Genomic DNA, 48,910 nt, shown 5'->3' on the forward strand with positions numbered 1-48,910 from the left:
TGCTGGATTCCGTTCAGATCAGAATGGCGCTGACCTCAGTCTTTCCGGCGCCGAACTCGTATTGAGCGGTCCCGGAGTGAATGATCGAGAGCCAGTCGCCGCTTGCAAGCTCAGCGAGACCGAAGGCCGTCTCGCGGGTTGCTGCCGTCGAGGCTACGCCCGCCACGGCGGCAAGCGTATTGGCGCCGTTCGCCTCGAGCCGTGCCCCGTAGGCCGAGGATGTCACCGTGCTTGTTGTCAGGAACAGCAGGTAAAGCCCTGTTGCCGGAATGATCAGCCTGTTGCCGGAGCCGGAGGGAACAGCAGCGCCGAGCGCGAATCCGCCTTGCTGCACATGCAGGGTATCGAAACCCGTCCTGCTGTTGTTTGCCGGTGTTGACGTCGCTGCGGCAAGCGAGGCCCGGACGATAGGGCGCGCCGGCGTTTTCACGATGCCGCCCGCCGCAATTGCCAGGGCGGTCTGCCAGCTTGTGCCGTCGCCACTCACTTTGATTGCGAATTCATCGTTACCGGCGAGTCCCATTTCTGCGCGGCCTGACCAGCCCGACTGGAAGAGCAGGGAGGCGGTATCGCCCGCGGCGGCTTTGTTGACCTTGACCTGATGCCCTTGGCCTTCATGGCTGAAGAGGCTGGCATGTGCCGCGACGGCAAGCCGGTTCGTGGCATCGGCCGTGGCGTTGAGGCCGAGAAGCGGCAAGCTGCCTGGGACGGGCAAAGAGAGGTCGCTCCAGAGGCCGGCCTGCAGGACGCGGAACCGGCCTGTGTCGAGGAAGAAGGCGCGCCAGCCTTCGCGCGGACTGATGTAGAGCCAGGCGCCGTCCTGGCGGAAAGCGAGCCTGCCTTCCTTGCCGGTCCAAAGACCGCCGGCACTGGGCGCAATCAGATAGCAGTCACCTTCCGACGGGGTTTCGGGAGGTACTGCCGCTTCTTCTTTCACTGTCAGCTGCACAATGGCGTCGAGACGCTGCAGCGCCTCGTTATGCGTCACGTGCTTCTGAGATTGTGAGGGGAGAATGTAGGGGAGGGCGAGATTAATTGTTTCGTCTGACAAGGTGTGGCCTCCGGTTGGCGCAACGGCGCGGTTATTGCCGCATCGTAAGGCCATCCCTAGGGTGCGCTGACGAAAACGCCCTTCCTCTGTTGATTTCTAAGGATTTTATTCGGAAGTCATGCGCATCCGCGCGGGGTTCACCTTGCCGCCCCAGGCGATAAAGTCGGGATTGGCGAAGTCGAAATCCGCGTTGGCGCCGGTCTTTCCATAGGTGAGAGGCGATCCGTCCACGGTGACCGTCGTGCCGCCCGCCGCCCGCAGCACGGCATCGCCGGCCGCCGTATCCCACTCCATTGTGCGACCGAAGCGCGGATAAACGTCTGCCTTTCCCTCAGCGAGGAGGCAGAATTTCAGTGAGGAGCCGATATTCGTGCATTCCGAAATCGCTTGTTCGAAAAGAAATTTGTCGGTCGCAGGACTGTTATGACTCCGGCTTGCGAGGGCAAGACGGTTGAGGGGCGGCTCCCGAACCGCAATCGGGACGCGCTCAGTCACCGTAAAATCGACGCCAACGATGAGTTTTTCGGCATGTCCTGCTTCGCCCGCGAAAGCGACGCCGAGTGCCGGTGCATAGACGATACCGGCAACCGGGATGCCATTCTCCACATAGGCGATGTTGACGGTGAATTCGCGCCGCCTGTCGACGAATTCACGTGTGCCGTCGAGCGGGTCCACAAGGAAAAAGGCCTTTCCCTCGACATCCGGCACTTGACCGGCCGCTACCGATTCTTCGGCGATCACGGGAATATCGGGATAGCTGCGGGCAAGATGCGCCAGGATAATGCGCTCTGCCTCCTCATCTGCGCGAGTCACCGGGCTGGAGTCTGCCTTCATAGCGACGGCGCAGCCCTCTTCGAAGATCGTGATGATCACTCCGCCCGCTTCGAGTGCCGCCTTTTCGAATATCTCCAGCATCTTTCCCTCAAGGAACGCAAACATCTGAAAGCTCTTTCGGCAGTATAGAGATAAATAGGGGATGCGAGCCAGTTTTTGCGCGGCAGCGGAAATTCGTCAGAAACGGATGGTATGCATCGAGATATTTTTTCGCGCGTCGCTAGCAGATTCGGTGTAAAAATTGCTCAGAAATCCGGTTTCGTGGAATAAGTAATAGCTCGGCGTTGGGGGCATGTTGCTGGTTCTTTGAGGCTGTTTGGTTAATCCACATTCCGGTTCCGGCTAAAATTTCATCGAAGAATGCCTGTTTTGTGTGGATTTTGATCCGAAACGCGCCATCTGCGTCCAGTTGAACAAGAATCTGACCCAGTAAAGCCTTTTTGTCTTCACATTTTCGCGGAAAGCGGTATGGATTGCCGCTTATAAGGTTCCGGCAAAAGCGGAACTGCACACCAAAAAGAGATGCAGCGCGCGGCTCGCATCCAGGGGAAATGATATATGGAGTACTTCGTCCAGCAGCTCTTTAATGGGCTGACGCTCGGGTCCATCTATGGCCTCGTCGCAATTGGCTACACGATGGTTTATGGCATTATCGGCATGATCAATTTCGCCCATGGCGATATCTTCATGCTCGGCGGTTTCGCTGCCCTCATCGTTTTTCTCGTTCTGACATCCATCTTCGCAGGCCTTCCCGTAGCCGTTCTGCTGCTGGCCATGCTTGTGGTTGCGATGCTGATGACGAGCCTGTGGAATTGGACCATCGAGCGCGTTGCATACCGGCCGCTGCGAGGCTCTTTCCGGCTGGCGCCGCTGATTACCGCGATCGGCATGTCGATCACGCTGTCCAACTTCATTCAGGTGACGCAGGGTCCGCGCAACAAGCCGATTCCGCCGCTCGTAAGCAAGGTTTACGCCATCGGTGGTCTCTCGATTTCGCTGAAGCAGATCATCATCATCGTCATCACGGGGGTGTTGCTTGCTGCCTTCTGGTATATCGTCAACCGCACGGCGCTCGGACGCGCCCAGCGTGCGACGGAGCAGGACCGGAAGATGGCCGCGCTTCTCGGCGTCAACGTCGACCAGACGATCTCCATCACCTTCGTCATGGGCGCCGCACTGGCCGCCGTCGCCGGCACCATGTATCTGATGTACTATGGCGTTGCATCCTTCAGCGATGGCTTCGCGCCGGGTGTCAAAGCCTTTACCGCAGCCGTTCTCGGTGGCATCGGCTCGCTGCCGGGTGCCGTTCTCGGCGGGCTGATGATCGGCCTCATCGAGTCGCTGTGGTCCGCCTATTTCACGATCGCCTACAAGGATGTCGCAACCTTTGCGATCCTCGCTTTCGTCCTGATCTTCAAGCCGACCGGCATTCTCGGACGGCCGGAAGTCGAGAAGGTATAACATCATGGCAAACATCGAAAATTCTGCTGGCAAGCCCGCACCGGGGCTTGTCCGGAAGGGCCTGACGGAAGCCTTCTTCGCGGCCCTCCTGTCTTTCGGCCTGTTCGTTCTCTATGTCGGGCTCAAGACCGATCAGAACATCAACAACGAGCTGGTCATCGTCCAGCGCTGGGGCCTGCTGGCCAGCTTCGTGGCGATCGCCGCAATCGGCCGCTTCGTCGTCGTTGTCTTCGTCAGGCCGAATATCGACCGGCGGAAGCTCGCGAAGGCAAAGCACGGCGAGCTGGAAATCTCGACGGAGAAGGGCTTCCTACGTCAGCATTTCCTGAAAATCGCTCTAGTCGCGCTGCTGTTGTATCCCATGGCCATCTATGCGCTTCTCGGCGCGCAGGGTTCGCTGAAATGGGTCGACAACTTCGGCATCCAGATTCTCATCTATGTCATGCTCGCCTGGGGCTTGAACATCGTCGTTGGCCTCGCCGGCCTGCTTGACCTCGGTTACGTCGCCTTCTACGCGGTCGGCGCGTATTCCTATGCGCTGCTTTCCAGCCATTTCGGCCTGTCTTTCTGGGTCCTGCTGCCCCTGTCGGGTATGCTGGCCGCACTCTGGGGCGTCATCCTCGGTTTCCCGGTGTTGCGCCTGCGCGGCGACTACCTCGCCATCGTTACGCTCGCTTTCGGCGAAATCATCCGTCTTGTGCTCATCAACTGGACGGATCTGACCAGAGGTACCTTCGGTATTTCCGGCATCCCGAAGGTGACCCTGTTCGGCATTCCCTTCGATGCGACGTCCGGCGGTTTTGCCAAGCTTTTCGGCCTTCCGATGTCGTCGGCTTACTACAAGATTTTCCTCTTCTATCTGATCCTCGCTCTCTGCATGGTGACCGCCTATGTCACGATCCGGCTTCGCCGCATGCCGATCGGCCGCGCCTGGGAAGCTCTGCGCGAGGACGAGATCGCCTGCCGCTCGCTCGGGATCAATACGGTCACGACAAAGCTCTCTGCCTTTGCGACGGGCGCGATGTTCGGCGGCTTCGCCGGTTCGTTCTTCGCAGCGCGCCAGGGCTTCGTTTCGCCGGAATCCTTCGTGTTCCTGGAATCAGCGGTGGTTCTCGCCATCGTCGTCCTGGGCGGCATGGGCTCGCTAACCGGCATCGCGATCGCTGCCATCGTCATGGTCGGTGGTACCGAACTGCTGCGCGAAATGGACTTCCTGAAGGTCGTGTTCGGCCCGGATTTCACGCCGGAACTCTACCGCATGCTTCTCTTCGGCCTCGCCATGGTCGCCGTCATGCTGTTCAAGCCTCGCGGCTTCGTCGGCTCGCGTGAACCGACTGCTTTCCTCAAGGAGCGGAGGGCAGTATCCGGAACCTTTATCAAGGAGGGGCACGGCTGATGAGCCCCGTAGAGATGACGACTACCATGTCCACGGATACCTTGCTCAAGGTCGAGCACCTGTCGATGAAGTTCGGCGGCTTGATGGCTATCAACGACCTATCCTTCGAAGCCAAGCGAGGCGACATCACCGCGCTGATCGGTCCGAACGGTGCCGGCAAGACCACCGTCTTCAACTGCATTACCGGCTTCTATAAGCCCACGATGGGCATGATCACGCTGAAGCAGCAGCACGGGAAAGAGTATCTGCTGGAGCGCCTGCCGGATTTCCGCATTACCAAGGAAGCCAAGGTCGCACGTACCTTCCAGAACATCCGGCTGTTTTCGGGCCTGACGGTTCTGGAAAACCTGCTCGTCGCCCAGCACAACAAGCTGATGAAGGCATCGGGTTACACGGTTCTCGGCCTGCTCGGCATCGGCCCCTACAAGAAAGAGGCCGCCGCAGCCATCGAGCGCGCACGATTCTGGCTGGAAAAGGCTGATCTGATCAGTCGTGCCGACGACCCGGCGGGCGATCTCCCTTATGGTGCGCAGCGGCGTCTGGAAATTGCCCGCGCCATGTGCACCGAACCCGAACTGCTCTGCCTGGACGAGCCGGCCGCAGGCCTTAACCCGCGCGAATCTGCCGCCCTTAACGCACTGTTGCGGGGAATCCGCGCAGAAACCGGCACATCGATCCTGCTCATCGAGCACGACATGTCGGTGGTCATGGAAATCTCTGACCATGTCGTCGTGCTGGAATACGGCCAGAAGATCTCCGACGGCACGCCGGAGCACGTGAAGAACGACCCGAGGGTTATCGCGGCCTATCTCGGTGTTGAGGACAAAGAAGTGGAGGAGGTCATCGCAACCGTCGAGAACCTCGAAGGGGGCGTAAATTGATGGCCGGTGAACAGCTTCTCAAGGTTCAGGGCGTCGAAACCTACTACGGCAATATCCGCGCGCTCGCAGGCGTCGATGTCGACGTCCATAAGGGTGAGATCGTCAGCCTGATCGGCGCCAACGGCGCCGGGAAATCGACGCTGATGATGACGATCTGCGGTAGCCCGCAGGCTCGCAAGGGCGCCGTCATCTTCGAAGGTAGCGACATTACCCGCATGCCGACGCACGAAATCGCCCGGCTTCGCATAGCACAGTCGCCGGAAGGCCGCCGCATTTTCCCGCGGATGACCGTCACGGAAAACCTCCAGATGGGCGCGGGCCTCGATAACCTCAAGCATTTCAACGAGGACGTCGAGAAGATCTTCACGCTGTTCCCGCGTCTCAAGGAACGTCACGCGCAGCGCGGCGGCACGCTTTCGGGCGGCGAACAGCAGATGCTGTCGATCGGCCGTGCGCTGATGGCACGCCCGAAGCTCCTGCTTCTCGACGAACCGTCGCTCGGTCTTGCGCCGCTGATCGTCAAGGGCATCTTCGACGCGATCAAGAAGCTCAACGAGCAGGAAGGCTTGACCGTTTTCCTCGTGGAGCAGAACGCATTCGCTGCGCTGAAACTCTCGCATCGCGCTTACGTGATGGTGAACGGCAAGGTGACGATGAGTGGTTCGGGCAAAGAGCTGCTCGCCAATCCTGAAGTCCGTGCCGCCTATCTCGAAGGCGGAAGACATTGAGCCGGTAGAAAAGGAGAGTTTGATATGCAGGGACTTTTCTTTGAGGCAGATTCTGGCGTGCGGATGGCCATCCGCGGACTTGTGATGCTGATTGGCTTCTGGACGGCGTGGCGTGCGGGCAGGGCTGCGGCTGAAAGCTGGAGCAACTATCCGCAGGTCATCGTCTATACTTTCCTCCTCGCCTGGGTGATGCAGTTCCTGCATCACGCCCTCTTTGACGGGCCGATGCTCAGCACCTTCTATTATGTCATCGATTTCGTGCTGCTGCTTGTCTTCTCGACGGCAGGTTTCCGCTATCGCCGCACCAATCAGATGGTTAACAACTATTACTGGCTGTACGAAAAGACATCCGCGTTCTCGTGGAAGAACAAACATTGACAGCCCGTTGAAACTAGGCATGAATTGCCTTCAGAGTGGAACAGCTTTCCTGGCGCAGTGATGGTGGGCAATGCGCCGGGTCTTGGACCAGAACCCGCCCAAATAATTGGGAGTAAAATATGAAGAAGTCTCTTCTGTCGGCAGTGGCTCTGACGGCGTTGGTCGCCTTCAGCGGCAACGCGTGGGCCGACGTTCTCATCGGCGTCGGCGGTCCGCTGACCGGCCCGAATGCTGCTTTCGGCGCTCAGCTTCAGAAGGGTGCCGAGCAGGCAGTTGCCGACATCAACGCGGCAGGCGGCATCAACGGCGAGCAAATCAAGCTCGAACTCGGTGACGACGTTTCGGACCCGAAGCAGGGCATCTCGGTCGCCAACAAGTTCGTCGCTGACGGCGTGAAGTTCGTCGTCGGCCACTTCAACTCGGGCGTTTCGATCCCGGCGTCTGAGGTGTACGCTGAAAACGGCATCCTCGAAATCACCCCGGCTGCAACGAACCCGGTGTTCACCGAGCGCGGCCTTTGGAACACCTTCCGCACCTGCGGACGTGACGACCAGCAGGGCGCGATTGCCGGCAAGTATCTTGCCGATCACTTCAAGGATGCCAAGATTGCTGTCGTTCACGACAAGACCCCTTACGGTCAGGGCCTTGCCGACGAAACCAAGAAGGCTCTGAACGCCGCTGGCGTCACGGAAGCCATGTACGAAGGCATCAACGTCGGCGACAAGGACTTCTCCGCGCTCATCGCCAAGATGAAGGAAGCCGGCGTCTCGATCATCTACTGGGGTGGTCTGCACACCGAAGCGGGTCTCATCATCCGCCAGGCTGCCGACCAGGGCCTGAAGGCGACGCTCGTTTCGGGTGACGGTATCGTCTCGAACGAACTCGCTTCCATCGCTGGCGACGCGGTTGCCGGTACGCTGAACACCTTCGGCCCGGATCCGACCACCAACCCGGCCAACAAGGAACTCGTAGAGAAGTTTAAGGCTGCCGGTTTCAACCCGGAAGCTTATACCCTCTACTCCTACGCTGCAGTGCAGGCGATCGCTGGTGCTGCCAAGGCAGCCGGCTCGGTAGACCCCGAAGCCGTTGCCGCAGCGATGAAGGAAAAGGGCCCGTTCCCGACGGTTCTCGGCGACATGTCCTTCGACGAAAAGGGCGACCCGAAGCTCCCGGGCTACGTCATGTACGAATGGAAGAAGGGTCCGGACGGCAAGTACAGCTACTTCCAGCAGGAAGCTGCCAAGTAAGCTTTGCTTGAACGGTTCACACCGCTTACAGGAAGCCCGGTCTCGACCGGGCTTCTTTGTTTTTGAAGCCGCCTTCGGCGCATAGCCGTTTGCATTCCGGCCACGCTCAGCTAACTGTTGGCCCCACCAGAATTCAGAAACGGAAGTTCCCGATGTCCCGACCGCGCATCCTCGTCACCCGCCGATGGCCCTTTGCTGCCGAGGCGGCGCTTGCGGAGCGCTTCGACGTGACGTTCAACCAAGCCGACATCCCGCTGAATACCGATCAGTTTCGCCAGGCGTTCTCGGAGTATGACGCGATCCTGCCCACCGTCTCGGACAAGCTGCCAGCCGCTGTCTTCGCGGGCGATGTCCGCACGAAAATCCTCGGCAATTTCGGTGTCGGCTACAACCACATCGACATCGCCGCAGCCAAGGCCAAAGGCATCGCGGTCACCAATACGCCAGGGGTGCTGACTGACTGCACCGCGGATATCGCCATGCTGCTGCTGCTAGCAGTCGCCCGCCGCGGCGGCGAGGGCGAGCGCCAGGTGCGTGCCGGCGCCTGGAGCGGTTGGTGCCCGACGCACATGATCGGAACGAAGGTGACCGGCAAGACGGTCGGCATTATCGGTTTCGGCCGCATCGGCAAGGCCTTTGCCCAGCGCTGCCATTTCGGCTTCGGCATGGATGTCGTCTTCTATAACCGGTCGAAGGTCGATGAAGCCGAGGCGGCGCGTTACGGCGCACGTCAGCTTGCGACGGTGGAGGAGGTGCTGGTCGCCTCCGATTTCATATCGCTGCATTGCCCGGGCGGAGCCGAGAACCGGCATCTGATGAACGCGGAACGCTTTGCGGCAATGAAGCCGGGTGCGTTTCTGATCAATACGGCGCGCGGCGACGTGGTCGACGAAGCGGCGTTGATCGGCGCTTTGGATAGCGGCACGATCCGCGGCGCAGGCCTCGATGTTTATGAAGCTGAGCCGCAGGTGCCCGAGAGACTGAAGGCAATGGAAAACGTCGTCCTCCTGCCGCATCTCGGCAGTGCGACGGAGGAAACCCGGACCGCGATGGGCATGAAGGTGGTGGACAACATCACCGCCTTCTTCGAGGGCAGGAAGCCGCCGGACAGGGTGGCTTGAAAGAACAACATCCTCCTCACCAACAAAATCTAGCACTTAGCTAAAGCTAAGATGCTGATTTTGTATCCTCTCCCCGCTGGGTAAGAGGAAGGAGTGCCACGAAGAGACTTGCCCTTCTCCCCTCGGAGAGAAGGTGCCGGCGGGCGGATGAGGGGGCGGGGTACTGTTCACGTCTCATGCAGCATATCGGCTGCCGTTACCTGACCATCCGAGTGGCAGATGCTGCTTTTTAAGGCGTATTCCATACGCTGCCAAACCCGTCTGCCGCGGCTGCGGCCGGTTCGGCGGATGGCACAAAGATTGCTCACTTAAAATATTTGCCGGATTGAATGAGAACAGCCGGGCAAACGGCGAAGGCGCAGGGAGACGGAATGACGACCGTGGCGGCGACCACCAGACCGCAAAGGGCCGAAGGGCGCGGGCATCTGGCCGCAAAGCTGCTGGACGGGCGTGCGCGTATCCGCGAACTCTACCAGGAGGGTGCCGCCAAGATCCGCCTGCCGGAGACCTTCGATGCGTCCATGGAGGCGGTCATCATCAATACGGCCGGTGGGTTGACCGGCGGCGACCGGATGAACTGGAGCGTCGTCGCAGGACCCGGCACGCGTATCGACGTAACCACGCAGGCATGCGAGAAGATCTACAAGGCATCGGCTGGCACGGCGGAAGTAATGACCACGATCACGGCGGGCGCGAATTCGCGCATCGACTGGCTGCCGCAGGAGACCATTCTCTTCGACCGTGCGTCGCTGTCTCGCCGCCTCGATGTCGATCTTGACGAGACCGCGGAATTTCTCGCCGTAGAAGCAATCCTGCTCGGCCGCAAGGCGATGGGCGAGGTCATGGAGACCGGGCTTTTCTGTGATCGCTGGCGTATCCGCCGTGCGAGCAGGCTGATCCATGCCGAGGAGCTGCGGCTTGACGGTGCCGTCAACGCGCTCACGGCTCGCCAGCCCGTCCTGAGCGGGCAGGTTGCCTTTGCGACGCTGCTTTATGCCGGACCGCTTGCCGATAGCTATCTCGTGAAGGTCCGGCCGCTCGTCGAGGGCCACATGGCGGGTGCGAGCGCATGGAATGGAAAGCTCGTGGTGCGCGCTGCAGCAGCCGATGGCTTCGCCCTCAGAAAAATCCTGATCCCGGTCATTTCCGCCTTGCGCAACGGAGCGCCTGTGCCGAAAGTCTGGAACCTCTAATCTGAACGGATGAATGATGAACCTCACTCCAAGAGAAAAAGACAAGCTGTTGATTTCCATGGCAGCGATGGTGGCACGGCGGCGTTTGGAGCGCGGCGTGAAGCTCAATTACCCTGAAGCGATCGCCCTGATCAGCGACTACGTCGTTGAAGGCGCGCGTGACGGCCGCCCGGTCGCCGAATTGATGGAGGCGGGAGCCCACGTCATCAGCCGCGATCAGGTGATGGTGGGCATCGCCGAGATGATCCATGACGTTCAGGTGGAAGCGACGTTCCCCGATGGAACCAAGCTCGTCACTGTTCACGAACCGATCCGCTGAGGAAAAGCGATGCTGGAACTTCGTCCGAACTGCGAATGCTGCGACACGGAGCTGCCGCCTGAAAGCCGAGAGGCGATGATCTGCACGTTCGAGTGCACCTTCTGCGCGGACTGCGTGGATGGTGTGCTGCAGGGGCGGTGCCCGAACTGCGGTGGCGAATTCACCCGCCGTCCCGTGCGTCCGACCGCTATGCTTGCCAAATATCCGGCATCGATAAAGCGCGTGCTCAAAGCAGAAGGTTGCGCGCCGCAAAGGGCGGCGTGAGGAGAACGACATGATCCCAGGCGAAATCATTGCCGCGAGCGGCGACATCGAACTGAATGCCGGTCAGCCGACCGTGACGCTTGAGGTTTCGAACACCGGTGACCGCCCCGTGCAGGTTGGCAGCCATTACCATTTTGCGGAAACCAACGCGGGACTTTCCTTCGATCGTGACAAAGCCCAGGGCATGCGCCTCGATATACCGGCAGGCACCGCCGTTCGGTTCGAGCCGGGCCAGACGCGTTCCGTGACGCTGATACCGCTTTCCGGCAAGCGCGAAGTCTACGGCTTCCGCCAACTCGTGATGGGCAAGCTCTAAGAAAAAAGACGGGAGACAATTGAATGCGATCGACTCTGTACCTGGTCGCCGCGGCAGCAGCGCTGATGGCCAGTACCGCGCAAGCTCAGGAGGCGGATTGCAAGAATCCGCAGACACAGGCCGATATGACCTTTTGTGAGCAGTCTCGCTACGAGACTGCAGATACGGCACTGACCGAGCAGTGGAAAAAGACGCGCGCGGCACTGGCTGCGACGGACAAGGATCTGGATGAGAATGATCGCGGCGCCGAGAAGGCGCTGCTGACGGCCCAGCGCGCCTGGATCTCCTATCGAGACGCTCATTGCCAAGCCTACGGCTTTCAGGCGCGGGGCGGTACGATGGAGCCGATGCTGGTTGCCGGCTGCCTTGCCGATCTCACGGACGAACGGACCAAGCAGCTCAAAGAGCTCTCCGACGCGATGGGGAACTGAAGGTGACCCGGAAGATCGTGATCGTCGGCAATGGTGAAATCGGCAGGGAAGGGGCCGCGGCAATCGCCGCTGCGGACTTCGTCATCCGGTTCAACGAGTGCCGCTCCTATGCTGCAAGCCCGGGCCGGACCGATGTGGTCGCCGTCTGCAATACCGGCAGACCGGGGAAGGCGATGATTGGTTCGGATGCCTGGCGGAACCATCGCGCCGTCATCGAAGCCTCCGAAATTTGGAGCGTCCGCGACCCCGAAAAGTTTGCCGCTTTCAAGGCGCCGCTGGCCGTTTCACATCCTGACCTCGATGATTTCTGCGATGATTATACGAGTCAGTTCAATGTCTTCTGCGAGGATGCTGGCAAACGGCATGTGGTCGTTCAGAAATCGATTCATGAAGCCGTAGAAGCTGAGCTCGCCGCTTTCAATCCCGCACCCTACGTCGTTCCGAGCAGCGGCATGATCGTCATCGCCGAGACGTTCCGGCAGTTTCCCGATGCGGATATCTTGCTCTCCGGCTTCAACCATACCGGCTGGGAATGGCATCCCTTCGCCGCCGAAAGGCAGCTCGTTGACAGCTATGTCGCCGCTGGCCGCATCACGCGGCTTCCAAGGGCGAACGCATCCCTTTCTTCCTCCCAAGGAGCCTGACCGATGCCCCATAAGATTTCCCGCGCCGCTTATGCCAGCATGTTCGGTCCGACCGTCGGCGACAAGGTGCGGCTTGCCGATACGGAACTCTTCATCGAGGTCGAGAAAGATTTCACCACCTATGGCGAAGAGGTGAAGTTCGGCGGCGGCAAGGTGATCCGCGACGGGATGGGGCAGAGCCAGGTGACGCGCGCCAGCGGTGCGGTCGACACCGTCATCACCAATGCCGTCATCGTCGACCATACCGGTATCGTCAAGGCCGACATCGGCCTCAAGGACGGGCGGATCGTGGCGATCGGCAAGGCCGGCAATCCGGACACGCAGCCGGGCGTCAACATCATCGTCGGACCGGGCACGGAAGCGATCGCCGGCGAGGGCAAGATCGTGACGGCGGGCGGCATGGATAGCCACATCCACTTCATCTGCCCGCAACAGATCGAGGAAGCGCTGATGTCAGGGCTGACCTGTATGCTGGGCGGCGGGACAGGCCCTGCCCACGGCACGCTGGCGACGACCTGCACGCCTGGACCCTGGCATATCGCTCGGATGATCGAGGCGGCCGATGCCTTCCCGATGAACCTTGCCTTCGCAGGCAAGGGCAACGCCTCCCTGCCGGGGGCACTGGAGGAAATGGTGCTTGCGGGCGCCACCTCGCTGAAGCTGCACGAAGATTGGGGCACGACGCCGGGCGCCATCGATTGCTGCCTCTCCGTCGCCGACCAGTATGATGTGCAGGTGATGATCCACACGGATACGCTGAACGAAAGCGGCTTCGTCGAGGATACGATCGGCGCCATCAAGGGCCGCACGATCCATGCGTTTCACACCGAAGGCGCCGGCGGCGGCCATGCGCCTGACATTATCAAGATCTGCGGCCAATCGAATGTCATTCCGTCTTCGACCAATCCGACGCGGCCCTATACGGTCAACACGATCGCGGAGCATCTCGACATGCTGATGGTCTGCCACCACCTGTCGCCGTCGATCCCGGAGGATATCGCCTTTGCCGAAAGCCGCATCCGCAAGGAGACGATCGCCGCCGAAGACATCCTGCATGACCTCGGCGCCTTCTCGATCATCTCATCCGACAGCCAGGCCATGGGGCGCGTCGGCGAGGTGGCGATCCGCACCTGGCAGACCGCCGACAAGATGAAGCGCCAGCGCGGCCGGTTGAGGGAGGAGAAGGGTGACAACGATAATTTCCGTGTCCGCCGCTACATCGCCAAGTACACGATCAATCCGGCGATTGCCCACGGCCTGTCGCACGAGATCGGTTCGGTCGAAGTCGGCAAGCGCGCCGATCTCGTCATCTGGAATCCGGCCTTTTTCGGCGTGAAGCCCGACATGGTGCTGCTCGGCGGCTCGATTGCTGCCGCTCCCATGGGCGATCCGAACGCCTCGATCCCGACGCCGCAGCCTGTGCACTACCGTCCGATGTTCGCATCCTACGGCAAGAGCCTGACGAATTCCTCCGTGACTTTCGTCTCGCAGGCGTCGCTCGATGCGGGTCTCAAGGGACGGCTCGGCGTCGCCAAGGACCTGATCGCGGTCAAGAACACCCGCGGCGGCATCTCCAAGGCGTCGATGATCCACAACAGCCTGACGCCTGATATCGAGGTCGATCCGGAAACCTACGAGGTTCGCGCTGATGGTGAATTGTTGACCTGCGAACCGGCGACAGTGCTGCCAATGGCGCAGCGTTATTTCCTCTTCTAATCGGACCGATTGACCTCATCTTTATGCAGTTGCCGCAGGCGCCATGCACCTGCGGAATGGCTGTTATGCGCCGCGGTATTTTTGTTTCTTTCATGCTGCATTGCCGCGAATTCTTCGCTAGTGAGGACTCTCCATTTTCGGGGTCGCGGATTTTCCCAAGGTTTGCCGCAGACCCTCCCACGAAGGAGATTTCGATGATCGGCAAGAAGGTTCCCACCGTTGTTTTCCGCACCCGCGTCCGCGACGAGGCCGTTGGCGGTCCCAATCCGTTCCGCTGGGAGGACAAGACGACCGACGACTACTTCGCAGGCAAGCGCGTCATCCTCTTCTCGTTGCCCGGCGCGTTTACGCCGACCTGCTCGACCTATCAGCTGCCCGACTTCGAAAAGCTTGCCGGCGAGTTCGGTGCCGAAGGCGTCGACGAGATCTACTGCATCTCCGTCAACGATGCCTTCGTGATGAATGCCTGGGGCAAGTCGCAGGACCTCGAAAACGTCAAGCTTATCCCGGACGGTTCCGGCGAGTTCACGCGCAAGATGGGCATGCTTGTCGCGAAGGACAATCTCGGCTTCGGCATGCGCTCCTGGCGCTATGCGGCGATCGTCAATGATGGCGTCGTTGAGCACTGGTTCGAGGAAGAGGGTTATTCCGATAATTCCGATACGGATCCCTACGGCGTCTCTTCGCCCCAGAACATTCTGGAAGCCCTGAAGTCTGTCAAGCAGGCCGCCTGACAGGCCAAAAATCATCGCTAAAAACAGCGGGGCTCGGCATTTGGCCGGGCCCTTGCTTTTAGAGATGACTATGCAGCTTTAGCGTGCATCCGTCGCCGTGAAATTGGTGTTCACAAGCTTGGGATGGCAGGCATTTTAACGATCGCCTTAGGTGGTTGGAAGCAAATCGCCCTTTAATCAAACGCTATCGCGGGAGATCGGAGAGGTCGATCAAAATGAAAAGATGGATTTCGCTCCAGGCCGATCTCCGCAATTTCCAGCATAGGCGCACGGTCTATGTGTTCGCGCGCTTAAGATGAGCTTTCTCGCCGTCATTCTGTCGGCGCTTGTGATTGCCGCGATGCTGCCGACGCTCGACTACATCGGCTTCCTGCCTCTCCCTTTGGTGCATGCCATTCAATTCGGCGTCATTCTCTCGTGGCTCGTCTGTGGCGTGGTCTGCGGCGTGCTTTCGCTGATTGTCGGCCACGCGATGCACCATTTGACAGTATCGCGGGCGGAGTTCGAAAAGCTGAGCCGCACCGATGTGCTCTCCGGCCTATTAAACCGTCGTGCCTTCACCGAAGCGCTGGACGGGATCGATGACGGCGCCTCGCTGGTGATCTTCGATGTCGATCGCTTCAAGGCGATCAACGACCGTTTCGGCCATGCCTGCGGCGATGCCGTCATCGTTGCCCTATCCACAATTCTTGCGTCGGCCTTTGGCGCTCCTTCGGTCGTCGCGCGTCTCGGCGGCGAAGAGTTCGGTGTGATCGTTGCCGGCGGTGACGTTGAAGAGCGGCTGGAGCGGATCGAGTCGGTGAAGGCTCAGATCGCCCGGCGCCCCCTCGCTGCCGATGGCTGCGATATCGCGATCACGATTTCGGCTGGCATCGCCGATCTTCTGCCCGGACGCAGCAAGGACTCTATTTACACGGCGGCCGACAAGGCGCTCTATCTGGCAAAGGCGCTCGGCCGAAACCGCGTCGTTCACGAGAGACACGGGCTGAACTACGCCCTGCATCGCCATCTCATCGAAAGTGGCCTCGGCGTTCAGGGGGCTGATCCGGAATACGACGACGCGCCCCGCGCCTCCAGAGCATTTCAAGGCTCCGGCAGATAACTCGCTTGCAAAGCGCATTGGCGCTTGCGCCGGCAGGCGCTATTTTGCATGGTCGTGACCTCACAGAAACGGACATGTCATGCAGCGCGTTACCTCATATCTTCGAGCCGGAACCCCGTCTTCCAACCCCATCGGCAAAGTCGTTCTGCCGCACGATCTGAGGCATCTGCGCCGCAAACTCCTGCATCTCGAAAACGGCGACATGGTCATGCTCGACCTGAAGGAGCCGGTGCTGTTTGCAAGCGGTGATATGTTGGTTCTCGAGGATGGGGAACTCATCGAAATCCAGGCTGCCGACGAGAAGCTTTTCGAGATCCGAGGCCGCGACCGGATGCATCTCATCGAGCTTGCCTGGCACCTCGGCAACCGGCATCTCGGGGTGCAGATCGAGGAAGAGCGCATGCTCATCCTGCGCGACCACGTGATCCGGCCGATGCTCGAGGGGCTCGGCGCGACCGTCAACGAAGTCACGGAGCCGTTCCAGCCCGCGCGCGGCGCCTACCATTCTCATGGCAACCATTCGCACGGGCACGACCACGGCCATCACGCGCATGATTGAGCCGCAATGACCGAGGGCGGCGACCTCCAGGCTCTGCTCCGTCTCATGACATGGCTCTCGCCGGCCTTTCCGGTCGGCTCGTTCGCCTATTCCGGCGGGCTCGAGCGCGCCGTCCATGACAGGCTCATCACGGATTCGGCATCGCTGGGCGGGTGGATCGAGACGCTGCTTTCTAATGGGAGCACATGGAACGATGCGGTGCTCTTTGCGGCAAGCTGGCGGATGCAGGCGAATGCGCGAGAGCTTGCAGAGCTTGCCGCCCTGGCGGAGGCCCTGGCAGGATCACGGGAGCGCCACCAGGAGACGATGCTGCTCGGCGAGGCGTTTCTGACGGCGGCGCGCGCCTGGCCCCATCCCCTGTTTGATCGCCTGCCGCGGGCCGCCGCCTATCCGGTTGCCGTCGGTGCGGTTGCCGGGGCGCATGGCATAGAGCTGCAAAAGGCGCTCGCTGCCTTTCTGCATGCCTATGTCTCGCAAGCGGTGTCGGCGGGCATCAGGCTCGGTGTTGCCGGCCAGAAGGACGGCGTGGCCATCCTGGCGCGGTTGGAGGAGACGATTGCCGCCATAGCGCATCGTGCAGCCGGCTCGACCCTCGACAATCTGGGTTCGGCAGCCGTTCAGGCCGAGATCGCCTCGCTGCGGCACGAAACGCAGACGACACGGCTCTTCCGCTCCTGATCAGAGCGTCTGCGTCATTTGCCGGTGGCAGCGCCGGGATCACGGCTATCTTCGGCCGAAATGGAGTGTGGAAATGAAATCGAGAAACGGACCGCTTCGCGTCGGCATCGGCGGACCTGTCGGGTCGGGAAAGACGGCACTGACGGAGAAGCTTTGCAAGGCGATGCGCGACGATTATTCCGTCGCGGTGGTCACCAATGACATCTACACGACCGAGGATGCCGAAGCGCTGATGCGCATGCAGGCCTTGCCATCGGAGCGCATCGTCGGCGTCGAGACCGGTGGCTGCCCGCATACGGCAATCCGCGAAGACGCCACGATCAACCTCCAGGCAATCGCCGGTCTCACCGAGCGCATTCCCGATCTCGATGTCGTCTTCATCGAATCCGGCGGCGACAACCTGGCAGCGACGTTCTCGCCTGATCTGGCCGACATCACCATCTACGTGATCTCCGTCTGCCAGGGCGAGGAGATCCCCCGCAAGGGCGGCCCGGGCATCACCAAATCGGACCTGTTGGTTATCAACAAAAAGGACCTAGCACCTTATGTCGGTGCTGACCTCGACGTCATGGACCGCGATGCAACGCGCATGCGCGAGAGGCGTCCTTTCGTCTTCTCCGATATGAAACGCGGCGACGGCGTCGATGCCATCGTCAATTTCCTCAGGGAGCAGGGCGGCCTCTAATCCGGCGCGTCCAAATTGACGCGGGGCGTTGAGGCCGGTTGCATTGCAGGCGCGCCGAAGCTATCTTGCGCGCGATGGGGATGGAGTTCCCCCGAAACCGCCGTGATGGCTGATGACTCCTACCGCGATTCATTCGACGGTGGGAGTGTATCTACTGCCCGCCGCAGGCGGGCTTTCATGTCCGCCCGAACAGAGAGGCGTGCATGTCATTTTACACTTGCTTACTGATCATGGCTGGAGGCGCCTTGGGCACTCTGGCGCGTTATCTTGTGTCCGTTCTCGCGGCGCCCATCAGCGGCGATCTTCCTTGGGGCACGATCATCATCAATATCAGCGGGTCCCTCATCATCGGCCTGTTCGGAACGCTGACGCTCGCCCACGGGCGCTTTCCCGCCTCGGAAAACCTCCGGCTCTTCGTGATGATCGGGCTCTGCGGCGGCTATACGACCTTCTCTTCCTTCAGCCTGCAGACGCTGGATCTGCTGCGCTCCGGAGCCGTGACGCGGGCGGCCGTCAATATCGCGGCTTCGGTGGTGCTCTGCATCGCGGCAGTCTCGGCCGGCCATCTGCTCGCCTCCTATTTCAACGGCCGTGCGCCGCAGGTGGCACAGTTGCCGATTGCGGAAGAAGCGTGATGGTGAAAGGCTCCAATAGAAAAGCCGGGCTTGGCGCCCGGCTTTTCTGTCTCGCTATTTGAGAAATCACTCTGCCGCGAACGGCGGCAGGCGCAGCACGTTCTTCGCGTTGGCGTTGGCGACCTTGCGCTTGCCTTCCGGATTCTCGATCGCCTCCACCCGCTCGTTGAGAGAGCCGACGGCGTCGGTCAGCTCCTCGCGGGACATCGCCAGCTCCTCCTGATCCTTCTTGCCGACCAGGCGGCCGAAGAGCCAGCGGAGCAGGCGCGAGAGATCGTCCATGATCAGGAAGAAGGAGGGGACGACGACCAGCGACAGCACGGTCGAGACGATGATGCCGCCGATCACTGCGATTGCCATCGGCGCGCGGAATGAACCGCCTTCGCCGACGCCGAGTGCCGACGGCAGCATGCCGGCGGACATGGCGATCGAGGTCATGATGATTGGCTGGGCGCGCTTGCGGCCCGCTTCGACCATCGCCTCCACACGCTCCATGCCGCGATGGCGCATCTCGATGGCGAAGTCGACGAGCAGGATCGCGTTCTTCGTCACAATGCCCATCAGCATCAGGATACCGATCATGACGGGCATCGACAGCGGATTGTTGGTGATGAGCAAACCGACTGCCACGCCGCCGATTGCAAGCGGCAGGGAGAACAGAATGGTGAACGGCTGGATCACATCCTTGAAGAGCAGGATCAGCACCGCCAGAACCAGCATGAGGCCCATCAGCATCGCGTTGCCGAAGCTCTGCTGCATTTCCTTCTGGACCTTCGCGTCGCCGCTTTCGACAAGTTGCACCGTCGACGGGATCTTGGTGTCCTTGACGATCTGCAGGAAGCGAGCCGATGCGGTATCGAGCGCCACGCCCTGCGGCAGGTCGGAGCCGATCGAAACGACGCGGTAGCGGTTGTTGCGCTTGATGGAACTCACGCCTTCCGAATAGTCGATATCAGCCACGGTCGCGAGCGGAACGGTCGCGCCGCTCGCCGTCTTGATTTTCAGCGCGCGGATGGCCGCGAGGTCACGCCGCATATCGAGTGCGGCCTGCACGCGGATCGGGATCTGGCGATCGTCGAGATTGATCTTCGCCAGCGCCGCGTCGATGTCACCGATGGTCGCCACGCGGATTGTTTCGGAAATCTGCTGCGGCGTAATGCCGAGGCGGGCCGCCTGATCCTTGCGCGGGCGAACCTGCAGTTCCGGACGGGGCAGGGCGCCGTCCGCGCTGACGTTTGCCAGCAGCGGTTCGGCACGCAGTTTGGATTCCAGAAGTCCGACCGCTTCGTTCAGGTCCTTTTCGCTCTTGGAGAGGAAGTTGAACGAAAGGTCGCGTTCGCCGCGGTCGTTGAGCTTCAGGATTCGGACGTCCGGAATGTCCTTCACCTTCGCGAAGACTTCCTTTTCAATATCCCACTGCGGACGCATGCGGCCGTGAACCTCGACCTTCGGCAGATAAGGCCCGATGATCGGCATCGCGCCGAAGAAGTCGTTCACGAGCTTCTTCGACAGCCGCTGATCGAGCTTGTGCAGCGTCAGCGTTACCGTTGCGCGGCGAAGCTCAAGGTCGCCCTTTGGCGATGCACCACCGAGCACGAAGACGCTTTCGACGCCGTCGATATCCTTCACGTCCTTGTAGATCGTGTTCGTCGTCGCTGCGGTGTCGTCGAGCGTCGCATTCGGCGGCAGCTCGACGGAGAGCACGATACGTGATGCGTCTTCTGGCGGCAGGAAGCTGCCGGGCACCTGGGCCAACAACATGACAGAGCCGACCAGGAAGGCGATCGCCGCAATCAGCGTCGCATAGCGGGTCCACCAGCGGCGGGTCGTGGCGCGCACCAGACGCGTATAGCCGCGGAAGAACAGCCCGTCATTGTCGTGATGGTCGTCCTTGCCGTCTTGGGCGCGCATCAGGTATGCGGCCATCATCGGCGTGATGAGACGTGCCACCATCAGCGAGAAGAAGACCGAGAAGGCAACCGTCAGGCCGAACTGAATGAAGTACTGGCCAGGGATGCCGGGCATGAACGACACCGGCACGAACACGGCAATGATCGTGAAGGTCGTGGCGATAACGGCGAGGCCGATTTCGTCCGCGGCCTCGATGGCCGCGCGATACGGCGTTTTGCCCATCTTGATATGGCGGGCAATGTTTTCGATTTCGACGATCGCGTCGTCGACGAGAATACCGGTCGCGAGTGTGAGGGCGAGAAAGCTGACGAGGTTCAGCGAGAAGCCCATCAGGTCCATGATCCAGAAGGTCGGGATCGCCGAAAGCGGCAGCGCGATCGCCGAGATCAGCGTTGCGCGCCAGTTCCGAAGGAACAGGAAAACGACGACGATTGCCAGCAGCGAGCCCTCGATCAGCGTGTCGAGCGCGGCCTCGTAGTTGCCGTAGGTGAAGTAGACGGAATCGCTGATCAGTTCGATGCCGACATTCGGGTTTTCTGCGCGCACCTTGTCGAGGCTCTTTGCCACCGTTTCGGCAACACTGACTTCGCTGGCGCCCTTGGCGCGGAAGACGCCGAAGGTGACGACGGGCGTATCGTCGAAATTCGAGAAGGACTTCGGCTCCTGATAGGTATCCTTGATGGCGCCTAGTTCGGAGACCTTCACGAAACGGCCGTTCGGCAGGGCGATCGTCGTATTGGCCAGTTCGGCGACATCACGCGCATCGCCGAGAACGCGGATCGCCTGCTCGCTGCCCGCCACCTGGCCCCGGCCGGAACCGAGGTCGACGTTCGTGCTGCGCAGCTGTTCGTTCACGCTGGCGGCAGTGATGCCGTAAGCGTTCAACTTGTCCGGATTGAGTTCGATGCGCACCTCGCGATCGGCGCCGCCATAACGGTCCACACGGCCGATGCCGGCCTGGCCCTGCAAGGAGCGCTTGATCGTGTCGTCAACGAACCAGGAAAGCTCCTCGAGCGTCATGTCCGGCGATGAAACGGCAAAAGTCTGGATTGCCTGCCCTTCGACGTCGATCTTGGCGACAATCGGTTCTTCCACATTGGCCGGGAGATCACTGCGAATGCGATCGATCGCGTCCTTGGTATCCTGGACCGCCTGCTCGGTCGGCACCTCCATGCGGAACATGACGACCGTTTGCGACTGGCCATCCGTCACTGTGGACTGGATTTCGTCGATGCCGTTGATGCTGGCGACCGCGTCTTCGATTTCCTTCGTCACCTGCATCTCGAGTTCGGCAGGCGAAGCGCCGCTCTGCGTGACGATGATCGATACAAGCGGAACGTCGATATTCGGGAAACGCGTGATCGGCAGCCTGTTGAAGGATTGGATACCAACAAAAAGCAGCAGGGCGAAAAGCAGCAGCGGTGCTACGGGATTTCGGATGGACCAGGCTGAAAAGTTCATCGGGCCTTCTCTCAGTTGGAAGCAGCAGCAGGCTGTTCGCGCACGGGTGTAATGCGGTCGCCGTCCCGAACGTAGGCGCCAGCCTTGGCAACGACTTCATCGCCCTCCTTGAGGCCTTTGAGGATCTCAACGTAAGCGCCGTCCTGAATGCCGGTTTCCACTTCGGCGAATTTTACGACCCCTTCTTCGACTTTGCGGGCGGACGAACCTTCGCTGCTGGTCAGGACCGCCGAAAGCGGCAGAGCCACGTTCTGCGTCGACTTCACAACGATATCCGCGCTGCCATACATACCCGCGCGCGCCTTGCTGTCATCATCGATCAGAATGTGGACGAGGCCAAGGCGCGTAGTCGGGTCGACCGTCGGGGAAACGAGGCGGACGGAACCGGAGAGCTTGTCGCGGCTGCCCGCAAGCGAGATGGTCGCTTTCTGGCCCGCCTGGATCTTGATGATATCGCTCTCGCCGACTTCGGCAACCAGTTCGATATCGTTGTCACGGATGATGGTGAAGAGCGGGTCGTCCGAGGCCAGCGCAATCGCGCCAACCCTGGCATTCTTTGCCGAAACCGTCCCCGCGACAGCCGTTTTCACGTCGGTGCGGGCAAGCTTGAGATCGGTATCGGCGATCTGGCTGTCAACGACCTTCAGGTCTGCCACGGCAACCATGATTGCCTGCTCGGCCGAGCTGACGCGGGCGTTTGCGGAAACGGCTGCTGCAACCGCCTGCTCAACCTGGGCGGTGGACACGGTACCCTTCTTGCCCATTTCCTGCGCACGGGCCTGCTGCTGGCGGGCTTGCTCGGCATTCGCCTTTGTTTCGATCAGTTGTGCCCGCAGCTGCGCGAGCGTCGCTTCGCCCTTCGCCTTCGTTGCCAGCATCTGGCTCTTCTGCAAGAGCAGCGCATCGTCGTTCAGCGTCGCAAGTGTGCTGCCGGCTTCAACCTTGTCGCCCACGTCGGCGTTCAGCGCACGGATCGAAAGTCCGTCAACCTGAGGCTGGAGATACACTTCCTCGACAGGCTTCACAGTGCCGGTCGCGACGACGCGATCGACGAGCGTGCGCGTCTTGGCCGTGGTCACGACGATCGCGGGCAGGTTCTGGCGCGGCTTCGTGGTTGCGGTTTCCTGGGCAAAAGCAGGAGCTGCCGCGAAGGCGGCGATAAGAAGGGCGAAGGCGCGTATTTTGGTTCGCATGCGTGCCATTGGGTCGTCGTCCAATCATAAAACATAGTCGGCCGAAATCGCGCGTTGTCCCTCAGCTCGCGAAAAGGCCATTTCAACTCTGTGTTCTCAGAGGTACTCCCGCTTCGGTTGCCGTCGCTCTCGCAGCCTCACGTACGGCAAACCCGGCTCGTACGTGGTATCGATTTGCTTGACGCGCAAGACTGGCAGAAAATAATTCCCCACCAGAGAGCATTAATTACCATTTGCGTCCAAATCAATCGGCGAGTGGTTATGTATTCATTCCGATGATTGATTGCCGCATAGTATTATGACGTCACAGCCTCCGCCGATGCGACATCGCTTGCGAAATTTTTTCAATCGCCGCCAAAAAAAAGCGAAAACGCGCGGACTTCTCCGCGCGTTTCGTGTTTGGTTGGACGGCCACTTATTTTGCGGCAGCGTCCGTAACGTCGTGCGTCCAGGCGCCTGACGGCTCCTTGTTGATGATCTTCTGGTCGAGAAGAGCCTTAGCGGTGCGATCGTAAAGCGTGGTGTCGAGCGTGCCCGTGCCGTCGCCGATCAATTTGGCGACTTCGCCCATCATGCGCTTCTGATGGTTCTCGTCCTGCCCGCCGTTATCCACGACGATCTCGGCTGCCTCATCCGGGTTGTCGACCGCGTATTTCCAGCCCTTCATCGACGCCTTGACGAACTTGACCATCTTTTCCTTGAAGGCGGGATCCTTGAGCTTGCTTTCCATCGCATAGAGGCCGTCCTCGAGAAGATCGTTGCCCATCGCGGTATAGTTGAAGACGAGCAGGTCTTCCGGCTTGAAGCCGGCATCGATCGCCTGCCAGTATTCATTGTAGGTCATGACCGAAATGCAGTCTGCCTGCTTCTGCAGGAGCGGCTGAACGTCGAAACTCTGCTTCAGAACGGTAACGCCATCCGGACCGCCTTCAGTCTTGAGGCCAAGCTTGTTCATCCAGGCGAAAAACGGATACTCGTTGCCGAAGAACCAAACGCCAAGCGTATGACCCTTGAAATCGGCTTCGGTCTTGATCGGGCCGTCCTTGCGGCAGATCATCTCCATGCCCGACTTCTGAAAAGGCTGCGCGATGTTGACCAGCGGAACGCCCTTTTCGCGGGCAACGAGCGCGCCACCCATCCAGTCGACGATCACGTCGGCGCCGCCGCCGGCGATGACCTGCTCAGGCGCGATATCCGGGCCGCCCGGCTTGATGGTGACGTCGAGGCCCGCCTCTTCGTAGTAGCCCTTTTCCTTGGCGACGTAATAGCCGGCGAACTGGCTCTGCGTGACCCATTTTAGCTGCAGCGTTACCTTGTCGGCAGCCATTGCCTGGGCTGCCGCGAGCGACATTGCGCTCGCCATCATCGCAATAATCAGTTTTTTCATTTTCTTTTTCCCTCTGAAGTTATGCCCCAATCCCATTTGCGGGAACAAAGCGACGCCTAGCCACCACGGATAGACGGATGCCAGAACGTCACCGCCCTTTCGGCGAGGGCGACGACCCCATAGAAGAGCGAGCCTGCCAGCGCCGCGACGGCGATCTCGGCCCAGACCATATCGACGTTCATGCGGCCGATTTCGGTGGAGATGCGAAAGCCCATTCCGACGATCGGTGTTCCGAAGAATTCGGCAACGATGGCACCAATCAGCGCCAGCGTCGAGTTGATCTTCAGCGCATTGAAAATGAAAGGCATGGCGGCGGGAAGCCGGAGCTTCAACAGCGTCTGCCAGTAGTTCGACGCGTAGGTGCGCATCAGGTCGCGCTCCATGTTGCCGGACGCCGCCAGTCCGGCAACGGTGTTCACCAGCATGGGGAAGAAGGTCATGATGATGACGACGGCAGCCTTTGACGGCCAGTCGAAGCCGAACCACATGACCATGATCGGAGCGACCCCGATGATCGGCAGCGCCGAAACCATATTGCCGATCGGCAGCAGGCCGCGGCGCAGGAACGCCACCCGATCGGCAAGGATGGCGACAGCAAACCCGGCGGCGCAACCGATGACATAGCCGATCAGCACCGCCTTGAAGATCGTCTGCCGCACGTCGTCGAACAGGATCGGCAGCGAACCGGCGAGCCTGGCGCCGATCGCACTCGGCGGCGGAAGGAGCACGAAAGGAATGCCGAAGCCGCGGGTCGCCGCTTCCCACAGGATCAGGATCCAGGCGCCAAAGATCGCCGGGATCAGCAGCCGCAGGAACGAGCTTCCGAGCTTCGACATGGGTTTCAACGCGGAGAGCACTGCAACGCAGCGCCAGGCGAGCAGCCAGCAGGCGGCGATCAGGAAGAAGAAGGATTTGGTCGCCATGCCCTCGTTGCCGCCAATGCCGGAAAGCAGCATCCAGGCGGCCGCGTGCGTGCCGATCAGCAGCACCGTTGCGGAATAGGCCGGCGGCAGCGGCGCGATGGAAATGAGCGCGGATCCGGCGACCACGGCAATGATCAACGTCACCGTTCCGTCGGTGAAGGGGTAGGGGGCGCCCTCACTGAGAAGCGGCAGCGATATCACGGCCGCAATACATAGAAGGAGCGAAATCGAAGCTTGCCAGGAGATGCCCGGAAATTTCATGCCGGCCTCCCGCCCATGGCGCGATCGACGATCTTCGCTACCAGGCCGACGATCGCAACGAGCATGGCCGCCAGCACCGAGCCTGCGACAAGTGCCGCCCAGATATCGATCGTCTGACTGTAATAGGAACCCGCCAGCAGCTTCGAACCGATACCGGCAACGGCGCCCGTCGGAAGTTCGCCAACGATGGCGCCGACGAGACTTGCGGCAATCGCCACCTTCATCGAGGTGAAGAGAAAGGGAATGGAGGCCGGGACACGCAGCTTCCAGAATGTCTGTGCCGGCGTGGCGTTATAGGTGCGCATCAGGTCGAGGTGCATGATTTCCGGCGAGCGCAGGCCCTTCACCATGCCGACGGCGACGGGGAAGAAGGAGAGATAGGTCGAGATCAGTGCCTTCGGGATCAGGCCGGTAATGTTGATCGCCCCGAGCACGACGATAACCATCGGCGCGATCGCCAGGATCGGCACCGTCTGCGAGGCGATGATCCACGGCATCAGGCTCCGGTCGAGCGCCTTGATATGCACGATGCCGACGGCGATCAGGATGCCAAGCAGCGTGCCGAAGGCGAAGCCGAGGACCGTCGAGGAGAGGGTGACGCCGGCGTGATAAACAAGGCTGCGATTGCTCGAGAGTTTGCGCAGGAAGGTGTTCTCGAAAAAGTTGCTCGCCACCTGGTGCGGCGCCGGCAGGACCGGTTTCGGCTGTGACAGCGTCTTGCCGATGAACTCCATCGTGGTGGGGGTGATGTTGTTGCGGGTATCCATGTCCCGCTGGAAGGACGAATTGAGGAGAACAGCCGCGACATACCAGACGGCGATCAGTGCCACGAGGATGGTGAGGACGGGGATGAGTTTGTCCTTGAGGGTGTCGGGTTTCATGAGTGACCTCCCGCTTCTCCCCCGCGGGGAGAAGATGTCCGAAGGACAGATGAGGGGGTGAGCGACGAAAGGAGCGAGCGTCCGGAGCGATAGCCGACGGACGAGCTTACTGCACCGGCCCCCTCATCCGACCCTTCGGGCCACCTTCTCCCCGCCGGGGAGAAGGGAACAGCAACCAACCTACTCCTCATAGCTATGCCCCGCTCTCAGGCCCTCGCGCACACGGTGGGCGATGGCCAGGAATTCCGGCGTCTCGCGGATGCCGAGCGGGCGCTCGGCCGGGAGCGTCGAGTCGATGATGTCGGTGACGCGGCCGGGGCGTGGCGACATGACGATGATCTTCGTCGAGAGATAGACGGCTTCAGGGATCGAATGGGTGACGAAGCAGATCGTCTTGTTGGTGCGCGCCCAGAGCTTCAGCAGTTCCTCGTTCAGGTGGTCGCGGACGATTTCGTCGAGTGCGCCGAAGGGTTCGTCCATCAAGAGCAGGTCAGCATCGAAGGCCAGCGCGCGGGCGATCGAGGCACGCTGCTGCATGCCGCCGGAAAGCTGCCAGGGAAACTTCTTCTCAAAACCCGAGAGGTTGACGAGTTCCAGCGCCTCGGCGATGCGCCGCTTCTGGTCGTCAGCCGCATATCCCATGATTTCCAGGGGGAGCGCTATGTTCTTGTCGATCGTGCGCCAGGGATAAAGTGCGGGCGCCTGGAAAACGTAGCCGTAGGCGCGCGCCTTGCGCGCTTCTTCCGGCGTCATGCCATTGACGGTGATCTCGCCCGAGGTTTTCCGCTCGAGATCGGCGATGACGCGCAGGAATGTCGTCTTGCCGCAGCCGGAGGGACCAATGAAGGAGACGAAGTCGCCCTTGCGGACATCCAGATCGACATTGCTCAGCGCATGCACCGGCCCGTCATTCGTGTGGTAGGTGAGACAGAGATCCTTGGCGGATACGACGGACGCTGCTTGCATCGATGCTTGACCAATCCTGTTATTCCCGCCTGCAGCGGTTTGCGTGCTATGATTGTCACCGTTTTCTGTTGCCGCGGCAAAATTCATGGAGAATGACGATGGATGCGAAGTCAAAGCCTACCTGCCACATCATTCGCCCGAGCCATGCCTATGACGGCAAGCAGGGGCTGAGCTACTTCGAAGGCATTGCCGCGGAAACGGTCGGTGCGAAGGGCATCTGCATGCATCTTCTGACGATCCCGCCGGGCGTTCGCGCCAAGGCGCATCTGCACGAGGCGCATGAAACGGCAATCTACATGCTCTCCGGCGAGGCGCACACCTGGCACGGCGACCAATTGGAGCACCATGTCGTCGTCCATGCCGGCGAGCTTTTCTACATTCCGGCCGGTGTTCCCCACCTGCCGGCGAACCTCAGCAGCACGCCTTGCACCGCGATTATCGCACGGACGGACCCCAACGAACAGGAAAGCGTCGTCCTGCTGCCGGAGTTGGATGGGCTGGTGCAGGAGCGATGAAGCCAAGGATCACACCCCGCTTGCCGGAATGCCTGACCGTTCGACCTTGCGCGGCGCAGTGATTTCCTTCCAGGTCGAGAGTGCCTTGCTGACGGCGGTAACCGGCTCGCGCCTCACGAATTCGCCGTGGCCTTCCTGCGTCTTGATTGCGTCCTCCTCAATGGCCACGACGCCGCGAGTCAGCGTGTAGCGCGGCAGGCCGGTCACTTGCTTGCCTTCGAAGACGTTGTAGTCGATGGCCGATTGTTGCTTCTTCGCCGAGATCGTCTTTGAGCGGTTCGGATCCCAAACGACGATATCGGCATCGGCGCCGACGAGGATCGCGCCCTTTTTTGGATAGATATTGAGGATCTTGGCGCTATTCGTGGAAGTCACCGCGACGAATTCGTTCATCGTCAGTCGGCCGGTGTTGACGCCGTAGGTCCAGAGCATCGGCATGCGGTCTTCAAGGCCGCCGGTGCCATTCGGGATCTTGGTGAAATCGCCGACGCCGGTGCGTTTCTGGTCGGTCGTGAAGGCGCAATGGTCGGTCGCGACGACCTGCAGCGAGCCGGAAGCAAGGCCGGCCCAGAGGCTGTCCTGATGTTGCTTGTTGCGGAACGGCGGCGACATGACGCGGCGGGCGGCGTGATCCCAATCCTTGTTGAAATATTCCGTCTCATCGAGCGTCAGGTGCTGGATCAACGGTTCGCCATAGGCCCGGATGCCCTTCTGGCGGGCGCGGCGGATGGCTTCGTGCGCCTGTTCGCAGGAGGTGTGGACGATATAGACCGGGCAGCCGGCCATGTCGGCGATCATGATCGCGCGGTTGGTCGCCTCGCCTTCGACTTCGGCCGGGCGCGAATAAGCATGTGCCTCCGGGCCGTTGTTGCCTTCTGCCAGAAGTTTCGACTGCAATTGCGCGACCACATCGCCGTTCTCGGCGTGCACCAGCGGCAGGGCGCCGAGCTCGGCGCAGCGCTGGAAGGAGGCGAACATTTCGTCATCGTTCACCATCAGCGCACCCTTGTAGGCCATGAAGTGCTTGAAGGTGTTGATGCCCTTATCCTGAACGACGGTCTTCATTTCGTTGAAGACCTGCTCGCTCCACCAGGTGATCGCCATGTGGAAGGAGTAGTCGCAGTTGGCGCGGGTCGACTTGTTGTCCCACATGGTCAGTGCTTCGAGCAGCGACTGGCCGGGCGAGGGAAGGGCGAAATCGACCACCATGGTCGTGCCGCCGGAAAGTGCGGCGCGCGTGCCGCTTTCGAAATCGTCGGAGGAGTAGGTGCCCATGAAGGGCATTTCGAGATGGGTGTGCGGGTCGATGCCGCCCGGCATGACGTAGCAGCCGGAGGCATCCAGCACCTCGTCGCCGGAAAGGTTCGGGCCGATCTCGACGATCTTGCCGCCGTCGATCTTCACATCCGCCTTATAGGTCAGATCGGCGGTGACGATGGCGCCACCCTTGATGACTGTGCTCATTGTTGTTCCCCTTGTTCATGCTATTCGTCCTGTGGCGGCGTATATTTGAAGTCGACCGGAGTTCCCTCGTCTCCCGTGACCACGCTGAGCCCTTTTGCCGTGAAGTAAGTAACTGGTATCAAATTGAAAGGGCTTTCGCAGGCCGGGAAACCCTTGCTCAGAAACATGGATACTTTCAAAACCGCGCCGCGTGTATCCGATATATTCTTATCGACGTTGACAACGACAATAACGCCTGCTTCTTTTCTGATGATCTTAACTATTTTCTCTGAAATCGTCTCGCTGCGAATCTTTTGATCTGATTTCAGGTGATACGTACCTTCGAACGTACAAAAGTCGCTGCGGGCGGCCCAAGCGCTAGCGCCTTTTGACAACGAGCCGTATGAGCCGACGATGTTGTCAACCGTTGCAGCCGAAGCCGTTGGCATGAGTGACATTGACCCAGTTAGTCCGATTACCGCGAACTTGGCCAAGCTTTTGCTCACCCGACGATCTCCGCCGTCTCGACCACCGCATGGAACAGCACGTCCGCACCGGCGCTCGCCCATTCCTTCGATATGTCTTCCGCCTCGTTGTGCGACAGGCCGCCGACGCAGGGGCACATGACCATGGTCGTGGGAGCGACCTTCGCGGCCCAGCAGGCGTCGTGGCCGGCGCCGGAGATGAGGTTCATGTGGCTGTAGCCGAGCCTTTCGGCCGCGTTGCGCACCGCGGTGACCAGCTTCGGGTCGAAGGTCACTGGCGCGAAATGGCCGATCGCCTCGATCGAGCATCCAACACCCAGCGCATCGGTGATCTTCGGCGCTTCGGCCTCGATCTTGGCCCGCATGCGGTCGAGCTTTTCCTTGTCCGGCGAGCGGATGTCGACGGTGAAGACGACCTTACCGGGCAGCACGTTGCGCGAGTTCGGCGTGAAGAAGACCTGGCCGACGCCGCCGACGGCGCCTGGCTGGTTCTCCATGGCAACCGCCTGAACCATCTCCATGATCCGCGCCATGGCAAGCCCGGCATTGACGCGCATGTTCATCGGCGTCGATCCCGTATGAGCCTCCCTGCCGGTCAACGTGAATTCCAGCCACCAGAGGCCCTGACAGTGCGTGACGACGCCGATCTGCTTGTCTTCCGCTTCGAGGATCGGGCCCTGCTCGATATGGTATTCGAAATAGGCGTGCATCTTGCGGGCGCCGACTTCTTCGTCGCCGAGCCAGCCGATGCGCTTCAGCTCGTCGCCAAAGCTCTTGCCTTCCGGGTCCTTGCGACCATAGGCGTATTCGAGCGTATGCACTCCGGCAAAGACGCCGGACGCCAGCATGGCCGGGGCGAAGCGGGCGCCTTCTTCGTTGGTCCAGTTGGTGACGACGATCGGATGCTTGGTCCTGATGCCGAGATCGTTCATCGTGCGAACGACCTCAAGCGCACTGAGCACGCCGAGGACGCCGTCAAATTTGCCGCCGGTCGGCTGGGTATCGAGATGCGAGCCGACATGGACGGGCAGCGCATCGGGATCGGTGCCGGGGCGCGTCGCAAACATCGTCCCCATCTTGTCGACGCCGACGGTCAAGCCGGCGTCTTCGCACCATTTGCGGAAGAGGCCGCGGCCCTCGGCATCGGAGTCGGTCAGCGTCTGGCGGTTGTTGCCGCCGGCAATACCGGGGCCGATCTTCGCCATGTCCATGAGACTGTCCCAGAGACGGTCCCCATTGACGCGCATATTCTCACCTGGCGCTGCCACCATGTCTGAAAATCCTCACCTGTTTTCCGCCGTCATGCCAGGAGCATGCGCCGTCTGTTCCCATCGCCAATTCCCGGTGCGCTTGTTTGTTTTGTTACGCCGGAAAATCCGCAGTTGCCTTTGTTTTGCACCTGACAGATAATTTGACCGATTGGTAAACATTACAGCTTCCCGCGCCGGGCTCAAGACGAAAATCAGGAAAAATACAGCCAAAATTGCAGGCAGTTGCTCAAAATGACGGCAGGGTGAGCCGTCTGGGCGAAGCAACTGAATTCCAAGGGGAAATGAGAGCCAGATGGCAATTCCGAGAGCAGCGAAGACCCAGCGGCGCACACGTATTCAGGAAGAAAAGGAAGAGCAAATTCTGGAGGCGGCTCTCGATGTGTTTTCCGCCAGAGGTTTCCGCGGCTCGACCATCGACCAGATCGCCGAAGTGGCCGGGATGTCGAAGCCGAATTTGCTTTATTACTTCCGCACCAAGGAGGCGATGCACCGGGCTCTCATCGACCGGGTGCTTTATACGTGGCTGGAGCCGTTGCGCGCCTTCGATGCCGATGGCGATCCGGAATCGGAAATCTGCAACTATATCCGCCGCAAGCTGGAAATGGCCCGCGACTTTCCCCGCGAAAGCAGGCTGTTTGCCAACGAAGTGCTGCAGGGCGCCCCGCATATCGAAGACGAATTGAAGGGGCCGCTGAAGGAACTCGTCGACGAGAAAGCCGAGGTTATCCGGGCCTGGGCAAAAGCGGGAAAGATCGCCGAGTGCGATCCGTACCATCTTATCTTTTCCATCTGGTCGACGACCCAGCACTATGCCGACTTCGATGTCCAGGTCCGCGCCGTTCTTGGCCAGGAGCATGCGGGGGCAGGGCGCTTCGAGGATGCCGGGCGTTTCCTCGAGCAGCTCTTTACCAGCGGGTTGGTTCGGCCGGCCTGATCGAACCTCCGCCGCGCTGCCGTTTACCCGGCCAGGCGGCGGGCCGCTTGAAGCGTGAGGCGGATGGTTTCCGCAATATGGCGTTCTGCTTCGGAAAATGGCAGTGAGCGTCCGCGCACCATTTCAGACCAGGCCTCGAAGCGCTTGCGGGGCGTCAGGTCCGAGCCACTGGAGGCGTGCTGAATCGTGTTGGGCGGATCGCCCGCCCAGCGCACCGTGCGCAGGATTTCCTGGCGGAAGAATATCACGTAATCGCTTGGCGACCGCGAGATCGGAATGGCAAGAAGCCCGGCTGCGTCGCCGTTCGCCGCGGCGTCGGGGCTGAATTCGGCGAGGTGATCGATCGCAAGGACTTGGCCCGATGCGCGGCGATTCAGCGTCTCGACCAGCGCCGGAAATTGCACTTGTGAGGGTGTGAGCCCCCGCACTGCCACGCGGCCGTTGATCCAGACGGCAATGCCGTCAGCAGGGACGGTGTCGGCGATGGCTTCGTTCAGCCACGCCGCGTCAGCGAGCAAGTCCGCATTGTCCGTAACGGCAGTCAGCAGCCGCTCGACGGTCCGCCGTGCCCCGGTCTCCAATTCAAGAGCCCGCTGCCGTTCCCGGCTTTCCAGCCGCGACGCGAACATCTGGCCGAAGAGTTCTGCCGCCGAGCGGCGCTCGAAGGACGGAAGGCGAGCGGTGTAATGATGGCAGGCGAGGAGGCCCCACAGATTGCCGTTCACCATGATCGGCAGCCAAAGCGAGGCTACGACGCCGATGTTCTTCAGATATTCCGCGTGGACCGGCGAGACCGAGCGCAAGATCGCCAGGGAGAGATCGGTTGTCCGACCGTGCTCGTCGGCCTCCGGCAGGACCGGAACCGGCGCAGTTTCGACATCGGCGATAACACGGAAGATATTGCGGGTATGGAGGGCGCGCGCCTCGGCCGGAAAGTCCGAGGCCGGAAAATGAAAGCCAAGGAATGATCCGATGGCAGGCCTTGCGGCTTCCGCGGCGACTTCGCCCGACCCTGTGTCATCGAAGCGGCAAACCAGGACGCGATCGAAACCGGTGATGCCGCGCGCCTGCCGGGCAGCCTCGCGCAAAAACTCTTCCGGCGTCTGCGCTTGATCCAGGCGGGCCATGATCGCGCGGATCGATATCGTCGAGCCGCCCTGGCGCCCATCTTGAGAGGGTTCGCCCTCGATGATGATTTGGTCATCGCTGAGGTGTAGAGCCACGTCGAAGGCAGGACCACCATCGGCAAAGGCGATGCAGAACAGCCGCTCGACAATGCCTGGACCGCGCATGACGGCCAGCCGGTTGCGGATGGCGTGCAGCGTCTGGGGCATGATGATGGCGGAAAGCGGCTGCCCGAGCGCGTCCTTGTAGCTTACGCCCAGAAATTCTTCGAGATTGATCGAAGCGCGCATGATCTTCCAATCGGAGGAAGCCACAATCAGGAAACCGAAAGGCTGGATAGCGCCGAGTTGGTAAAGCTGCGCTCGGTCGCAATTCGTCGGTTCGAGTTGACGGGACGGTTCGCTCACGAGACAGGCAACTCCAGTTCCATTTCAGCTACCTTGCATAGCGGCCGGTTCGGGATCAGCCATTCAATATTGACCTGCTCCGGCGCGCTCTGAGTGAGATGCCGCATCTTCCCACGACTTTTTTGGCTGCCGCTTCATTCCGGCGTCGCAAGGCAAGGCATATATGGCGGGAATACGCCATATCCAGTGAATACATCAATAAGTTGATATGGCCCCTCGCTTTTCCCGTTAATTCATGAGAGGCGGCGGCTTTGCTGCCAACGGGGCCGCGGCGTCGACTTCCGCCGGAGCAGTCCTTCGTCGCTAAGCCGGTCATCAAGCCGCTAGCGGCTGCCGCAAAAATTGCTTTGTCAAAATAGATAGTTATGCCGTTTTCGCGCTGAAATCTCCTAAAATATATTTTCCAGAAGGCAACATTATACTAATGTAGTACTTGAATATCGGGTGGTGGTAAAAAGTAATATCTTTGGGAGGAATAGTATGTCTCAAGCAGTGGCCTCGAAGAAGCGCGTCTTGACTTCAGGTGATCTGACTATGTTGGACGGTTTGCTCAAGGATTGGTGCGACGATCGCGGTTATGACATTTTGAACATAGAGGCACAGGAGGCTGCGCAGGAGTTGACGATGTGGTTTGAGTTTGGCGTTGATCGACCGGATCAACTTCGGGAGCTGCTTGCAACACGTTGACTTGCAAAGCCTGCAATCAAGCCAGCAGGATCCTAGAATAGGGTAGAAAGCAACGCCGCGGAGCGATGGTTTCCGCGGCGTTGCTCGTTCATCACTCCGCGGCCTGTCTTGCCATGGGATTGTTCGGATGGGTCGTCCAGTTGGCGTAGGTACTTTCCACCACACGACCTGTGCGCTCGTCGAGAGCGCCTGCAGGCAACTGCTCCATGGTGATGCAATTCTCGACCGGGCAGACATTGACGCAGAGGTTGCAGCCGACGCATTCCTCTTCCAGCACCTCAAAATGGCGAACGCCGTTGACGAACTGCGTGATCGCCTGATGCGAGGTGTCCTCGCAGGCGATGTGACAGCGGCCGCATTTGATGCAAGCGTCCTGATCGATCTTCGCCTTGGTGATGTAGTTGAGGTTCAGGTACTGCCAGTCGGAGAGGTTTGGGACGGCGCGGCCGGTGATGTCGTCGAGGTTCCTATGGCCCTTGGCGTCCATCCAGTCGGAGAGGCCGGATATCATCTCCTGCACGATTTTGAAGCCGTAGGTCATCGCCGCCGTGCAGACCTGCACATTGCCGGCGCCGAGGGCGAGGAACTCCGCCGCGTCGCGCCAGGTGGTGATGCCGCCGATGCCGGAGATCGGTAGACCGTAGGTTTCCGGATCGCGGGCGATCTCAGCGACCATATTCAACGCGATCGGCTTGACGGCCGGACCGCAATAGCCACCGTGGCTGCCCCGGCCGTCGATCGAAGGCTCGGGCGAGAAGGTGTCGAGATTGACCGCGGTGATCGAGTTGATCGTGTTGATCAGCGAGACGGCGTCCGTACCGCCCGCCTTGGCGGCGCGCGCCGGCTTGCGGATGTCGGTGATATTCGGCGTCAGCTTGGTAATCACAGGCATGCGCGTGTACTGCTTGCACCAGCGTACGACCATTTCGATATATTCCGGCACCTGCCCGACAGCCGAGCCCATGCCGCGTTCGGACATGCCGTGGGGACAGCCGAAATTGAGCTCGATGCCATCAGCGCCCGTCTCTTCGACGAGCGGCAGGATCGCCTTCCACGCATCCTCGGTGCAGGGCACCATGATAGAGGCGATCAGCGCGCGGTCCGGCCAGTTCATTTTCACCTGCTTCATTTCGCGCAGGTTTGTGTAGAGGTCGCGGTCGGTGATGAGCTCGATGTTGTTCAAGCCGAGCAGACGGCGGTCGGCACCCCAGATCGCGCCGTAGCGCGGACCGTTGACGTTAACGATCGGCGGGCCTTCTTCCCCGAGCGTTTTCCAGACCACGCCGCCCCAGCCCGCCTTGAAGGCGCGCTCGACATTGTAGGCCTTGTCGGTCGGCGGCGCGGAGGCGAGCCAGAACGGGTTGGGGGACTTGATGCCGACGAAATTGTTGCGGAGATCAGCCATTGTTCATTCTCCCCTTTACGCGACAGCAACGGTCGGCTGCGCATCGGCAGTCAGCATGTGGTTGATGGATTCGGCAGCATCGCGGCCGTGCGCGACCGCCGAGACGGTCAGATCATCGCCGCCGAAAACGCAGTCGCCGCCGGCCCAGACGCCGTCGAGCGAGGTGCGGCCTTCGCCGTCGACTGCGATGCGCCCGGATTCCATGCGAAGCGTTCCGAGGCCGGACCCCTCGAAGGTCTGGCCGATCGCCTTGAAGATCTGCTCGGCGGCAATGACGCCGGTCTCGCCGGTCGTGACGAGGCGGCCTTCGACGATCTTCGTATACTCGACTTCGATCGCAGCGACCTTGCCGTCCTTTGCAAGAATGGACTTCGGCGCAAGCCAGTGGCGGATGATGACGCCCTTCGAGGTAGCAAGATCCTGCTCGAATTCCGAGGCGTTCATATGTTCCTTGCCGCGGCGGTAGCAGATCGTCACCTCTTCGGCGCCGAGCAGCTTGGCCTGCACGGCGGCGTCGATCGCCGTCATGCCGCCGCCGAGAACGACGACGCGGCGGCCGATCGCAATCTCCGCCTTGTCCTTGGCCTGGCGGAGCGCGGCGATGAAATCGACGGCATCGTCGGCGCCCGGCAGGTTTTCGCCTTCGATGCGGAGCGCATTGACGCCGGCCAGTCCAATGCCGAGGAAGACGGCGTCATACTGCGACTGCAGATCCGCGAGCGAGAAATCACGGCCGAGCTGTTGCCCGTGGCGGACTTCGATTCCGCCGATCGACAGCACGTAGTCGACTTCCTTCTGCGCGAAGTCGTCGACCGTCTTATAGCTGGCGATGCCGTATTCGTTCAGGCCGCCGGATTTCGGCCTGGCGTCGTAGATGACGACCTCGTGGCCTTTGACTACCAGTCGATGGGCGGCTGCGAGACCCGCCGGACCCGCGCCGACGACGGCGATCTTTTTTCCGGTGGAGGCAGCGCGGGTGTAGAACTGCTTGCCTGCCTCCATGGCTGTATCCGTTGCGTAGCGCTGCAGGCGGCCGATCTCCACGGGCTTTTCCTCTGCCGTGTTGCGCACGCAGGCCTGTTCGCAGAGCTCTTCGGTGGGACAGACGCGGGCGCACATGCCGCCCAGGATGTTCTGGTCGAAGATCGTCTTTGCAGAGCCGATTGGATTGCCGGTGGCGATCTGGCGGATGAACAGCGGAATGTCGATCGAGGTGGGACAGGCCGTCATGCACGGCGCGTCGTAGCAGAAATAGCAGCGGTCGGCGGCGACCAGCGCCTCATGCTTGTCGAGGCGCGGATGCAGATCGGAAAAATTAGTCTCATACTCGGCGGGCAAAAGCCGGCCGGCATGGATCCCAGTTTCCAGTCGTTCCATTGAAGTTCCCTCATTATTGGTAAACGGCTAGTGAGGGAAAGCGTAACTCAGTATCAAAAATTTATCAAACGGTAAAATTTTGATACCGATCACTAGTTAAGTAGTTGATTATTTTGCTAAATGTATCGCGCGATCGGCAGCCGAAACGCCTCTCGCACGGCCCAAAGTTGATGCGTATCGAAAAAAATCTCTTGAAAATGTATTTTTTTTCATAACCGCCGGAACCAAAGGTTAACGGCGTCGTTTAGGCGACATCCAGATGATGATCGCATCGACCCAACATGCGCGCCCCCAACTCATCATCTGGATTACTCACGGTCCCCTCCCGATGAGTGAAAACAGCCAGTGCGCCGCCCTCGCACTGGCTGTTTTGATGTGCGCGCGGCTGAGTTAGGCGCGCTTCAGGATTTCGAATTCCGTCTCGGGGATATGCAGATAATATTCGATGCGGCCCGGGAGCAGTTTCAGTTCCGCCTTGCCGTTCATCGATGATGGGACGACGCGTTCCAGCACACTCCTGCCGAAACTGTTTTCGCTGAACTCGTGAATGTCCGTACGGTTCGGGAGGACTTCCACCCAGGCCACCTCGATCGCCTTCCTGCCGTTCAGTTTGACTTCCTTGCAGTTCAGCGTGACCGATGATGCGCCGCCGGCGATCGCGCCATAGGAGGCCGAATTGACGACGAGTTCATGAAGAGCGAGCCCAAGATGCACGGCGGCATTCGGTGTCAGATGGGCATTGATGCCGAAGATCGGCATGGATCCGGCCGTTTCCGGCCAATAAGGTGCAAACTGCTTTTCCGCCAGGTCAAAGAGATAAGCGCCGCGCCAGCTCGAATCCGTGATCAGGTCCTGTGAATTCGAGAGCGATTGAAGGCGCCCCCGAAACTTCACGAGGAAGCTATCAAGCGACAGCGTATTGCGCGCCGTTTGGGTCGCGATGCCCTGGATGATCGCGAGCAGATTCTTCGAACGATGCGAGAGTTCGCGCAGCAGTGATTTCAGCACCTTTTCACGGTGCCGCATTTCGGTCACTTCGGAAATGACCGAGAGAATGCCAAGGAAGCCGTCGCCGTTGACGCGCTGGACCTTCAGTTCATAGGTTCGGATCTCGCCGTCAACGTCGAGATCGATTTCGGCATTGGTCGCCGATCCGGTTTCGAGCACGTTGGACTTCAAGACCCCCAGGTAGTCTCCATGCACTTGACCGAAAAGATCGCCGTCTCTGCCGCCGGCGAAGTACCGTTCGGCGAGGTGGGGCGGCAAGTTTTCGGCATAGGAAAGTGCCAGCGTAGCGTCCTGGAACAGAATCGAGATTCCGGCGCTGCTCAACGCCCGCTCCATCATCGCGGACTTGCCTTCGAGCGCGAAGGGCCTCCCGGTTAGTGGTTCCGTCGTATTCACCTAGCCGCCGTCCCTTCGATCCTTCTGGTGCAGCTGGAAAGAGGTTGCCGTTCAGGAAACCTGCCGGTCATACTACGCGTAAGCGTTGCAAAAACCGTTAAAGGCGCTACCGAAGCCACCAGCTAACTGGGAACGCCTCGTTCTTCGCTTTGTTCCGTCGCTTTGGCGGCTAAGCCTCATGCGGCAACCTTGTTGGATTCATTGAAAAATAGCGCCTGGCTGATCAATGCTTTGACCATGTCGGGATTGAAGGGCTTGGTGACGAGGAAGGTTGGTTCGGGCCGCTCGCCCGTCAAAAGGCGTTCGGGGAAGGCCGTGATGAAAATCACCGGCACGCTCGATGTCTTCAGAATGTCGTTCACGGCGTCGATGCCTGAGCTGCCGTCGGCGAGCTGTATATCGGCGAGAACCATGCTCGGCTTGGTCTTATTGTAAAGCGCCACGGCTTCCGTGTGCGTGCGGGCAATGCCGGTGACCTTGTGGCCGAGACTTTCCACCATCTGCTCGATATCCATCGCGATCAGCGGCTCGTCTTCGATGATCATGATATCGGTGGCAACCTGCCGCGATATCTCCTGCGAGGCAGTGTCGAGCAGGGTCATGATTTCCTGTTCCTCGATATCGAGAATATCGGCAATTTCGCCGACGCGAAAATTCTCGACTGAAGCGAGGATGAAGGCCTGGCGGGCTAGCGGAGAGACCTTGGCCAGGTTCACCGTAGCACGCTGCTCCCAAGCGTACGGCGAAGCCGGCTCGGGAATCTGGACGGCGGTGGAACCAAAAAGTTGCGTGAACAGTTTGTACAGTGCGACACGGTCGTTCGCGGTATCCGGAAAAATCGATATGTCGGCGATGATCGCTTCGAGAACTGCAGCAACGTAAGCATCGCCTGACGTCTGGGTGCCGGTAAGTGCGCGGGAATAGCGACGCAGATAAGGAAGGTGCGGCGCAATTCGAGTAGAAAGTGTCATTAAAAACTCCCGTCGGTAGGCCATATCTGGCTTTAATGTTGTGAAAACGCCGCGCTGTCAAAAAAGTTCCAGCAACTGCGGAACTTTTGATCCAGCCCTGCATTATGATCGCGACAGATGAGGGCGCATCGCATTTTGAGCATGATAACCGGCAGAGATTTTTCACACCGACCGCTTCGAAGCGGCAGCCGGTGGTGCCGGCGTCTCAAGCCGCCGCGAACAAGTATCGCGCCTTCAAACAGAGACAACCGGCGAGAAGCGACGAATTAATGACAAAACAGCAAAAAAATGAACAGAATAAGCAGCGGCTGGACATGCGCGCAAGCGACATCCTCGACCCAACCAACCAGATTGGCATCAAACTGCGCTCTCTTTACGCGGCGGTTCAGGAGGAGGCGATCCCCGACCGTTTTCTCGATTTGCTTGAAAAACTGGACGAGGCAGAGATGATGGCGACGGCCAAGGTGGCCGAATAGGGGCGCGCGTTGATGGCTAAAGTTGAACCAAGCTTCAAACGCGAACTGCTGGCTGCCTTGCCGAGCCTGCGCGCTTTCGCGATTTCACTGATCGGCCGGCACGATCGTGCCGACGACCTGGTGCAGGACACCATCATGAAGGCCTGGGCAAAGCAGGACCACTTTGAGATGGGCACCAACATGAAGGCCTGGCTTTTCACGATCCTGCGCAACGAGCTTTACAGCCAGATGCGCAAGAGCGGCCGCGAGATCCAGGACAGCGATGGGTTGTTCACCGAGTCGATGGCCATGCACCCGTCGCAATACGGCGCTCTCGATCTGCAGGATTTCAAAAAGGCACTCGATCGATTGCCTCCCGACCAGCGCGAGGCCATCATTCTCGTTGGCGCCTCGGGCTTCTCTTATGAAGAGGCTGCCGAGATTTGCGGATGTGCGGTCGGGACGATCAAGAGCCGCGTCAATCGCGCGCGGCAGCGTCTGCAGGAGCTGCTGCAGATATCAGGCGAGGCAGATTTCGGTCCCGACGCGACCTCTGCGCCGCTGACGTCGAAAGCCTTCGCTTTTTGATTGCTACGAGTTTGATGAGTGAAAAAAGCCGGCGGTAGCGCCGGCTTTTTCATATCTAGTCGCGGCGCTTGGAGCCCATAAGGGTCGACGCAATGAGCGCGGTCAGCACACCGGCGGTCAAGAGCGGCTGCGAGCGGACAAGGCCGATGCCGATTGCAGCCATCGACTCCATTGCCAGACGGCGTTCGCGTTCCCGGCGGGCTTCCCGTGCATTGATGATCGCCATGACGATCAGCACCACGATGCCCAGCAGCAGGGCGCAGGCTGCAAGGAAGAGGACGGCACCCAAGGCTCCGTAGGTGCTTTCCAGCCATATCGCCAGGGCTGTTACCGCGAGCACATAGGCGGTCAGAAAGAAGAGTGCGGCGGCGGCGATAAAAATGCCGCTGCGCTTTGTTCGCGCAATGGTCCTGTGAACGCCGTCCCCCACGAGCAGGCCAAGGATCGGAGCGAGCATCAAACCTCCTTAACGGCGTACGAGGAATGCAAGCACAAGAGCAACGGCGGCAGCCGTTCCAATTGCCGCAACCGGGTGGCTCCGCACGGTGTCGCGAACTTCCGTGGCGCCGCGCGTATAGCCCTCCTGCAGGTCGCGAAGCAGGTCTTCGCCGCGCGCGATGAGTTCGTCATAGCCCGCCGCCGCCTGATAGCGTGACCTGTCGCCGTAGCGCCGCGTATTCTTGCTGACGAGCTTGGTCAAAGCCGCGATTTCGTCGCGCAGACTTTCGATCTGATCCTCGATCGTGGATTCGATGTCGTGAAGCGTTCCGTTGCCAGAACGTCCGCGAGCGGAGTGGAAGAGGGAAGCCATGATGCTCTCCATCTGTGAGGCGCAGAAAAGGCGCCGGTTTCAACGAGGTCTGAACCGGAGGTGGCATTGACCCAACTAATCGAGCGTCAAACGCGTGGGGCAATCAAAAGTTCCGGTCGGGATCGCCAGTCGGCGGACGGTATCGCTCCTCGAAATCACCTGCCTTGGACGGGGCAGGCCGAGCTGGACCGCCATGCGGAGGCGAAAATGACCGATGTTAAAATATGATCTTTGGAGTCAACTTTATACTTTACCGCAGAAATCAAGTTTAATAAGGTGCCGCTCGCACACGCAGGAAGCGTGTGACGGTCAACGAGCGAACGGGTGGTAAATGGCTCGCAAGGCGAAGAAGGGATCAAACCAGGGCAACCGCGTAACTGCGGATGCGCCGGCGCAAGCGTCGCAACAGGGGCCGGGACAATCCAAACCGAGTGTCCGCAGTTTCCTCTATGTCGGCGGCCGCGATTGCCAGGTGGCGCATCTTCGTCAGATCGCGAGCAGCTTCGGCGCCGAATTGATCCACCATGATGGCGGCCTGCGCGAAGCCGTTTCCCGTATCGACACTGTCCTTCCCTCCGTCGATTGCGTGTTCTGCCCGATCGACTGTATCAGCCACGATGCTTGCCTGCGTGTGAAGACCGGCTGCAAGAAGTTCGGCAAGACGTTCATCCCGCTGCGCAACGGCAGCAAATCGAGCCTCGAGCGTGCGCTGCAAACCATGAACGAAAGAGACAGTTCCCGATGACAGATCAGCCCTTCCAAGGCTTCATGATGATCGGCCTGCACAAGCTCGCCGCGCAGAACGGCGACGGTCTCGTGCCCGAGCTCTACGATCTCCTGACGGAAAATGCCGCTCGCCGGGAACTCTATTCGAATGTGATGGAGTTTCCCGTGTGGGAAGCGCGCCAGTCAGGCGAAATCGGGGATCGCCCCCTTGGGGACGAGGCGACGAACGGCGATAATGTCGTTGCCTTTCCGAAAGCGCGCGCGAAAGGCAGGAAGACGTAAGGAGGTCCCGATGTATATTGCCATGAACCGCTTCAAGGTCGCGAGCGGCGCCGAGACGGATTTCGAAAATGTCTGGCGCAACCGCGACTCAAGCCTGGCGCAGGTGCCGGGCTTCGTCGAGTTCCGGCTGCTGCGTGGCTCGACGAACATGGAGGAAGGCTACACGCTCTTCGTCTCGCATACGATCTGGCAAAGCGAGGAAGACTTCTTGAACTGGACGAAGTCCGAGAACTTCCGCGCCGCGCATCGCAATGCCGGCGAGAACAAGGTCATGTACAAGGGGCCGCCGGTGTTCGAAGGATTTAACGTCGTAGACGGAATCTGAAGAGGCAACTACGGCACCGCTGTATTGGCGCCCGACGGTTGACCGCGTCAGCGGCGCATCAAGCCACCCGCGGCGACCGCCAGCCAGCCGAGCATCATCGCCCAGCCGCCGGTTGGCGCTGCGTAGGGGAAAAGCCCGTGGCCCGTGAAGCGCAGCATCACGAGATCGCCCGCAAAAAGCGTCGTTCCGACGATCATCAGCAAGCCGGCGAGCGTGGCGGTTTTGATCTTCTCCATGCCGATAGCCAAACCCAATAGGGCAGGGGCATGCGCCAGGCACATCGCGGACGCGGATGCTGGCAGGGCGGCATCGCCCCCGCCATGCGCCGCGACGGCGGCAAGCGCCACGCCGGCAAAGCCAAACAGTCCGGCAAAGACGAAGAAAAGCGGGACGGTGCGTGCGTTCGAGACCATGCCGGATCCTATTCCTTGTTCTGCATATGATGCGCAAGCCGTTCGATCGGCGGCCAGACGATGTCGCGCAGCTTTTCGTTGGCGATGGTTTCGTCCATCGCGCGGCGGAAGCAGAGCAGCCATTCGTCGCGCTCGACTGGGCCGATCTCCGCGACGAAGTGTCGGCTACGAAGGCGCGGATGGCCGCGCTTGTCGGTATAAAGCGGCGGGCCGCCGAGATACCCGGTCAGATACTCGTAGAACTTTTCCTCGCTGCCTTCGAGGCTGGGCGGATGAACCGCGCGAACATGCTTTGCCTCCGGCAACGTGTCCATCAGTTGATAGAAGCGATGCGACAAGGCGCGCACCGTCTGCTCGCCTCCGATCGCCTGATAGAGGGTGATAACCTCTTCCGTCACAACACTATCCCTTGAAGTCCGATCCTTATTGCACTGCCGCTGCTGAATTCGCAACCCAATCGCCAGGGCCGCGTCATTTCGCGCCAGAGTCCCAATATGGGTGCAGAGAATAAGATCTCGATTGACAAAACCGTCCAGACGGTATTTTTATAAGTGATGTCAAACGCTCATCATCGCAAGAAGCAGCCTGTTCTGGTGCGCCGGCAATTGCTGGACGTGGCAGCGCGCCTTGCGGCGAAACAGGGAATGGCTTCGGTAACGCTCGATGCGGTCTCCGGAGCGTCCGGGGTCAGCAAGGGCGGATTGCTGCACCACTTTCCGACGAAGAACGCGCTGCTGGATGCTCTGTTCGAAAGTCTCCTCGAACGCTTCGACGAGGAGCTGGATGAACGGATGCGCGCAGATCCGCTTCCGCACGGACGCTTTACGCGCGCCTACCTTCTCGCCTGCGCCAGCATCAAGGAGAAGCGGGACGATTCCAGCCAGTGGGCGCAAGTGACGATTGCGATGCTGGCGGAGCCGCGGCTGCGTGAACGCTGGCGGCAGTGGGTTCGGGAGCGGGCGGACGAATATGTCGGCACCGACTCTTCGCTCGACGCGCAGATGGTGCGCTTTGCGGCGGATGGCCTCTGGCTTGCTGACATGACGGAAAGTCATGAGATCGATGCCACCGAGCGCAGCGCGCTGATCGCTCGCCTTACCGAACTCACGACGCGCTAGTTTTAAGGACAGAACCATGAGCCCAGCTGCCGTCTACGCGCTGCTCTTTGCGGCAATCGTGCTGGAAGTCATCGGCACGACGGCCCTGCAACTGTCACAGCAGTTTACGCGGCTGTGGCCGAGCGTGCTTCTCGTCGTCTGCTATACGGTGGCCTTCTATGCTTTGTCGCACACCCTCAAGGTCATTCCCGTTGGCATCGCCTATGCCATCTGGAGTGCATTGGGGATCGTGCTGATTTCTGGCGTCGGGCTTGTGTGCTTCAAGCAGCGGCTCGATCTGCCTGCGGTGATCGGACTTGCGCTGATCGTTGCCGGCGTTTTGATCGTCAATATTTACTCGAAATCCATTTCGCATTGATTTCGCTACTGTTCTTCCTATTCTTATTTTTTCGCTGTCAAAATAACGTCAAATGTCTATGTGTTCCTCTTAACGCGGAGGAGTGAGGGTGCCATCGGCATCCTTCCAAAGCGTATCGACTATCCACCCAGCCTTTTCAGAATTTGCGTCCGGAGGAGCACCGACAATGGCCATTCGCACTGTCGTTTGGGGTGAAAACATCCACGAGAACACCAATGCCGTCGTCAAGGGCATCTATCCCGAGGGCATGCATACGACCATTGCCAATGCGCTGAACAGCGATCCGGCGATCAAGGCGACGACCGCAACCCTGCAGGAACCGGAGCACGGGCTTTCCGAAGCGCGGCTTGCCGAGACCGATGTACTCATCTGGTGGGGCCACAAGGACCACGGCGCGGTCTCCGACGAGGTCGTCGAACGCGTTGCCAAGCGGGTCTGGGAGGGAATGGGGCTGCTGGTGCTGCATTCCGGGCATTTCTCGAAGATATTCAAGCGGCTGATGGGCACGCCCTGCGCGCTGAAGTGGCGAGAGGCGGGCGAGCGTGAGCGGCTGTGGGTCATCAATCCCCGCCATCCGATTGCCACAGGTCTCGATGAGAGCTTCATCCTCGAGAACGAGGAAATGTATGGCGAGCAGTTTTCTGTTCCCGAGCCGCTGGAAACGGTGTTCATCTCCTGGTTCCAGGGCGGCGAGGTGTTCCGCTCCGGCATGACGTGGCGGCGCGGCGCGGGCAACATCTTCTACTTCCGCCCCGGCCACGAAACCTATCCGACTTATCACGACGCCAACGTCCGCAAGGTGCTAATCAACGGCGTCAAATGGGCCTATAACCCGCAGCCCGCGTTGACGAGCATTACGGATGCTCCAAATGTGCCGGTGGAAAAAGCGCTGGAGCCGATTGAGGAGCGCGGTCCCAAATTGCACCAGGCCGGCGAAGCCGGTTACCGCTGAGGAGAATTCATGCGACTACTGGTACTTGGTACGGGCGTCATGGCGAAGAACCAGATGCGCCATTTCGCCCACATGGAGGGCGTCGAGGTCGTCGGCGCCGTCGACACCGATCCCGCGCGCCTGAAGCACTTCGCCGACGAACTCAAAATCGAAAAGCGTTTCCTGACATTGGACGAGGCTTTGGCCTGGGGCGATTTCGATGCGGTGACCAACATCACGCCAGACCGCGTCCACTATCCGACGACGATGGCGCTGATTGCCGCAGGCAAGCATGTGTTCTGCGAAAAGCCGCTGGCGGAAAGCTATCCGAAGGCTCTGGAGATGACGGAGGCAGCCGAACGGGCCGGCGTCATCAACATGGTGAACCTCACCTATCGCAACGTTGCGCCGCTGCAGCGGGCCCGCGAGATGGTGCTCGCCGGCGAGCTTGGCACGATCAAACACGTGGAAGCATCCTATCTGCAGAGCTGGCTCGTTTCGCGCGCCTGGGGCGACTGGCGTACGGAATCGACCTGGCTCTGGCGGCTTTCGACCGGTCACGGCTCGAACGGCGTGCTCGGCGATGTCGGCATCCACATCCTCGACTTCGCAGCCTATGGCGCGGCAACGGACATCGATCACGTGTTCGCTCGCCTCAAGACCTTCAACAAGGCGCCCGGCGGCCAGATCGGCGAATACCTTCTCGATGCGAACGACAGCTTCACGATGTCCGTCGATTTCGCCAACGGTGCGCTCGGTGTCATTCACGCCAGCCGTTGGGCAACCGGTCATCTGAACGAGCTGAAGCTGCGCATCTACGGCGAGAGAGGGAGCCTCGAGGTCAGCCATCGTCCGGCCGGATCGGAACTGCGCGGCTGTCTCGGCGACGATGTCGAGAGCGCGACCTGGAGGGCAATCGAGGTGCCGCCCGTGCCGACCAACTACCAGCGGTTTGCCGATGCCGTCAGGAGCGGCCTGCAGCCGGACCCGAACTTCCGCCACGCCGCCAACCTTCAGAAAGTGCTAGATCTTGCCATGATCACCGAGCGCGATCGGTGCGAACTCAAGGTCTGATGCCGATTTTGAAGTCTACGAAAACCGCCGCTCTTACGAACGGCGGTTTTTGCTGGCCGGGATAGGGCTTATTGGATGACCTGAACAACGCGGTGTGTGCTCGGTTCGACGATCACACGCTGGTTGTTGACCATCGTATAGGCGTATTTCGGATTTTCCGGCACCGGGATGACCTGTACGTCCGCCGGAAGCGGCTTGCCGACAACGATCGGTTGCTTGATGATGACAGGGGTCGGCGGAGCCGGCTGCGCCTCGACATAGGTCACAACCTCACGCGGCGGCGGATCGATGATCGCGCCGGCCACGGCGCCGGCAACGCCACCCACAGCGGCGCCCACAGGCCCGCCGACAATTGCACCCGTAACGGCTCCACCGGCAGCTCCGGTAACGGCTCCGCCAGCCAACGCATTCGTGGCTAGGGACGACAGCGCCAGGGCGCTGGAGACAAGTAGGATCTTGTACATTTTGCTTTCTCCTTAGCTCGAGTCTGCAAAGAAGAAACGGAGGGGGAGGGCGGTTGTTCCCCTATTGCGAGTGTGACGGAATCACGCTTGCAACGCCACGGTTACATGGCGTGAGGCGGCGGAAGCACGCCCTGCGACCAAAGAAAATCGACTAATCCTTGCCGATGGGGCGATCGGCGTCGCGCCCGTGGAACCGCTACCGCACGCCATCGCGAGCCTGCTGGTACGACGAGCAATTCAGGGTGCTTTGGCCGGAATATGCCGACATGCCTTATGCCACGGTGTCCCAGCGCCTTTACCAGACGTTGGGCTGGTCTCCGCAGTTCGACGGTGATCGCTTCGAGCGCATCAAGATGGCGGCGGCGTTCTTCTTCCTGCCGGCGCTGGCGCTTCTTGTCGTCGGCTCCCTGCTAGATTGGGCCTTTGCCGGTTTCGCTCGTCCGAAAAACCTTAGCGAACGACGGCCCTTCCTTCTTGCCCATCATCTTCCGCACTTCAGCAGTGTGGGTGTCATCGAGTGCATAGACGTACTTGCGGCCCTGCCCGATGACAGTTTCGTTGACCTTGCGGACAATCCGGCTCATCGGCGCCTTTGCAATCTCTTCCGCGAACTGCACCGTCGTGCAGGCTATGAACAGCCGTGTCGGGCTTATGGGGAGCGCATAGTGGCCGGTGTAATGAATCAGGCCGTTGGTCATAATAGTCGGCCGGTCGGAGGTCATGAACTTCCGCGCCACCTTGTTGGAATCGAGCACCATCCAGTGCATTCGCCGCAGGAGCTTCAGCGCGTTCGGATGCTCGATGAGCTTGGTCATGGTGATTACTGCCTGCCGCTCGGCGCCGGTGGGATCTGAGTTTAGAATCCACTCTTCAAACGTCTCGGGTCACCTGGCTGCCGGATGGCCTCGTATTTCGCTGTGAAGACCTCGTTCGGCGTGTAGTAGTCAATCGTGAAGCGCGCCTTGAACTTCGCCATCTCCTCCGGATTGCGGAAGATGAGCGACATGACGAACCGCGCCCACGAGTGGCGGGTTTCGGCATCCTGCGGGATCTTGTCATTGAGCATCATGTCGCGGGCGCGGACGGCCGCGTTGTCCACGAAGCTCATGAAGAACCTCTCGACGTTATGCTTGGTATCTTCCGTCACGCCGGGGATGACATACAAATCGCCTTCAAAACCGGTCGAAAGCGTCCCGTACCGGCCGGTCTGGATGCGGCCCTTGTAGCCGCGCCGGTATTCCTGAAGCTTATGGTCATCCCCTAGCCACGGGCGAAGGTAGAATTGCGGGATGTAGTGGTGTTTCAAGCAGACTCACTTTTTTGATGCAGCCTGCCGCTTATACCACTTGTTCCAGTTGAGCCCCTTCCCCCGGTCGCGCTGGTCGAACAACTCTCCACCGAATTTTTCCATGAAAGCCTCTCCTCCGGCATGGGTGGCGAAGCAGTGGATATTGTAGCTCTTTGCCGCTGTCGTGAGACCGTCCGGAGTATGAGGCTTCATCCTTTTGGAGAGATATCCAAGACCTCAAAGCTATGCTTTGATAGCGGCGAACGGCATGATGCTCGCATAGCCGTCTCACCACTCCTCCGATGAGGAAGAGGGGCTGGCCGGTCGATTACAGGCCGGCCTTTTTTCCGTTGCACCAAGCGCGCGCTGCTTGCCTCTCAGCTTTTTGAGACCGGTGCTGCTGCGGCGGCGGATGTCGCGGCGGCTCCGGCCTTGACGCCGGCTGCGGCATAGCCGCCGCCGATGGCGACGTTGAGGGAGACGTAGTCCTTGGCCATCTGCTGGATGGCGGCCGCCAGGCTGGCGTCGGCCAGGGAGACGTTGCGCTGGGCATCGAGCACGTCGAGCAGCGAGGAGGCGCCGTCCTTGTAGCTGGCGGTCGACAGTTCCAGCGATTCCTCCGTCGTCTTGACGTTGGCGCGCAGTGCTTCGACCGTCTGGGCGTCGCGGCGCACCGCCGACAGCGCGTTCTCCACCT

Annotated in this window: 54 protein-coding genes, 2 pseudogenes and 1 riboswitch; of the genes and pseudogenes, 32 read left to right on the forward strand and 24 right to left on the reverse strand. The window is 60.3% G+C overall.

Annotated elements, in window-relative coordinates; all coding sequences use genetic code 11:
• Nucleotides 1-13: 13 nt before the first annotated feature.
• Both ACPYOI_RS13545 and cysQ read right to left on the reverse strand, forming a co-directional pair.
• Nucleotides 14-1,051, reverse strand: a complete 1,038-nt coding sequence (locus ACPYOI_RS13545) for a DUF2793 domain-containing protein (RefSeq protein WP_481417492.1) — start codon at nucleotides 1,049-1,051, stop codon at nucleotides 14-16.
• Between the two features lie 105 nt (nucleotides 1,052-1,156).
• Nucleotides 1,157-1,966: a 3'(2'),5'-bisphosphate nucleotidase CysQ gene (cysQ, locus tag ACPYOI_RS13550; protein ID WP_481417513.1), complete on the reverse strand. Its 810-nt coding sequence runs from the start codon at nucleotides 1,964-1,966 to the stop codon at nucleotides 1,157-1,159.
• Nucleotides 1,967-2,443: 477 nt separating this feature from the next.
• On the opposite strand from cysQ, the gene ACPYOI_RS13555 reads away from it, so the two are divergent.
• From ACPYOI_RS13555 to crcB, 20 genes and pseudogenes are all read left to right on the forward strand, one after another.
• Nucleotides 2,444-3,346, forward strand: a complete 903-nt coding sequence (locus tag ACPYOI_RS13555; RefSeq protein WP_481417491.1) for a branched-chain amino acid ABC transporter permease — start codon at nucleotides 2,444-2,446, stop codon at nucleotides 3,344-3,346.
• A gap of 4 nt (nucleotides 3,347-3,350) precedes the next feature.
• Complete coding sequence (gene livM / locus ACPYOI_RS13560; protein ID WP_481417490.1) at nucleotides 3,351-4,742, forward strand: high-affinity branched-chain amino acid ABC transporter permease LivM; 1,392 nt, start codon at nucleotides 3,351-3,353, stop codon at nucleotides 4,740-4,742.
• Complete coding sequence (locus ACPYOI_RS13565) at nucleotides 4,742-5,623, forward strand: ABC transporter ATP-binding protein (protein WP_481417489.1); 882 nt, start codon at nucleotides 4,742-4,744, stop codon at nucleotides 5,621-5,623. Before livM ends, ACPYOI_RS13565 begins: the two co-directional genes overlap by 1 nt.
• Nucleotides 5,623-6,351, forward strand: a complete 729-nt coding sequence (locus tag ACPYOI_RS13570) for an ABC transporter ATP-binding protein (protein ID WP_481422947.1) — start codon at nucleotides 5,623-5,625, stop codon at nucleotides 6,349-6,351. The genes ACPYOI_RS13565 and ACPYOI_RS13570 overlap by 1 nt, the downstream gene beginning before the upstream one ends.
• Nucleotides 6,352-6,375: 24 nt before the next feature.
• Complete coding sequence (locus tag ACPYOI_RS13575; protein WP_481417487.1) at nucleotides 6,376-6,729, forward strand: DUF6867 family protein; 354 nt, start codon at nucleotides 6,376-6,378, stop codon at nucleotides 6,727-6,729.
• A 119-nt stretch (nucleotides 6,730-6,848) separates the two neighbouring features.
• Nucleotides 6,849-7,976, forward strand: coding sequence for a branched-chain amino acid ABC transporter substrate-binding protein (locus ACPYOI_RS13580; RefSeq protein WP_481417486.1), 1,128 nt, complete (start codon nucleotides 6,849-6,851; stop codon nucleotides 7,974-7,976).
• Between the two features lie 152 nt (nucleotides 7,977-8,128).
• Entirely contained in the window at nucleotides 8,129-9,097 is a 969-nt protein-coding gene (locus ACPYOI_RS13585) for a 2-hydroxyacid dehydrogenase (protein WP_481417485.1), read from the forward strand.
• Nucleotides 9,098-9,468: 371 nt separating this feature from the next.
• Complete coding sequence (locus ACPYOI_RS13590; protein ID WP_481417484.1) at nucleotides 9,469-10,290, forward strand: urease accessory protein UreD; 822 nt, start codon at nucleotides 9,469-9,471, stop codon at nucleotides 10,288-10,290.
• Between the two features lie 16 nt (nucleotides 10,291-10,306).
• Nucleotides 10,307-10,609: an urease subunit gamma gene (locus ACPYOI_RS13595; RefSeq protein ID WP_168832500.1), complete on the forward strand. Its 303-nt coding sequence runs from the start codon at nucleotides 10,307-10,309 to the stop codon at nucleotides 10,607-10,609.
• Between the two features lie 9 nt (nucleotides 10,610-10,618).
• Nucleotides 10,619-10,873: a DUF1272 domain-containing protein gene (locus tag ACPYOI_RS13600; RefSeq protein ID WP_481417483.1), complete on the forward strand. Its 255-nt coding sequence runs from the start codon at nucleotides 10,619-10,621 to the stop codon at nucleotides 10,871-10,873.
• A gap of 10 nt (nucleotides 10,874-10,883) precedes the next feature.
• Nucleotides 10,884-11,189 (forward strand): urease subunit beta, encoded by a 306-nt coding sequence (locus tag ACPYOI_RS13605; protein ID WP_481417482.1) that lies wholly within the window; start codon nucleotides 10,884-10,886, stop codon nucleotides 11,187-11,189.
• A gap of 23 nt (nucleotides 11,190-11,212) precedes the next feature.
• On the forward strand, nucleotides 11,213-11,620 hold the full coding sequence (locus ACPYOI_RS13610) for a lysozyme inhibitor LprI family protein (protein ID WP_481417481.1): 408 nt from the start codon (nucleotides 11,213-11,215) through the stop codon (nucleotides 11,618-11,620).
• Between the two features lie 2 nt (nucleotides 11,621-11,622).
• Nucleotides 11,623-12,264 (forward strand): Urease operon accessory protein, encoded by a 642-nt coding sequence (locus tag ACPYOI_RS13615; protein ID WP_481417480.1) that lies wholly within the window; start codon nucleotides 11,623-11,625, stop codon nucleotides 12,262-12,264.
• Nucleotides 12,265-12,267: 3 nt separating this feature from the next.
• On the forward strand, nucleotides 12,268-13,980 hold the full coding sequence (gene ureC / locus ACPYOI_RS13620; RefSeq protein WP_481417479.1) for an urease subunit alpha: 1,713 nt from the start codon (nucleotides 12,268-12,270) through the stop codon (nucleotides 13,978-13,980).
• Between the two features lie 194 nt (nucleotides 13,981-14,174).
• Nucleotides 14,175-14,714, forward strand: a complete 540-nt coding sequence (locus ACPYOI_RS13625; RefSeq protein ID WP_481417478.1) for a redoxin family protein — start codon at nucleotides 14,175-14,177, stop codon at nucleotides 14,712-14,714.
• Nucleotides 14,715-14,929: 215 nt separating this feature from the next.
• Nucleotides 14,930-15,816 (forward strand): annotated as a pseudogene (locus tag ACPYOI_RS13630) (GGDEF domain-containing protein).
• Between the two features lie 79 nt (nucleotides 15,817-15,895).
• On the forward strand, nucleotides 15,896-16,375 hold the full coding sequence (ureE, locus tag ACPYOI_RS13635; RefSeq protein WP_168832508.1) for an urease accessory protein UreE: 480 nt from the start codon (nucleotides 15,896-15,898) through the stop codon (nucleotides 16,373-16,375).
• A gap of 6 nt (nucleotides 16,376-16,381) precedes the next feature.
• Complete coding sequence (locus ACPYOI_RS13640) at nucleotides 16,382-17,053, forward strand: urease accessory protein UreF (RefSeq protein ID WP_481417476.1); 672 nt, start codon at nucleotides 16,382-16,384, stop codon at nucleotides 17,051-17,053.
• Nucleotides 17,054-17,126: 73 nt separating this feature from the next.
• Nucleotides 17,127-17,738: an urease accessory protein UreG gene (ureG, locus tag ACPYOI_RS13645; protein ID WP_481417475.1), complete on the forward strand. Its 612-nt coding sequence runs from the start codon at nucleotides 17,127-17,129 to the stop codon at nucleotides 17,736-17,738.
• A 67-nt stretch (nucleotides 17,739-17,805) separates the two neighbouring features.
• Nucleotides 17,806-17,867, forward strand: a riboswitch (Fluoride riboswitch).
• Nucleotides 17,868-17,941: 74 nt separating this feature from the next.
• Nucleotides 17,942-18,373 (forward strand): fluoride efflux transporter CrcB, encoded by a 432-nt coding sequence (gene crcB / locus ACPYOI_RS13650; RefSeq protein WP_481417474.1) that lies wholly within the window; start codon nucleotides 17,942-17,944, stop codon nucleotides 18,371-18,373.
• A 66-nt stretch (nucleotides 18,374-18,439) separates the two neighbouring features.
• On the opposite strand, the gene ACPYOI_RS13655 is transcribed toward crcB, so the two are convergent.
• The 6 genes from ACPYOI_RS13655 to ACPYOI_RS13680 all read right to left on the reverse strand — a co-directional run bounded on the left by ACPYOI_RS13655 (nucleotide 18,440) and on the right by ACPYOI_RS13680 (nucleotide 27,356).
• Nucleotides 18,440-21,745, reverse strand: a complete 3,306-nt coding sequence (locus ACPYOI_RS13655) for an efflux RND transporter permease subunit (RefSeq protein WP_481417473.1) — start codon at nucleotides 21,743-21,745, stop codon at nucleotides 18,440-18,442.
• An 11-nt stretch (nucleotides 21,746-21,756) separates the two neighbouring features.
• Complete coding sequence (locus ACPYOI_RS13660) at nucleotides 21,757-22,947, reverse strand: efflux RND transporter periplasmic adaptor subunit (RefSeq protein ID WP_481417472.1); 1,191 nt, start codon at nucleotides 22,945-22,947, stop codon at nucleotides 21,757-21,759.
• 406 nt (nucleotides 22,948-23,353) lie between these two features.
• Nucleotides 23,354-24,325: an ABC transporter substrate-binding protein gene (locus tag ACPYOI_RS13665; protein WP_481417471.1), complete on the reverse strand. Its 972-nt coding sequence runs from the start codon at nucleotides 24,323-24,325 to the stop codon at nucleotides 23,354-23,356.
• A gap of 56 nt (nucleotides 24,326-24,381) precedes the next feature.
• Nucleotides 24,382-25,509, reverse strand: a complete 1,128-nt coding sequence (locus ACPYOI_RS13670) for an ABC transporter permease (protein ID WP_481417470.1) — start codon at nucleotides 25,507-25,509, stop codon at nucleotides 24,382-24,384.
• Nucleotides 25,506-26,390: an ABC transporter permease gene (locus ACPYOI_RS13675; RefSeq protein WP_481417469.1), complete on the reverse strand. Its 885-nt coding sequence runs from the start codon at nucleotides 26,388-26,390 to the stop codon at nucleotides 25,506-25,508. The genes ACPYOI_RS13670 and ACPYOI_RS13675 overlap by 4 nt, the downstream gene beginning before the upstream one ends.
• A 180-nt stretch (nucleotides 26,391-26,570) precedes the next feature.
• A complete protein-coding gene (locus ACPYOI_RS13680; RefSeq protein ID WP_481417468.1) occupies nucleotides 26,571-27,356 on the reverse strand; it encodes an ABC transporter ATP-binding protein in 786 nt (261 codons plus the stop codon).
• A gap of 98 nt (nucleotides 27,357-27,454) precedes the next feature.
• Here ACPYOI_RS13680 and ACPYOI_RS13685 point away from each other — a divergent pair, with 98 nt between their 5' ends.
• Nucleotides 27,455-27,871 (forward strand): cupin domain-containing protein, encoded by a 417-nt coding sequence (locus ACPYOI_RS13685; RefSeq protein WP_481417467.1) that lies wholly within the window; start codon nucleotides 27,455-27,457, stop codon nucleotides 27,869-27,871.
• A gap of 9 nt (nucleotides 27,872-27,880) precedes the next feature.
• On the opposite strand, the gene hydA is transcribed toward ACPYOI_RS13685, so the two are convergent.
• Genes hydA through ACPYOI_RS13700 form a run of 3 tightly spaced genes read right to left on the reverse strand, consistent with a single transcriptional unit; the run spans nucleotide 27,881 to nucleotide 31,070 of the window.
• The gene (hydA, locus tag ACPYOI_RS13690) at nucleotides 27,881-29,335 is read right to left on the reverse strand and encodes a dihydropyrimidinase (RefSeq protein WP_481417466.1); all 1,455 of its coding nucleotides are present in this window, start codon (nucleotides 29,333-29,335) and stop codon (nucleotides 27,881-27,883) included.
• A 20-nt stretch (nucleotides 29,336-29,355) separates the two neighbouring features.
• On the reverse strand, nucleotides 29,356-29,820 hold the full coding sequence (locus tag ACPYOI_RS13695; protein WP_481417465.1) for a hypothetical protein: 465 nt from the start codon (nucleotides 29,818-29,820) through the stop codon (nucleotides 29,356-29,358).
• Nucleotides 29,817-31,070 (reverse strand): Zn-dependent hydrolase, encoded by a 1,254-nt coding sequence (locus ACPYOI_RS13700; RefSeq protein WP_481417464.1) that lies wholly within the window; start codon nucleotides 31,068-31,070, stop codon nucleotides 29,817-29,819. Before ACPYOI_RS13700 ends, ACPYOI_RS13695 begins: the two co-directional genes overlap by 4 nt.
• Nucleotides 31,071-31,362: 292 nt before the next feature.
• On the opposite strand from ACPYOI_RS13700, the gene ACPYOI_RS13705 reads away from it, so the two are divergent.
• Complete coding sequence (locus ACPYOI_RS13705; RefSeq protein WP_481422948.1) at nucleotides 31,363-32,004, forward strand: TetR family transcriptional regulator C-terminal domain-containing protein; 642 nt, start codon at nucleotides 31,363-31,365, stop codon at nucleotides 32,002-32,004.
• Nucleotides 32,005-32,054: 50 nt separating this feature from the next.
• Here ACPYOI_RS13705 and ACPYOI_RS13710 read toward each other — a convergent pair.
• A pseudogene (locus tag ACPYOI_RS13710) lies at nucleotides 32,055-33,536 on the reverse strand (GAF domain-containing protein); the annotation flags it as partial.
• 480 nt (nucleotides 33,537-34,016) lie between these two features.
• Here ACPYOI_RS13710 and ACPYOI_RS13715 point away from each other — a divergent pair.
• Nucleotides 34,017-34,223, forward strand: coding sequence for a hypothetical protein (locus tag ACPYOI_RS13715; RefSeq protein ID WP_481419594.1), 207 nt, complete (start codon nucleotides 34,017-34,019; stop codon nucleotides 34,221-34,223).
• A 91-nt stretch (nucleotides 34,224-34,314) separates the two neighbouring features.
• Here the strand turns inward: ACPYOI_RS13715 and preA are convergent, their stop codons facing one another.
• The 4 genes from preA to ACPYOI_RS13735 form a co-directional block, all read right to left on the reverse strand.
• A complete protein-coding gene (gene preA / locus ACPYOI_RS13720; protein ID WP_481419593.1) occupies nucleotides 34,315-35,628 on the reverse strand; it encodes an NAD-dependent dihydropyrimidine dehydrogenase subunit PreA in 1,314 nt (437 codons plus the stop codon).
• A 15-nt stretch (nucleotides 35,629-35,643) separates the two neighbouring features.
• Complete coding sequence (locus ACPYOI_RS13725) at nucleotides 35,644-37,005, reverse strand: NAD(P)-dependent oxidoreductase (RefSeq protein WP_481419592.1); 1,362 nt, start codon at nucleotides 37,003-37,005, stop codon at nucleotides 35,644-35,646.
• A gap of 390 nt (nucleotides 37,006-37,395) precedes the next feature.
• Nucleotides 37,396-38,349: a sensor histidine kinase gene (locus tag ACPYOI_RS13730; RefSeq protein ID WP_481419595.1), complete on the reverse strand. Its 954-nt coding sequence runs from the start codon at nucleotides 38,347-38,349 to the stop codon at nucleotides 37,396-37,398.
• A 236-nt stretch (nucleotides 38,350-38,585) separates the two neighbouring features.
• Nucleotides 38,586-39,380 (reverse strand): response regulator, encoded by a 795-nt coding sequence (locus ACPYOI_RS13735; protein WP_168832528.1) that lies wholly within the window; start codon nucleotides 39,378-39,380, stop codon nucleotides 38,586-38,588.
• Between the two features lie 269 nt (nucleotides 39,381-39,649).
• On the opposite strand from ACPYOI_RS13735, the gene ACPYOI_RS13740 reads away from it, so the two are divergent.
• On the forward strand, nucleotides 39,650-39,856 hold the full coding sequence (locus ACPYOI_RS13740) for a NepR family anti-sigma factor (protein WP_168832563.1): 207 nt from the start codon (nucleotides 39,650-39,652) through the stop codon (nucleotides 39,854-39,856).
• A 12-nt stretch (nucleotides 39,857-39,868) separates the two neighbouring features.
• The gene (locus ACPYOI_RS13745) at nucleotides 39,869-40,423 is read left to right on the forward strand and encodes an RNA polymerase sigma factor (RefSeq protein ID WP_168832529.1); all 555 of its coding nucleotides are present in this window, start codon (nucleotides 39,869-39,871) and stop codon (nucleotides 40,421-40,423) included.
• 55 nt (nucleotides 40,424-40,478) lie between these two features.
• Here the strand turns inward: ACPYOI_RS13745 and ACPYOI_RS13750 are convergent, their stop codons facing one another.
• A complete protein-coding gene (locus tag ACPYOI_RS13750) occupies nucleotides 40,479-40,880 on the reverse strand; it encodes a hypothetical protein (RefSeq protein WP_481419591.1) in 402 nt (133 codons plus the stop codon).
• 9 nt (nucleotides 40,881-40,889) lie between these two features.
• Nucleotides 40,890-41,234 (reverse strand): hypothetical protein, encoded by a 345-nt coding sequence (locus ACPYOI_RS13755; RefSeq protein WP_481419590.1) that lies wholly within the window; start codon nucleotides 41,232-41,234, stop codon nucleotides 40,890-40,892.
• A gap of 331 nt (nucleotides 41,235-41,565) precedes the next feature.
• On the opposite strand from ACPYOI_RS13755, the gene ACPYOI_RS13760 reads away from it, so the two are divergent.
• Genes ACPYOI_RS13760 through hmuQ form a run of 3 tightly spaced genes read left to right on the forward strand, consistent with a single transcriptional unit; the run spans nucleotide 41,566 to nucleotide 42,567 of the window.
• Complete coding sequence (locus ACPYOI_RS13760) at nucleotides 41,566-41,979, forward strand: DUF2325 domain-containing protein (RefSeq protein WP_481419589.1); 414 nt, start codon at nucleotides 41,566-41,568, stop codon at nucleotides 41,977-41,979.
• Entirely contained in the window at nucleotides 41,976-42,242 is a 267-nt protein-coding gene (locus ACPYOI_RS13765; RefSeq protein ID WP_481419588.1) for a hypothetical protein, read from the forward strand. The genes ACPYOI_RS13760 and ACPYOI_RS13765 overlap by 4 nt, the downstream gene beginning before the upstream one ends.
• Before the next feature lie 10 nt (nucleotides 42,243-42,252).
• A complete protein-coding gene (gene hmuQ, locus ACPYOI_RS13770) occupies nucleotides 42,253-42,567 on the forward strand; it encodes a heme-degrading protein HmuQ (protein WP_481419587.1) in 315 nt (104 codons plus the stop codon).
• Between the two features lie 47 nt (nucleotides 42,568-42,614).
• On the opposite strand, the gene ACPYOI_RS13775 is transcribed toward hmuQ, so the two are convergent.
• Both ACPYOI_RS13775 and ACPYOI_RS13780 read right to left on the reverse strand, forming a co-directional pair.
• Nucleotides 42,615-42,980 carry a DUF423 domain-containing protein gene (locus ACPYOI_RS13775; RefSeq protein ID WP_481419586.1) on the reverse strand — a complete coding sequence of 122 codons (366 nt, stop codon included), beginning with the start codon at nucleotides 42,978-42,980 and terminating at the stop codon, nucleotides 42,615-42,617.
• Nucleotides 42,981-42,988: 8 nt separating this feature from the next.
• Complete coding sequence (locus ACPYOI_RS13780) at nucleotides 42,989-43,378, reverse strand: group II truncated hemoglobin (protein WP_481419585.1); 390 nt, start codon at nucleotides 43,376-43,378, stop codon at nucleotides 42,989-42,991.
• 156 nt (nucleotides 43,379-43,534) lie between these two features.
• Here ACPYOI_RS13780 and ACPYOI_RS13785 point away from each other — a divergent pair, with 156 nt between their 5' ends.
• From ACPYOI_RS13785 to ACPYOI_RS13800, 4 genes are all read left to right on the forward strand, one after another.
• Entirely contained in the window at nucleotides 43,535-44,098 is a 564-nt protein-coding gene (locus ACPYOI_RS13785; protein WP_481419584.1) for a TetR/AcrR family transcriptional regulator, read from the forward strand.
• A 16-nt stretch (nucleotides 44,099-44,114) separates the two neighbouring features.
• Nucleotides 44,115-44,456, forward strand: a complete 342-nt coding sequence (locus ACPYOI_RS13790) for an SMR family transporter (protein ID WP_481419583.1) — start codon at nucleotides 44,115-44,117, stop codon at nucleotides 44,454-44,456.
• 166 nt (nucleotides 44,457-44,622) lie between these two features.
• Nucleotides 44,623-45,408, forward strand: a complete 786-nt coding sequence (locus ACPYOI_RS13795) for a ThuA domain-containing protein (RefSeq protein ID WP_481419582.1) — start codon at nucleotides 44,623-44,625, stop codon at nucleotides 45,406-45,408.
• Between the two features lie 9 nt (nucleotides 45,409-45,417).
• Entirely contained in the window at nucleotides 45,418-46,461 is a 1,044-nt protein-coding gene (locus tag ACPYOI_RS13800) for a Gfo/Idh/MocA family protein (protein ID WP_481419581.1), read from the forward strand.
• Between the two features lie 68 nt (nucleotides 46,462-46,529).
• On the opposite strand, the gene ACPYOI_RS13805 is transcribed toward ACPYOI_RS13800, so the two are convergent.
• From ACPYOI_RS13805 to ACPYOI_RS13820, 4 genes are all read right to left on the reverse strand, one after another.
• Nucleotides 46,530-46,925, reverse strand: a complete 396-nt coding sequence (locus tag ACPYOI_RS13805) for a DUF1236 domain-containing protein (protein WP_481419580.1) — start codon at nucleotides 46,923-46,925, stop codon at nucleotides 46,530-46,532.
• A gap of 410 nt (nucleotides 46,926-47,335) precedes the next feature.
• Nucleotides 47,336-47,740 carry a DUF4238 domain-containing protein gene (locus tag ACPYOI_RS13810; protein WP_481422949.1) on the reverse strand — a complete coding sequence of 135 codons (405 nt, stop codon included), beginning with the start codon at nucleotides 47,738-47,740 and terminating at the stop codon, nucleotides 47,336-47,338.
• Between the two features lie 41 nt (nucleotides 47,741-47,781).
• The gene (locus ACPYOI_RS13815; RefSeq protein WP_481419578.1) at nucleotides 47,782-48,231 is read right to left on the reverse strand and encodes a DUF4238 domain-containing protein; all 450 of its coding nucleotides are present in this window, start codon (nucleotides 48,229-48,231) and stop codon (nucleotides 47,782-47,784) included.
• A gap of 359 nt (nucleotides 48,232-48,590) precedes the next feature.
• On the reverse strand, nucleotides 48,591-48,910 hold a 320-nt coding region (locus tag ACPYOI_RS13820), incomplete at its 5' end, for a TolC family protein (protein WP_481422950.1).

It is taken from the genome of Rhizobium sp. SVR5-2C, assembly GCF_056755115.1.

Coding starts and splice junctions, on each gene's coding strand:
- hmuQ (WP_481419587.1), top strand. CDS start 42,253: ATGTATATTGCCATGAACCGCTTCAAGGTCGCGAGCGGCGCCGAGACG.
- ACPYOI_RS13765 (WP_481419588.1), top strand. CDS start 41,976: ATGACAGATCAGCCCTTCCAAGGCTTCATGATGATCGGCCTGCACAAG.
- ACPYOI_RS13705 (WP_481422948.1), top strand. CDS start 31,363: ATGGCAATTCCGAGAGCAGCGAAGACCCAGCGGCGCACACGTATTCAG.
- ACPYOI_RS13685 (WP_481417467.1), top strand. CDS start 27,455: ATGGATGCGAAGTCAAAGCCTACCTGCCACATCATTCGCCCGAGCCAT.
- ACPYOI_RS13790 (WP_481419583.1), top strand. CDS start 44,115: ATGAGCCCAGCTGCCGTCTACGCGCTGCTCTTTGCGGCAATCGTGCTG.
- ACPYOI_RS13670 (WP_481417470.1), bottom strand. CDS start 25,509: ATGAAATTTCCGGGCATCTCCTGGCAAGCTTCGATTTCGCTCCTTCTA.
- ACPYOI_RS13735 (WP_168832528.1), bottom strand. CDS start 39,380: ATGACACTTTCTACTCGAATTGCGCCGCACCTTCCTTATCTGCGTCGC.
- ACPYOI_RS13665 (WP_481417471.1), bottom strand. CDS start 24,325: ATGAAAAAACTGATTATTGCGATGATGGCGAGCGCAATGTCGCTCGCG.
- livM (WP_481417490.1), top strand. CDS start 3,351: ATGGCAAACATCGAAAATTCTGCTGGCAAGCCCGCACCGGGGCTTGTC.
- ACPYOI_RS13600 (WP_481417483.1), top strand. CDS start 10,619: ATGCTGGAACTTCGTCCGAACTGCGAATGCTGCGACACGGAGCTGCCG.
- ACPYOI_RS13760 (WP_481419589.1), top strand. CDS start 41,566: ATGGCTCGCAAGGCGAAGAAGGGATCAAACCAGGGCAACCGCGTAACT.
- ACPYOI_RS13775 (WP_481419586.1), bottom strand. CDS start 42,980: ATGGTCTCGAACGCACGCACCGTCCCGCTTTTCTTCGTCTTTGCCGGA.
- ACPYOI_RS13605 (WP_481417482.1), top strand. CDS start 10,884: ATGATCCCAGGCGAAATCATTGCCGCGAGCGGCGACATCGAACTGAAT.
- ACPYOI_RS13675 (WP_481417469.1), bottom strand. CDS start 26,390: ATGAAACCCGACACCCTCAAGGACAAACTCATCCCCGTCCTCACCATC.
- ACPYOI_RS13585 (WP_481417485.1), top strand. CDS start 8,129: ATGTCCCGACCGCGCATCCTCGTCACCCGCCGATGGCCCTTTGCTGCC.
- ACPYOI_RS13740 (WP_168832563.1), top strand. CDS start 39,650: ATGACAAAACAGCAAAAAAATGAACAGAATAAGCAGCGGCTGGACATG.
- ACPYOI_RS13725 (WP_481419592.1), bottom strand. CDS start 37,005: ATGGAACGACTGGAAACTGGGATCCATGCCGGCCGGCTTTTGCCCGCC.
- ACPYOI_RS13745 (WP_168832529.1), top strand. CDS start 39,869: ATGGCTAAAGTTGAACCAAGCTTCAAACGCGAACTGCTGGCTGCCTTG.
- ACPYOI_RS13800 (WP_481419581.1), top strand. CDS start 45,418: ATGCGACTACTGGTACTTGGTACGGGCGTCATGGCGAAGAACCAGATG.
- ACPYOI_RS13570 (WP_481422947.1), top strand. CDS start 5,623: ATGGCCGGTGAACAGCTTCTCAAGGTTCAGGGCGTCGAAACCTACTAC.
- ureG (WP_481417475.1), top strand. CDS start 17,127: ATGAAATCGAGAAACGGACCGCTTCGCGTCGGCATCGGCGGACCTGTC.
- ACPYOI_RS13680 (WP_481417468.1), bottom strand. CDS start 27,356: ATGCAAGCAGCGTCCGTCGTATCCGCCAAGGATCTCTGTCTCACCTAC.
- ACPYOI_RS13565 (WP_481417489.1), top strand. CDS start 4,742: ATGAGCCCCGTAGAGATGACGACTACCATGTCCACGGATACCTTGCTC.
- ACPYOI_RS13655 (WP_481417473.1), bottom strand. CDS start 21,745: ATGAACTTTTCAGCCTGGTCCATCCGAAATCCCGTAGCACCGCTGCTG.
- ACPYOI_RS13795 (WP_481419582.1), top strand. CDS start 44,623: ATGGCCATTCGCACTGTCGTTTGGGGTGAAAACATCCACGAGAACACC.
- ACPYOI_RS13810 (WP_481422949.1), bottom strand. CDS start 47,740: ATGACCAAGCTCATCGAGCATCCGAACGCGCTGAAGCTCCTGCGGCGA.
- ACPYOI_RS13595 (WP_168832500.1), top strand. CDS start 10,307: ATGAACCTCACTCCAAGAGAAAAAGACAAGCTGTTGATTTCCATGGCA.
- ACPYOI_RS13580 (WP_481417486.1), top strand. CDS start 6,849: ATGAAGAAGTCTCTTCTGTCGGCAGTGGCTCTGACGGCGTTGGTCGCC.
- crcB (WP_481417474.1), top strand. CDS start 17,942: ATGTCATTTTACACTTGCTTACTGATCATGGCTGGAGGCGCCTTGGGC.
- ACPYOI_RS13785 (WP_481419584.1), top strand. CDS start 43,535: ATGTCAAACGCTCATCATCGCAAGAAGCAGCCTGTTCTGGTGCGCCGG.
- ACPYOI_RS13640 (WP_481417476.1), top strand. CDS start 16,382: ATGACCGAGGGCGGCGACCTCCAGGCTCTGCTCCGTCTCATGACATGG.
- ureC (WP_481417479.1), top strand. CDS start 12,268: ATGCCCCATAAGATTTCCCGCGCCGCTTATGCCAGCATGTTCGGTCCG.
- hydA (WP_481417466.1), bottom strand. CDS start 29,335: ATGAGCACAGTCATCAAGGGTGGCGCCATCGTCACCGCCGATCTGACC.
- ACPYOI_RS13590 (WP_481417484.1), top strand. CDS start 9,469: ATGACGACCGTGGCGGCGACCACCAGACCGCAAAGGGCCGAAGGGCGC.
- ACPYOI_RS13700 (WP_481417464.1), bottom strand. CDS start 31,070: ATGGTGGCAGCGCCAGGTGAGAATATGCGCGTCAATGGGGACCGTCTC.
- ACPYOI_RS13610 (WP_481417481.1), top strand. CDS start 11,213: ATGCGATCGACTCTGTACCTGGTCGCCGCGGCAGCAGCGCTGATGGCC.
- ACPYOI_RS13555 (WP_481417491.1), top strand. CDS start 2,444: ATGGAGTACTTCGTCCAGCAGCTCTTTAATGGGCTGACGCTCGGGTCC.
- ACPYOI_RS13755 (WP_481419590.1), bottom strand. CDS start 41,234: ATGGCTTCCCTCTTCCACTCCGCTCGCGGACGTTCTGGCAACGGAACG.
- ACPYOI_RS13805 (WP_481419580.1), bottom strand. CDS start 46,925: ATGTACAAGATCCTACTTGTCTCCAGCGCCCTGGCGCTGTCGTCCCTA.
- cysQ (WP_481417513.1), bottom strand. CDS start 1,966: ATGCTGGAGATATTCGAAAAGGCGGCACTCGAAGCGGGCGGAGTGATC.
- ACPYOI_RS13660 (WP_481417472.1), bottom strand. CDS start 22,947: ATGGCACGCATGCGAACCAAAATACGCGCCTTCGCCCTTCTTATCGCC.
- ACPYOI_RS13750 (WP_481419591.1), bottom strand. CDS start 40,880: ATGCTCGCTCCGATCCTTGGCCTGCTCGTGGGGGACGGCGTTCACAGG.
- preA (WP_481419593.1), bottom strand. CDS start 35,628: ATGGCTGATCTCCGCAACAATTTCGTCGGCATCAAGTCCCCCAACCCG.
- ACPYOI_RS13625 (WP_481417478.1), top strand. CDS start 14,175: ATGATCGGCAAGAAGGTTCCCACCGTTGTTTTCCGCACCCGCGTCCGC.
- ACPYOI_RS13715 (WP_481419594.1), top strand. CDS start 34,017: ATGTCTCAAGCAGTGGCCTCGAAGAAGCGCGTCTTGACTTCAGGTGAT.
- ureE (WP_168832508.1), top strand. CDS start 15,896: ATGCAGCGCGTTACCTCATATCTTCGAGCCGGAACCCCGTCTTCCAAC.
- ACPYOI_RS13730 (WP_481419595.1), bottom strand. CDS start 38,349: ATGGAGCGGGCGTTGAGCAGCGCCGGAATCTCGATTCTGTTCCAGGAC.
- ACPYOI_RS13575 (WP_481417487.1), top strand. CDS start 6,376: ATGCAGGGACTTTTCTTTGAGGCAGATTCTGGCGTGCGGATGGCCATC.